At 39.7% G+C, this 52,112-nt stretch carries 48 protein-coding genes and 1 pseudogene; 26 read left to right on the plus strand and 23 right to left on the minus strand.

Annotated features, from left to right (window positions below):
- Nucleotides 1-177 precede the first annotated feature (177 nt).
- Nucleotides 178-2,901 carry a UPF0182 family protein gene (locus C7B62_RS07780; protein WP_106234395.1) on the minus strand — a complete coding sequence of 908 codons (2,724 nt, stop codon included), beginning with the start codon at nt 2,899-2,901 and terminating at the stop codon, nt 178-180.
- A 599-nt stretch (nt 2,902-3,500) separates the two neighbouring features.
- Between C7B62_RS07780 and C7B62_RS07785 the strand changes: the two genes are divergently transcribed.
- The 5 genes from C7B62_RS07785 to C7B62_RS07805 all read left to right on the plus strand — a co-directional run bounded on the left by C7B62_RS07785 (nt 3,501) and on the right by C7B62_RS07805 (nt 9,293).
- Nucleotides 3,501-4,688, plus strand: a complete 1,188-nt coding sequence (locus tag C7B62_RS07785) for a glycosyltransferase family 2 protein (protein ID WP_106234398.1) — start codon at nt 3,501-3,503, stop codon at nt 4,686-4,688.
- Nucleotides 4,685-5,626 (plus strand): glycosyltransferase, encoded by a 942-nt coding sequence (locus tag C7B62_RS07790; RefSeq protein ID WP_106234401.1) that lies wholly within the window; start codon nt 4,685-4,687, stop codon nt 5,624-5,626. Before C7B62_RS07785 ends, C7B62_RS07790 begins: the two co-directional genes overlap by 4 nt.
- A 58-nt stretch (nt 5,627-5,684) precedes the next feature.
- A complete protein-coding gene (locus C7B62_RS07795; protein WP_106234403.1) occupies nt 5,685-6,635 on the plus strand; it encodes a sulfotransferase in 951 nt (316 codons plus the stop codon).
- An 81-nt stretch (nt 6,636-6,716) separates the two neighbouring features.
- Nucleotides 6,717-7,715, plus strand: a complete 999-nt coding sequence (locus C7B62_RS07800) for a lysylphosphatidylglycerol synthase transmembrane domain-containing protein (RefSeq protein WP_106234406.1) — start codon at nt 6,717-6,719, stop codon at nt 7,713-7,715.
- A 36-nt stretch (nt 7,716-7,751) separates the two neighbouring features.
- Nucleotides 7,752-9,293 (plus strand): hypothetical protein, encoded by a 1,542-nt coding sequence (locus C7B62_RS07805; protein ID WP_106234408.1) that lies wholly within the window; start codon nt 7,752-7,754, stop codon nt 9,291-9,293.
- A gap of 27 nt (nt 9,294-9,320) precedes the next feature.
- On the opposite strand, the gene C7B62_RS07810 is transcribed toward C7B62_RS07805, so the two are convergent.
- The 4 genes from C7B62_RS07810 to C7B62_RS07830 form a co-directional block, all read right to left on the minus strand.
- On the minus strand, nt 9,321-9,761 hold the full coding sequence (locus tag C7B62_RS07810; protein WP_106234410.1) for a YraN family protein: 441 nt from the start codon (nt 9,759-9,761) through the stop codon (nt 9,321-9,323).
- Nucleotides 9,762-9,858: 97 nt separating this feature from the next.
- Nucleotides 9,859-10,440, minus strand: coding sequence for an Npun_F5749 family FMN-dependent PPOX-type flavoprotein (locus tag C7B62_RS07815; RefSeq protein WP_106234413.1), 582 nt, complete (start codon nt 10,438-10,440; stop codon nt 9,859-9,861).
- Nucleotides 10,441-10,745: 305 nt separating this feature from the next.
- Nucleotides 10,746-11,318 carry a hypothetical protein gene (locus C7B62_RS07825; protein WP_106234418.1) on the minus strand — a complete coding sequence of 191 codons (573 nt, stop codon included), beginning with the start codon at nt 11,316-11,318 and terminating at the stop codon, nt 10,746-10,748.
- Between the two features lie 117 nt (nt 11,319-11,435).
- Complete coding sequence (locus C7B62_RS07830; RefSeq protein WP_106234420.1) at nt 11,436-12,005, minus strand: YdcF family protein; 570 nt, start codon at nt 12,003-12,005, stop codon at nt 11,436-11,438.
- Nucleotides 12,006-12,335: 330 nt separating this feature from the next.
- On the opposite strand from C7B62_RS07830, the gene aspS reads away from it, so the two are divergent.
- From aspS to C7B62_RS07860, 6 genes are all read left to right on the plus strand, one after another.
- The gene (gene aspS, locus C7B62_RS07835) at nt 12,336-14,126 is read left to right on the plus strand and encodes an aspartate--tRNA ligase (RefSeq protein WP_106234423.1); all 1,791 of its coding nucleotides are present in this window, start codon (nt 12,336-12,338) and stop codon (nt 14,124-14,126) included.
- A 196-nt stretch (nt 14,127-14,322) separates the two neighbouring features.
- Nucleotides 14,323-14,883: a DUF3727 domain-containing protein gene (locus C7B62_RS07840; protein WP_106234425.1), complete on the plus strand. Its 561-nt coding sequence runs from the start codon at nt 14,323-14,325 to the stop codon at nt 14,881-14,883.
- A gap of 392 nt (nt 14,884-15,275) precedes the next feature.
- Complete coding sequence (gene mltG / locus C7B62_RS07845) at nt 15,276-16,361, plus strand: endolytic transglycosylase MltG (protein ID WP_106234427.1); 1,086 nt, start codon at nt 15,276-15,278, stop codon at nt 16,359-16,361.
- 70 nt (nt 16,362-16,431) lie between these two features.
- Nucleotides 16,432-17,403, plus strand: a complete 972-nt coding sequence (locus tag C7B62_RS07850; RefSeq protein ID WP_106234429.1) for an energy-coupling factor transporter transmembrane protein EcfT — start codon at nt 16,432-16,434, stop codon at nt 17,401-17,403.
- Nucleotides 17,404-17,624: 221 nt separating this feature from the next.
- Nucleotides 17,625-17,960: a thioredoxin gene (trxA, locus tag C7B62_RS07855; RefSeq protein WP_106234432.1), complete on the plus strand. Its 336-nt coding sequence runs from the start codon at nt 17,625-17,627 to the stop codon at nt 17,958-17,960.
- 231 nt (nt 17,961-18,191) lie between these two features.
- Nucleotides 18,192-19,595 (plus strand): anthranilate synthase component I, encoded by a 1,404-nt coding sequence (locus C7B62_RS07860; protein ID WP_106234434.1) that lies wholly within the window; start codon nt 18,192-18,194, stop codon nt 19,593-19,595.
- A 128-nt stretch (nt 19,596-19,723) separates the two neighbouring features.
- Here the strand turns inward: C7B62_RS07860 and C7B62_RS26090 are convergent, their stop codons facing one another.
- Nucleotides 19,724-19,867, minus strand: a complete 144-nt coding sequence (locus C7B62_RS26090) for a hypothetical protein (RefSeq protein ID WP_199194104.1) — start codon at nt 19,865-19,867, stop codon at nt 19,724-19,726.
- 2 nt (nt 19,868-19,869) lie between these two features.
- Nucleotides 19,870-19,959 carry a cytochrome b6-f complex subunit PetN gene (gene petN / locus C7B62_RS07865; protein ID WP_106234437.1) on the minus strand — a complete coding sequence of 30 codons (90 nt, stop codon included), beginning with the start codon at nt 19,957-19,959 and terminating at the stop codon, nt 19,870-19,872.
- A gap of 281 nt (nt 19,960-20,240) precedes the next feature.
- Between petN and dprA the strand changes: the two genes are divergently transcribed.
- Together dprA and C7B62_RS07875 are read left to right on the plus strand one after the other, a co-directional pair.
- Nucleotides 20,241-21,344 carry a DNA-processing protein DprA gene (gene dprA, locus C7B62_RS07870; RefSeq protein ID WP_106234441.1) on the plus strand — a complete coding sequence of 368 codons (1,104 nt, stop codon included), beginning with the start codon at nt 20,241-20,243 and terminating at the stop codon, nt 21,342-21,344.
- 174 nt (nt 21,345-21,518) lie between these two features.
- Nucleotides 21,519-23,195, plus strand: coding sequence for a ShlB/FhaC/HecB family hemolysin secretion/activation protein (locus C7B62_RS07875; protein ID WP_106234444.1), 1,677 nt, complete (start codon nt 21,519-21,521; stop codon nt 23,193-23,195).
- A 295-nt stretch (nt 23,196-23,490) separates the two neighbouring features.
- Here C7B62_RS07875 and C7B62_RS07880 read toward each other — a convergent pair whose 3' ends face one another.
- The 3 genes from C7B62_RS07880 to purS all read right to left on the minus strand — a co-directional run bounded on the left by C7B62_RS07880 (nt 23,491) and on the right by purS (nt 25,701).
- Nucleotides 23,491-24,384: a D-hexose-6-phosphate mutarotase gene (locus tag C7B62_RS07880; protein WP_106234446.1), complete on the minus strand. Its 894-nt coding sequence runs from the start codon at nt 24,382-24,384 to the stop codon at nt 23,491-23,493.
- Nucleotides 24,385-24,695: 311 nt separating this feature from the next.
- Complete coding sequence (purQ, locus tag C7B62_RS07890; RefSeq protein ID WP_106234448.1) at nt 24,696-25,391, minus strand: phosphoribosylformylglycinamidine synthase subunit PurQ; 696 nt, start codon at nt 25,389-25,391, stop codon at nt 24,696-24,698.
- A gap of 43 nt (nt 25,392-25,434) precedes the next feature.
- Nucleotides 25,435-25,701 (minus strand): phosphoribosylformylglycinamidine synthase subunit PurS, encoded by a 267-nt coding sequence (purS, locus tag C7B62_RS07895; protein WP_106234450.1) that lies wholly within the window; start codon nt 25,699-25,701, stop codon nt 25,435-25,437.
- Between the two features lie 141 nt (nt 25,702-25,842).
- Between purS and C7B62_RS07900 the strand changes: the two genes are divergently transcribed.
- Nucleotides 25,843-26,232 (plus strand): Fur family transcriptional regulator, encoded by a 390-nt coding sequence (locus tag C7B62_RS07900; RefSeq protein ID WP_106234452.1) that lies wholly within the window; start codon nt 25,843-25,845, stop codon nt 26,230-26,232.
- A 33-nt stretch (nt 26,233-26,265) separates the two neighbouring features.
- Here C7B62_RS07900 and C7B62_RS07905 read toward each other — a convergent pair whose 3' ends face one another.
- Complete coding sequence (locus C7B62_RS07905; protein WP_106234456.1) at nt 26,266-26,910, minus strand: class I SAM-dependent methyltransferase; 645 nt, start codon at nt 26,908-26,910, stop codon at nt 26,266-26,268.
- 249 nt (nt 26,911-27,159) lie between these two features.
- Between C7B62_RS07905 and C7B62_RS07910 the strand changes: the two genes are divergently transcribed.
- Nucleotides 27,160-29,328 carry a DNA cytosine methyltransferase gene (locus C7B62_RS07910; RefSeq protein WP_106234459.1) on the plus strand — a complete coding sequence of 723 codons (2,169 nt, stop codon included), beginning with the start codon at nt 27,160-27,162 and terminating at the stop codon, nt 29,326-29,328.
- Between the two features lie 167 nt (nt 29,329-29,495).
- Here the strand turns inward: C7B62_RS07910 and C7B62_RS07915 are convergent, their stop codons facing one another.
- On the minus strand, nt 29,496-29,711 hold the full coding sequence (locus C7B62_RS07915; RefSeq protein ID WP_106234461.1) for a hypothetical protein: 216 nt from the start codon (nt 29,709-29,711) through the stop codon (nt 29,496-29,498).
- A gap of 89 nt (nt 29,712-29,800) precedes the next feature.
- Nucleotides 29,801-31,234, minus strand: coding sequence for a cysteine--tRNA ligase (cysS, locus tag C7B62_RS07920; RefSeq protein WP_106234505.1), 1,434 nt, complete (start codon nt 31,232-31,234; stop codon nt 29,801-29,803).
- A gap of 236 nt (nt 31,235-31,470) precedes the next feature.
- Here cysS and C7B62_RS07925 point away from each other — a divergent pair, with 236 nt between their 5' ends.
- The 6 genes from C7B62_RS07925 (at nt 31,471) to C7B62_RS07950 (ending at nt 37,914) form a co-directional block, all read left to right on the plus strand.
- Nucleotides 31,471-31,848, plus strand: a complete 378-nt coding sequence (locus C7B62_RS07925; protein WP_106234463.1) for a single-stranded DNA-binding protein — start codon at nt 31,471-31,473, stop codon at nt 31,846-31,848.
- An 18-nt stretch (nt 31,849-31,866) separates the two neighbouring features.
- Nucleotides 31,867-33,456: a glycosyltransferase family 39 protein gene (locus C7B62_RS07930; protein WP_106234466.1), complete on the plus strand. Its 1,590-nt coding sequence runs from the start codon at nt 31,867-31,869 to the stop codon at nt 33,454-33,456.
- A 124-nt stretch (nt 33,457-33,580) separates the two neighbouring features.
- Entirely contained in the window at nt 33,581-34,756 is a 1,176-nt protein-coding gene (locus tag C7B62_RS07935; RefSeq protein ID WP_106234468.1) for a glycosyltransferase, read from the plus strand.
- Between the two features lie 88 nt (nt 34,757-34,844).
- Nucleotides 34,845-35,573, plus strand: a complete 729-nt coding sequence (locus C7B62_RS07940) for a sugar transferase (RefSeq protein ID WP_106234471.1) — start codon at nt 34,845-34,847, stop codon at nt 35,571-35,573.
- A gap of 190 nt (nt 35,574-35,763) precedes the next feature.
- Nucleotides 35,764-36,834: a GDP-mannose 4,6-dehydratase gene (gmd, locus tag C7B62_RS07945; RefSeq protein WP_106234473.1), complete on the plus strand. Its 1,071-nt coding sequence runs from the start codon at nt 35,764-35,766 to the stop codon at nt 36,832-36,834.
- A gap of 132 nt (nt 36,835-36,966) precedes the next feature.
- Nucleotides 36,967-37,914: a GDP-L-fucose synthase gene (locus C7B62_RS07950; protein WP_106234476.1), complete on the plus strand. Its 948-nt coding sequence runs from the start codon at nt 36,967-36,969 to the stop codon at nt 37,912-37,914.
- A 62-nt stretch (nt 37,915-37,976) separates the two neighbouring features.
- Here the strand turns inward: C7B62_RS07950 and C7B62_RS26095 are convergent, their stop codons facing one another.
- Nucleotides 37,977-38,153 (minus strand): hypothetical protein, encoded by a 177-nt coding sequence (locus C7B62_RS26095; protein ID WP_199194105.1) that lies wholly within the window; start codon nt 38,151-38,153, stop codon nt 37,977-37,979.
- A 250-nt stretch (nt 38,154-38,403) separates the two neighbouring features.
- Between C7B62_RS26095 and C7B62_RS26835 the strand changes: the two genes are divergently transcribed.
- From C7B62_RS26835 to mrdA, 4 genes are all read left to right on the plus strand, one after another.
- On the plus strand, nt 38,404-38,538 hold the full coding sequence (locus tag C7B62_RS26835) for a hypothetical protein (RefSeq protein WP_255413991.1): 135 nt from the start codon (nt 38,404-38,406) through the stop codon (nt 38,536-38,538).
- A 145-nt stretch (nt 38,539-38,683) separates the two neighbouring features.
- Nucleotides 38,684-40,693: a glycine oxidase ThiO gene (thiO, locus tag C7B62_RS26990; RefSeq protein ID WP_304590134.1), complete on the plus strand. Its 2,010-nt coding sequence runs from the start codon at nt 38,684-38,686 to the stop codon at nt 40,691-40,693.
- Between the two features lie 263 nt (nt 40,694-40,956).
- On the plus strand, nt 40,957-42,114 hold the full coding sequence (gene corA, locus C7B62_RS07965; RefSeq protein ID WP_106234481.1) for a magnesium/cobalt transporter CorA: 1,158 nt from the start codon (nt 40,957-40,959) through the stop codon (nt 42,112-42,114).
- A gap of 105 nt (nt 42,115-42,219) precedes the next feature.
- On the plus strand, nt 42,220-44,028 hold the full coding sequence (gene mrdA / locus C7B62_RS07970; protein WP_106234484.1) for a penicillin-binding protein 2: 1,809 nt from the start codon (nt 42,220-42,222) through the stop codon (nt 44,026-44,028).
- 333 nt (nt 44,029-44,361) lie between these two features.
- Here mrdA and C7B62_RS07975 read toward each other — a convergent pair whose 3' ends face one another.
- From C7B62_RS07975 to C7B62_RS27095, 8 genes and pseudogenes are all read right to left on the minus strand, one after another.
- The gene (locus tag C7B62_RS07975) at nt 44,362-44,583 is read right to left on the minus strand and encodes a hypothetical protein (protein ID WP_106234486.1); all 222 of its coding nucleotides are present in this window, start codon (nt 44,581-44,583) and stop codon (nt 44,362-44,364) included.
- Between the two features lie 288 nt (nt 44,584-44,871).
- The gene (locus tag C7B62_RS07980) at nt 44,872-45,831 is read right to left on the minus strand and encodes a CHAD domain-containing protein (protein ID WP_106234488.1); all 960 of its coding nucleotides are present in this window, start codon (nt 45,829-45,831) and stop codon (nt 44,872-44,874) included.
- A gap of 3 nt (nt 45,832-45,834) precedes the next feature.
- Entirely contained in the window at nt 45,835-46,098 is a 264-nt protein-coding gene (locus C7B62_RS07985; protein WP_106234509.1) for a hypothetical protein, read from the minus strand.
- Nucleotides 46,099-46,434: 336 nt separating this feature from the next.
- Complete coding sequence (locus C7B62_RS07990; protein ID WP_106234491.1) at nt 46,435-46,695, minus strand: hypothetical protein; 261 nt, start codon at nt 46,693-46,695, stop codon at nt 46,435-46,437.
- 48 nt (nt 46,696-46,743) lie between these two features.
- Nucleotides 46,744-48,069: a TRAP transporter large permease subunit gene (locus C7B62_RS07995; protein WP_106234494.1), complete on the minus strand. Its 1,326-nt coding sequence runs from the start codon at nt 48,067-48,069 to the stop codon at nt 46,744-46,746.
- A complete protein-coding gene (locus C7B62_RS08000; RefSeq protein ID WP_106234497.1) occupies nt 48,069-48,596 on the minus strand; it encodes a TRAP transporter small permease subunit in 528 nt (175 codons plus the stop codon). Before C7B62_RS08000 ends, C7B62_RS07995 begins: the two co-directional genes overlap by 1 nt.
- Before the next feature lie 118 nt (nt 48,597-48,714).
- Nucleotides 48,715-50,028 carry an FAD-binding oxidoreductase gene (locus C7B62_RS08005; protein ID WP_106234499.1) on the minus strand — a complete coding sequence of 438 codons (1,314 nt, stop codon included), beginning with the start codon at nt 50,026-50,028 and terminating at the stop codon, nt 48,715-48,717.
- A gap of 133 nt (nt 50,029-50,161) precedes the next feature.
- Nucleotides 50,162-50,297, minus strand: a pseudogene (locus C7B62_RS27095) (nicotinate-nucleotide diphosphorylase (carboxylating)); the annotation flags it as partial.
- A 68-nt stretch (nt 50,298-50,365) separates the two neighbouring features.
- On the opposite strand from C7B62_RS27095, the gene C7B62_RS08015 reads away from it, so the two are divergent.
- Nucleotides 50,366-51,004, plus strand: a complete 639-nt coding sequence (locus tag C7B62_RS08015) for an N-acetyltransferase (RefSeq protein ID WP_106234501.1) — start codon at nt 50,366-50,368, stop codon at nt 51,002-51,004.
- Between the two features lie 61 nt (nt 51,005-51,065).
- Here C7B62_RS08015 and nadC read toward each other — a convergent pair whose 3' ends face one another.
- On the minus strand, nt 51,066-51,920 hold the full coding sequence (gene nadC, locus C7B62_RS08020) for a carboxylating nicotinate-nucleotide diphosphorylase (protein WP_106234503.1): 855 nt from the start codon (nt 51,918-51,920) through the stop codon (nt 51,066-51,068).
- Nucleotides 51,921-52,112 lie beyond the last annotated feature (192 nt).

Raw genomic sequence — 52,112 nt, forward strand, 5'->3', positions numbered from 1 at the left:
TACTCAGTATTTTTGCTTATTCTGAGTTTACATCTCAGCCTTTCTTTGTTTCTAATTTTTTCGTCGAACTCACGTTGTTATAGTAGACGTGGGCGCAAATACAGCCCCCATTCGTAAATTGTCAAAGCCTCACAGTTAAATGCTTCTGACTTCTGATTTCTGACTTCTGATACCAAACTAGTCTAATTCTCGCAAAATATCTTGCAACTGTTGTTGATAACGACCATAGTTGACCCAATCTCCTTTTTGTAAAGCTTGTTGAGCCTGCTGATAAATTTTTAATGCCGATTCTCCAGAGGCAGAATCGATCGCTGGAAGATTTGAGTCGGTTAATCCAGGCGGAATTTGATCGAATATCCCAGCAAGAGATTGCTCTAAGCTGGGAGTCATGACTATTTCCGTGTCATAGGCGACGATGACGCGGGTAAGTTCGGGTAATTCTCCCTGTTCGGCACTGAGATAAAGGGGTTGGACATAGAGCAATGAACCGTCGATGGGAATGACGAGGATGTCACCACGAATTACTTTTGAACCTCGTTGACTCCAGAGAGTTATTTGTTCGGCTATTTCTGGAGCTTGATCGATTCTGGCTTCGATTTGAAAGGGACCATACACTAGTTCTTGTTTGGGAAATTCATAGACGTTCAGTTTACCGTAATTAGCACCATCTGAACGGGCAGCCATCCAAGCAATCATGTTGTCGCGGTTGACGGGAGTAAAGGGCAAAATTAAGACAAATTCTTCGCTCTTTTCCCCTGGTAGCTTCATAATCAAATAATCGGGTTCAACTTGCTGTTGTTGATCGCCATCAAGTTCGGTAGCAAATCGCCAGTCGTCTTCACGGTTGTAAAACACCTGCGGATCTTCGACGTGATAGCTTAAGTACATCTTGGCTTGGATTTCAAATAAATCTTGGGGGTAGCGGAAGTGAGCTTGAATTTCGGGCGGAATACTGGCGGTACTTTTAAATAGTTGGGGAAAGATCTTGCGGTAAGTTGCTAAGACAGGTTCATTTTCATCCACTACATAGAATTGCATCGTGCCATCCTTGGCATCTACGACAACTTTTACAGGGTTACGAATATAGTTAGTCTGCTGATCTGTAATTAGTTCGGTTTTTTGTTCGTGTGCCACCGCTTCAGCATAAGGATAGCGATCGCTGGTAGTATAGGCATCAATAATCCACTTTAGTCTGCCGTCAACCACTACTAAATAAGGATCGTTATCGTATTTAAGAAAAGGTGCAGCGTGACGCACTCGTTCACTAATTTGCCGATAGTAATGGATGCGGGAATTAGGAGTAAAGTAGTTAGATATCAAAATTTTTAGACTACCCTGTTCATAGGCATAGGCTAATCTGCGCCACCAGTTACCTAACGGTACTCCCCCCAAGCCATCGTATTTAATAAAGGCATTTTCATCGCCACGGGGATAATCAAACTCAAAGGTATCCATGCCTGTATAGACATAATCTTGAGTTAGTTCGCCATAATAAATCCTAGGTTCTTGAATTTTTAAATCGGTTTGGGATATAGGGGGAATATTTTTGACAAACAGTACGGGTAAGCCGTCGGCAGTTACTTCATTGACAGGATTCATTACCAAGCCATAGCCATGGGTATATTTAAGTCTTTGGTTGACCCAAGTTTTTGCCGAAGAGGGAACTTGAGTATAGTCGAATTCTCTAGCAGACAGCATCACCTGACGATAATCACCGTTTAGAGAATAGCGATCGACATCAACGTCATTAAACCGATAGTAAAAACGGATTTCTTGTAGCTGTCGATAAGTACTCAACAGTGGGCGATCATCCCAAAGACGAATATTGTCGATGGTAGCTTTGTTTTCGCTTAAGACATTGGCATTGGCATTGGCTAAAGAGGCAAGTTGATAATTTTGATTATTTATTTTTTCTAAATCGTAAGCCTGTCGTGTAAACTCAATATTGTGTTTAATATAGGGAGTTTCCTTGGCTAGTTCGTTGGGTTCGACGATAAAACGCTGCTGCAACACAGGATAAGTTCCATTGACTGCGATGAGAATTAAGACATAAACGCCGATGCCATAAACAGGACGGAGCAAACTATTTGACCAGGTAGCAGCAATGAGCCAGATCCCTAGCAAGATGGAAGCAAAAATCATCACCCAGAAGGCAAAGAGACGGGCATGGGTATCGGTATAGTCTGCTCCCCAGACTACTCCTTGAGAAGAATAGAGCAGTTCGTAACGTTCCAACCAAAAATCTACAGCAATATCTAAAGCGATCGCTGCCAGTAGCAAACTAAGATGAACTTTGATAGGTTTGGTAATTAATTTTTGCCATTGCTGTTCAATGACGAGGTTTTTCCACTGCCAGTCAAAGCGCAGAATGCCCTTAAAAACATACACTAGAATGGATAAAACTAATCCTGCAATTAAAAGGGTTAACCACCAGTTTTCTACGTTATCTAATAGAGGTAAGCGAAAGATATAGAAACCCAGATCTTTTTGGTAGATCGGATCGAGACGTTTAAACTCAGTGGTGTTAATAAATCGCGGAAATAACTCCCAGGATACAGCACTAAGATTCGCTACACTTAGAGAAGTAAGGAAAATGACTATAGCAATGAGATAATTAGCAATTTTATGAGTATAAGGCTCAAATTCGCTCGATTCTAAAAAACGAAAACGGCGATCGCCTGTCAGACGTAACGCCAACCAGTAATTAAGACCCAAAAAAACACTATAGATGGCGAATGTAGCCAGCCAAATGCTCACCTGCCAAGCGATTCGCTGCCAAAAAACCGTTCCCAACCCCACCGTTTCAAACCACCAAGACTCAGTGAGCAAATGTACTGCTGCGGAAACTAAAGTTAAAATTGCGATCGTGATGATGAGCCCAAAGGTGATTGCTTTTTGCATGTGCCTGGAAATTAAAGCGCTCAAAGACTGAAATTTATGATGCTACTCTTCAGTATCATAGCTTTTCGAACTGTTTGACAGTATATTTGTTGCTAATTATTTCTAATAACCTCTAGACCAGCTAAAACTTTACTACTAAACGGGTTTTCGTTCACCAGACTTTTACACAAATTAGCTACTTTATTAACATAAGCTTAATCACTATTAAACTTTTTTCTTCTTGTCTATTTCTAACTTATTTTTATTGAAAACAATATTGTCCAAGCGATATCCCTGGTTGTACAAAGCCATGGTTATAACCTGGTCAAAAAGTAAAGAAGTCGATTACAGAAGCTATTTTTTTTTAATTAAAAATAGTCATGAAATTGTAAAAAAGATTGTAAGAAAACCAAAGCTTATGGCTGTGAAGCTTACTGAATACAAAGTTTGGTCAATAGGTATTAGAGTTCATTGCTTCGACTAAGTTGCTAGTTATCTCATATTTTATTTTTTTCAGTTTAGCTATTAATTCAAGCGCATTGAACCAGAGAGTATCTGTAAGCAAAAAACCGTAAAACCAGGTCTAAGACCTTTGAGTAATCATCAAGAGAGGATTAACTATGTTGGGCAACATCAGGGCTAGAGAAACACCAGTGAGTACCAGTTTTGAGCGTACAGAACAGACTAGCGCGCTCGAAGTATCAATCATTATGCCTTGCCTAAATGAGGCAGAAACTTTAGAAACCTGTATCCGCAAGGCTCAGTGGTTCATCACTGAGAACGATCTAGCAGGAGAAGTAATTATTGCCGACAACGGTAGTGATGATGGTTCTCAAGCAATAGCCAAAAGACTTGGTGCTAGAGTAGTAGATGTACCTGCTAAGGGTTATGGTAGTGCGCTCAAAGGTGGAGTGGCTGCTGCTCGTGGGCAATACATTATCATGGGTGATGCGGATGATAGCTATGATTTTAGTAATCTCAATCCCTTCATGGTCAAATTACGCAGTGGCTATGATTTAGTCATGGGGAATCGTTTCCGTGGCGGGATCGAATCGGGAGCAATGCCTTTTCTTCACCGTTATTTAGGTAATCCTGTATTGACTGGCATTGGTAAACTATTATTTGGTAGTCCCTGCAATGATTTTCACTGTGGATTAAGAGGCTTTCGTAAGGATGCAATTACTAATTTGCAGTTGCAGACTACAGGCATGGAGTTTGCTAGTGAGATGGTGGTCAAAGCTACCCTGCACAAAATGCAGATCACTGAAGTGCCTACAACCCTTTCTCCTGATGGTCGCAGTCGCCCTCCTCACCTCAATACTTGGCGTGATGGTTGGAGACACCTACGTTTCTTATTGATGTATAGTCCTCGTTGGCTATTTTTCTATCCTGGTATCTTTTTAATTCTGGGTGGATTATTGGCAACACTATCTTTATTGCCCAGCCCTAAAGTACACAGCTTGCTATATTCTTCCACCGCCATGACAATAGGTTTTCAGATTGTTATGTTTGCCCTGTTTACTAAAGTGTTTGGTATCAGCGAAGGTTTATTACCAGAAGATAAACGTTTAAATAAACTGTTTAACTATTTAAATTTAGAAACAGGCTTGATTGCGGGAACAGTACTGCTGGTTGTGGGGATGGCAGCTTCGATCTATGCTTTTGGTATTTGGGGACAGCATGATTTTGGCTCTCTCAATCCCACAGAAACTATGCCAATAGTCATTCCTGGAGTTACCTGTTTGGCATTAGGCATTCAAGCGATTTTTTCCAGCTTCTTTCTCAGTATTTTGGGTCTAAAACGATGAGTAAGCAACCTTGGTTATCGGTCATAATACCTACCTACAATGGTAGTAAATATTTAACCGCAGCTTTAAATTCTGTGGTGGTGCAGCAAGATGATCGGCTTGAATGCGTGGTAATTGATGATGGTTCGACAGACAATACCCTGACCATTGTCGAAAGTTTTCAGAACCAACTTAACATTAAGTTAATTACTAAAGCACGAGCTGGTAACTGGGTTGTCAATACTAATCATGCTTTGACGGTGGCTGGGGGAGAATATGCCTGTTTCCTGCATCAGGACGATTTATGGATAGAAGGAAGATTAGAGCAGATCAAAAAAGCGATCGCTGCCTATCCTCAAGCTAGTCTATATCTCCACGACTCGGTATTTATAGACGAGCAGGGTAGACCATTAGGTATATGGAGTTGTCCTTTGGCAAATAAACGACGGATTATCTCCGCCGAGGAAATGAGCCAAAAGCTAATCATCCAAAACTTTGTAGCTATTCCTGCCCCTGTGTTTAAACGCTCTGCTGCAATAGAAATAGGGGGGTTAAATGATCGACTTTGGTATACCGCAGACTGGGACTTTTGGCTTAAGCTAGCTGCTTTAGGGAACACCTGTTATATCCCTAAACCTTTAGCAGCCTTTCGAGTACATGGTGATTCGCAGACAATTCGTCGCAGTTCAAGCGTCGCTGAGTTTCGCCAACAGATGCGCTCGGTGGTGGATAAACACGCTCTTAAATCCAATCGAGAAGTTAACAGGGTGGCTTTGTTTTCCACCGAGGTCAATACAACCTTGGCAGCAATAGTTCATGGGGAGTCGACCAATTTAGTAAAACTAGCCCTAGAGTTTGTTTTGCTAGGTCCTACAGGTTGGTGGAGATACTGGCAAGATTCGCGAATTCAAGAGCGTATTTCGGCTCGTCTGAAAGCAAAATTACAGACACAAGGGTAAATTATTAGTTATTAATCATAAGCTATAAGCTTATGCCGAGGTATTAAGCATAATCTTTATGAAGCCTAATTTATTTATTGTCGGGCAACCAAAATCAGGAACAACAGCTTTACATCAGTTTTTGGGACAGCATCCCGAAATATATATGTCGAGCATCAAAGAGCCACATTTTTTTTGTGCTGATTTTCATTTAGAAAGCGATCGCGCCTATGGCAAACAGCGTTTTTATGACTTTAGAAGTGAGTCGGCATATCTCCAGCTATTTAGCAAGGCGAAAAACGTCAAAATTGCGGGAGAATCTTCCACTAATTATCTTTATTCTCAAGTAGCAGCAGAAAAAATTCATAATTTCAATCCTGATGCAAAAATCATTATAGTGCTGCGAGAACCTGCCCAGTTCCTCTATTCTCTCCATAGCCATTACGTTAAGTTTACAGAAGAAAATGAGCCCGACTTTCTCACAGCTTTGGCATTAGAAACCAAGCGCCAACAAGAAGAAGCTCTCAGTCCAAGGGTTACCAGTCCTAGCTATTTATATTACTCACAACGAGTACAGTATTATCAGCAGGTAAAACGTTACCGCGATCGCTTTAAACCAGAGCAAATTAAAGTAATTCTTTTTGAAGAATTTAAGTCAGCAAACGAGCGCATTTTTCGCGAGATCTTAGAATTTTTAGGTGTGCAACCCAACTTTACCCCAGAATATGCAGCGATTAACGTCAATAAAGAAGTTAAGTTTAAAACTATTAATAATTTAATTAATAATCCTGTGGCAAAAAGTATTTTTAAGAACTTACTTTCTCAAGAATTTAATGATTTTGTGCGAGATAAGATTGTCGAAAAACTTCTCTGGCATCAAGCACCCAAAGCAACTATGTCAGAAGCAATTAAACTACAGTTAAAACAACAATATCAACCAGAAGTAGCAAAAATTTCTGATTTACTCCAGTTAGATTTGCTTTCTAAGTGGGGATATAATAATTTGCCAAGCCAAGTAAGTAGTCTCTAATCAAGGAAAATAATGGTTCGTGGAGAGATTGATTTTGATACTTAATAATAATTATTTCACATCTAAAACGTATAAGAGGAAATGCTGAATAAAAAGAATATTATTTCTAGTGTTTTATCTCTAGCTTTAGGGATTTTCTTAGTTTGGCTAATTTTACGTTTTACTGAGGTTGATTTAAACGAAGTTGTTGCTACTTTTTATAGCTTAAATCCTTTATTTGCTGGATTAGCTATTAGTACTCTAATTATCCATACAGTTTTTACCGCCTACAAGTGGGCGCTGGTTACACAAAAGCTAACTCCCGACAATCAACAGCCGTTAAAATTTTATCTGTTTTATACGACCTTAGGCTCTTTGACTATGCAGTTCATGCCCCAATACGTGGGTATGGTCATTGTGCAGAACTTCGCTCTACGGGCGCATAAAATCAGTTCTTTTTCTCGTGGTTTTTTGTCAATCATTTACGATCAGTTTTTTAATATGCTGATTCCGCTACTGCTATTTCCTGCTTCAATACTTTATGTATTGCAATACATTTCTTTGTCGGTAGCGGTTTTTTTGTCCATTACGTTTATTATTGCTACCCACTTTATTATTAATAAATGGCATCGTCGTTTGATATCTTGGTTGATTAAAACTTTAACTTGGTTCAAGCAGTTAAAGTCGGGTAAAAATAAATCTGCCCAACTAGAAATAGGTAGCAGTAGCGACTCAATTTTAGGTAAAGAATTTACCCTTTATTTATATTGGATTTCAGTTGTTCGTTATATAGTTTGGATTGTTCGAGGACTGTTGATTGCGATCGCTGGTGGTTTTAAAATTAAATTATGGGCGGTTTTCTTTGTTACGCCGATTGTTCAGTTAGCCATGCTACTTAGTTTTACTCCAGCCAACTTAGGCTTTATGGAGTTTAGCTGGATTGGTCTACTCGAACTGTTTGATGTGCCAGGACAAGCTGCTGTTCAATTTTCGCTGATGCAGCGTTTTCTCTACGTGGTGGCGGTGGTCATTATGCTCGCGGTGTTCGCTGTAGTTTCCTTTGTGGAGCGATTTTCCCTTTTCTCTTCTAAACAAAATTAAAAATTAATTAGTATTAATAGTTATTGTTTATTCTTAATGTTGAATCTTGCCACTAAAGAACGATCAAAACAGCACCGAATAGGGCTAGAGATAATTTTATCTGGCGTTGCCTTGGTTTTAATCGTCGCAATCTTGCTCAAGGCAGTCTTAGATGTTGATAACAACTACGATCCTGGCTGGTATCATATTCCTTTTGCTGGCAGAATTTGGGGGATTTTGCCCAGATCGATGTTTATCGGGGACGAGAAATGGTTTGAGCCACGCTTTGACGGTTTTCCTCTATTAGCCCACTTCCTTCAGGGTTTTTTCTGGCGCATTACTGGAAGGATGCAGTCAACTAACCTAGTCAGTTTTCTGTCGGTAATTGGCTACTTATTCTTTCTCAAAAAATTCTTTCGAGTTCCTCTTTACCTTTCGGCGATCGCCTTATTTTCAATTCCCTTAGTTCTTACCCATGCTAGTACTAGCTTTGTCGATTTACTGGGCAACATCGGCACCTCAATTCTGGTAATGATGAGCTATCGCTTTTATCAAAATCAGCAGTTACCCACAAAGAGTGAACTGTTTGTTGCTTTTTTAGGAGCGGCGATCGCCGTCAATACTAAAACCCAGCTACAGCCTTTGGTCTTTGTCATCCTAATTATCACAGGGATTAGGCTCTGTTGGCTATGGCGACGACACCAAGTAGCTGTTAAACAGTTAATTAAAATAGTAACCGTTGCTTTACTCGCCAGCGTCATTATTTTTGCCAGCCCGATTAAAAATACAGTTTTATATGGTAACCCCCTCTATCCGATCAAAATACAGATAGCAGGAAAAGTACTCAACCACAAACTTAGTCCTGAAGCCTATGAAGAGGGTAATCGTCAGCTTAATTGGCTTAAATCAGTGTTAGACATTAATACCCCAATAGCCTGGACTGCCGATCAGTGGAGTGACGAGGTGGAACGTAATCGTCGGGGAGGTTTCTTTGGCGCATATGTATTGTTTAATTTTTTGCTACTGCTAGGATTTTTCGTACGCGAATTAATTCAAAACAAATCTGTGCCTAAAAGCGATCGCTCTCAATCAGCAAAGTTAGCCTTGTTAACAGCGATCGCCATGTCTCTCCCTCCGCTTAACTTTCCCCAATCCCACGAATTGAGATACTTCATGTACTGGATGATTTCTCTGGTATCTCTCAATCTGTCTTTGATTGCCTTACCCAAAAACAAGCTATTGGCAAAATGGTTGCAACCCAAATATATGGGTTTAGTCTACGTTATTTTTCTCACGATTGTCTTGGTCAAGACTCAAGGTTTCTATGTCAAACCATCGTTAATAACTGAGGATCAATACGTCAATTCTGGGGTTAAGCAACAATTTTTGAGTAAAATCCTGCCTGACGAAAAAGTTTGTTTGATCAGTAAACATATTGGCAAAAATGTCAAAAGAGAGCCGATTGTCGCTTTGAAATATGTGTTTGCCTACAGTTCTTATTTCCATCCTGAAAAAAACTATGATTACTCAATTCAAGCCGCTTTAAAACCAGAATCTTGTGGGGATCGCAAAATTATTCCGCTTTATTTTCAGAAATAAGTTGAGAACAATAGCAATAATGAAAAATCAATCAAAAGCTGCCTTTAAATAATCTTTAAGGGTTAGCTGATGGCGCTCAACTATAATTGCTTGACCAATTTTCAAATGATTAATTTGGTCAAAATTAAAATTAGCTTTTGCTGTAGCGTTACAGGATTGATAACTCACTAGTCCCACATCAAAGCGACAGGGTAATTCAGCCAAGTCAGGATGTTTACTTAAGAACAGAGATGCAGTTTGAATTAACTTTTGCTGTTTAGTAGCATTGATCGACAGCAAACCATCGACATCCCAATTATAAGCACTGCGGGTTTTAACCTCAACAAAAGCGATCGCCCCAGTCGGATCTTGAGCAACTAAATCAATTTCTCCCCAGCGACAACGCCAATTATATTCTAGTAGCTCGTAGTTCCTAAGTTGTAGCCAGCGAGCTACTAACTGTTCCCCTAACGTGCCGATTGCTTTCATGAGAACTGATTACTGATACTGACAGAATTGGTGGGCATTATTCAAATAGATTGATAATTTGACAATCAAGACAATCGCTATAATTTGCTGAGTACATTTAAGGATTAACTGTTTGATGTGTCCAAGTTTGCTCGGCTTGCAGAGTATATAAGCAACGTTGTTGAGGATCGCCTTTTAGTTGGAGATGATCGACTCTTTCGGGAGTTAATAGTAATAAACAAAAATTAGCCAGAGGATCATTAGCGTCTGGAGGCTCTAGTTCAAATGCCGATTTATCTGACATGGGTTGAGCAGGATCTGGCCAAGTAAATTGCGATCGCGCTGAGTCAGAAAGTTCATACCAAGTTATTTTCCGTGCTTTTTGTAAATTAAGATCAGTTTCTGCCACAGTAATTAATTGAAGCTTCCCTAAGATCCTAAACTGTTCGCGAGTTTTCGTAAAATACCAACAAACTTCAGCTAAGGGTTGATGCTCAATGTCTTGAATTTTGGCACTACGAGCATCAGTAATTATTTTCAGCCGATTTTGTTCGTCATCGAAAAAGCCTCGAAAAACCACAGTACGATTAGCAGGATAGCCTGCTGAGTTAACGGTAGCTAACTGAAAATAACGAGAATAGGGTTTAGAACGGTTGCGGTGAATAGCACTAGAAAGTGGCGATCGCCAAGGAGCAAGCATGGGCAATGAGCAATGAGCAATGAGCAATGAGCAATGAGCAGTGAGCAATGAGCAATGAGCAATGAACAATGAGCAATGAGCAATGAACAGTGAGCAATGAGCAATGAGCAATGAACAATGAGCAATGAGCAATGAACAGTGAGCAATGAACAGTGAGCAATGAACAGTGAGCAACACATTGTAGAGTGTGCGTTGTCAATCAGAATAACAAATACCAACATTTATGGTATTGTCTACCAGTCATTATTTTGAGTATTTATGCCCGTCATTTTGGGTAAATCGAGATAACCAGTAATCAGTAATTGTTATCCTGTGGATAGATAAAAACGGAAATAGCCAAATAGATAAAATAAATCGATCGCAATTACAATTCCTTGTGTCCAGGAGGAATGCAGCCAACTCAGCACCAGCGGATTTACTCCTAATACTAATGCCATCTCAATAAAAGCAACGATTCTGCCGTGGTGATTAACATCCCAGTAAGAAAAGGGACTGATGAAACGGTAGTTGCTCAAAGGAAAAAAGTGTCGATGAGCATCATCATGATGCACGGGAAGATCCAATAAAGAATGACAGACTAAACTAACACATAAAATTATCCCTGGTTTATAGTCAAGGCGATAAAAAATAGCAGCCCCGATCAGCGCCACAGGAATCGAATGGAACAAAGCCACTGTGTTTTGCCAGACAGGTTCGTAATAAGCCTCTGACCAAATTTTGCCTTCAGGCATTTTATAGATAAACTTGGCAACAAAGTAGAAAACAAATATTGGCAGATCGGGTAAAATTGCGCCGATTGCGATCGCTAAATGATCTTTAGGAGCAATTGTCTTTCCTAGTAAAGCTAGATTAAGAATATAGTGACCAGGAGTATTCATCTATGGTGTTTAGATAGCTAATTCAGATCAGACTTATAGTAGCTTAATGTGCCGTTTTGTAGTTTTTTTATACTAAATTAGTAATCAGTCCTAAAGGATAAGCTTCGCAAATAATTACTAATCGGTAATCAGCCAAAAAAAGGCTCTTACTCCATCCCGCACAGTCTTTTCGATAGGTTCAGGTGGATTTTTTGAAGGCACAGAGATGGGTTGAAAATTAATTCCCCGACTACGCAGCACTATGTCGCCAATGACTTTTGCTCGTTGCATATGGTTTTCTGAGGTGATGAGATATACGCTGTCTATTCCCTGAGTTTTCAGCTCATCCACTAAAGTCGTAAAATTAGTGACAGTATCGCTAGCTCTGTAATCAAAATGAAGGCGATCGCTTTTAATTCCTGCATTCTGGAAGATCTCTTGTGCATATGCTTGAGGACTACCAGAAGAAATCCAAATGGGTAGATCGGGGTGTTGTTGAGCTAATTGAGCTGCATATCGTTCTCGCTCTTCATGCCCCCCCAAAACCAATAAAGCTTCGGGACTGGAGGTTATTTTAAGATGAGCTGGTTTAAATCCGACGCAGAGGGATGTTGCCACAACGGAGAGCGAAAATAAGTATTTAAAATTGCTGGCTCGATTGAGATTGGTTAAATTGGGTTCTGTTTTTGGGGAGAAACGAAATAACATAAGTACAATAAGATTCGGCTCTAATTGCTTGCAGGATAGCTCGTGTAGTGTCTTGCTGAAAAGTGCTGCTGAAATAGATCATCAGTACTGAGTACATATGAAAATGCGATTGCTAATGATACACAATTTCTGGAAAAACTATGAATAAACTCAATCCATTGTATGTAGCTTTGTTTTAGATGTCTCGTATCTAAAGCATTATTTCTGTATAGTCTGGACAAAAATTGAGCCAGCGATCGCTTTAAGCGATTAAAAAATAAACATGAGGGGGACAGATTTTGTTACTCTTAGAGACGCTGTATTTTACTTAATTACTTTAGCTACTTGGGCATGAGAACAAATTACTGTGGCGAATTGCGACCGGAACATATAGATCAAACTGTTACTATCTTTGGCTGGGTAGATCGTCGTCGTGACCACGGAGGAGTTATTTTTATTGACTTGCGCGATCGCACTGGGACAGTCCAGATTGTCAGCGATCCTCAACGTACTCCCCAATCTTATGCTAATGCTGAATCGCTTCGTAGTGAATATGTAGCCAAGATTGTAGGGCGAGTTAGCCAGCGTCCCCCAGAATCACTCAATGATCATCTACCGACAGGACAAGTGGAGATCTATGCTGAATCCATTGAAGTCCTCAACGCTGTGAGCAAGCAACTTCCTTTTCAGGTTTCTACTGCCGATACGGAAACTGTTGGGGAAAAATTGCGCCTCAAACATCGTTATTTAGATTTAAGGCGCGAGCGCATGGCGAAAAACCTTCAGTTACGTCATCAGGTAGTTAAAGCAATGCGACGTTTCTTAGAAGATGAACAAAACTTTATGGAAGTTGAAACACCGATTCTGACTCGCTCAACTCCTGAAGGTGCGAGAGATTATCTTGTGCCATCAAGGGTCAATCCTGGAGATTGGTATGCCTTGCCTCAGTCCCCCCAGTTATTTAAGCAACTCTTAATGGTATCGGGATGCGATCGCTATTATCAAATCGCTCGCTGTTTCCGTGATGAGGATTTACGCGCCGATCGACAGCCAGAGTTTACTCAGCTAGATATGGAAATGAGTTTCCTCTCTCAAGATGAAATTATTGAACTTAATGAAGGGTTAATCAGCCACATTTTTCAAAAGGTTAAGGGGATTGAATTAAATACACCATTCCCCCGCATTACTTATGCCGAATCGATGGCTCGTTACGGTACAGATCGTCCTGATACTCGCTTTGAGTTGGAATTAGTCGATGTCTCTGATATTGTGCAAGATTCTGGCTTCCAAGTTTTTTCAGGGGCGATCGCCAGTGGGGGGCAGGTGAAAGTATTACCTATTCCTGGGGGCAATGATGCCATCTCTAATGTGCGGATTAAACCCAAGGGGGATATCTTTAATGAAGCCGTGACCGCAGGGGCAAAAGGGATTGCCTATATTCGCGTGCGGGAAAACAACGAAATCGACACTATTGGCGCAATTAAAGACAATTTGAATGAAGAGCAAAAACAGGAGTTATTGCGCCGTACTGGAGCAAAACCAGGGCATTTACTCTTATTTGGTGCAGGAGACACCGCCACTGTCAATAAATCTTTAGATCGTCTCCGTTTATTTATTGCTCAAGAAATGGGCTTAATTGATAACCAGCAGGTTAATTTAATCTGGGTGACAGAATTTCCTATGTTTGAATGGAATGCCGATGAGAAACGTTACGAAGCACTCCACCATCCTTTTACTGCGCCTTATGCTGAAGATCGAGCCGATTTAACTACCGCAAGAGCGCAGGCTTATGACTTGGTATATAACGGAATTGAAATTGGCGGAGGTAGCTTGAGAATCTATCAAAAAGATCTTCAAAAAGAGGTGTTCAAGGCAATTGGTTTATCTGATGCGGAAGCCGATAACAAATTTGGCTTCTTACTGGAAGCTTTTGAGTATGGCACACCTCCTCATGGAGGGATTGCCTTTGGCTTAGATCGTCTGGTAATGCTACTGGCAGGAGAAGAATCAATTCGAGATGTGATTGCTTTCCCCAAAACCCAACAGGCTAGCTGTCCTTTAACTAATGCCCCTGCTGCGGTAGATAAGAAGCAGCTTAAAGAACTGGAAATTGCTTCAACTTATAAACCCAAGCAGGATTAGAAAGTTAACCAGGGGAAACAGTGAAGAAGAGTTCAGAGTTAATTGACTACTGCCCTGTTTTCTAACCGACTCGTTTTTTACTGCTGAAAAAATGGTATTCTGTAGTCTAATATAAACGTATCAATCAGCCTGATTAAGGAGGCTTTGAGCCTATTGAAAAGTTTATTATTTAGCAAAATTTTATAGCTTAAAAACTATGCCATCATCTGAGTTTAACCACAACGAACAATATGACGAGGAAACTCTGACAATTGTTGACGAGGATGGGCGATCGCTTCCTTGCTACATTGAACAATCTTTGGAAGTAGATCATCTGACTTATTTGTTACTAGTGCCTGTTGATATTCCTGTAATTATCATGACGATTAATCAGGATAGCGAAGATGAACTAGAAGCAGCGGTACTGGATGACGAAGAGGCGATCGCCGAAATTTTTGACAACGCCAAAGCGGTGTTGGCCGAACAAAATCTTTATTTACACCACACTGCCTATACTTTGACGGCTACGGGAGAATTACCCCCGATTGAAGAAGAGCAGGTTTTAACTCTCGACAGTGGCGAAGATGATGATGAAATCGAGGAAGAATTGCAGTCTTTGTGTTACTTTTTTCATGCCGACCAGAAATACGGGATTTATACGCCTTTAACTCCTCTGTTGTTTTTTGCGCGATACGATGCAGAAAATCGTTTGGAATTGGTTTCTCCAGATCAAGAAAACTTACTGCCAATTTTAGAAGAATTGTTGTCGGAAGAGTAGTTTTTCGCAAAAAATGGTCAGTTCTATAGTCATTTCACATAGAAACTAAAAACTAAACTAATAGTACAAGCTGGCAAATTTGTTGTACAGCTTCTGAGACTAAATCCGCTTGGCAAAAGTAATGTTTAATTTCTGCGTAAAAATTTGGTGAGGAAATCAGAATAACTAATAACTAATACTTATTACTCATTACTCGTTACTCAATTTTTTAAGTTACTTATATGAACCTGATTTAGTATGACTTTTAACTTCCATCACAGATATACCGCAGTATCTTATGGGCATCAATTAGATTGAAAACAGACAGTTCTAAAAAACCAGGGTAAGATCAGACCCAGCTTTATTTTTATAAGCCCATGATTAATGATTTAACTTAGCTAGATCTATTTAAAATGACTGCTCAAAAAAAGCGTAAAAAGCAAACTGCTCGCACTAAACCTAACATAAGCTTGGCGCTCAAACTTATCCCAATAGCTTTGGGCGTGGCTGCTCTTTTGGGTTGGGTTGGCTGGAAAAGTGCCATTGCTCCTGTTGAGGCGAACAGCAATGGCAAACCACAACCAGTTCAATTTACTGTTAAGCCTGGAGTTTCAGGAAATGAGATTGGTGAACGCTTGGCTGATGCTGGTTTAGTCAAATCTGTTAATGCTTGGAAGCTGTGGACTAAGTTCAAGCAAGCCAGCGACTCTGCTGGTGGCTTTAAAGCTGGCACTTATCAATTGTCTCCCGAAGAATCTTTAACTGATATTGCAGGCAAGATTTGGGATGGCAAAATCATGCAGGTCAACTTTACCATTCCCGAAGGTTGGTCAACCATGCAAATGGGTAAATACTTTGAATCTCAAGGTTACTTTAGCGCTGCCAAGTTTGCCGAGGCGGTTAAAAACATACCTTACGACAAATATCCTTGGCTTCCCCAAGGTCTACCAATCTTAGAAGGATTTTTATATCCCGATACCTATAGAATATCTAGCGATTTGACCAACGATCCTCAAGCAATTATCAATACTATGCTGACTCGTTTTGAAAAGACAGCTTTGCCAGTTTATGAAGCAGCAAAACCAGATATGAGCTTGTTAGATTGGGTTACTCTCAGCAGCATTGTTGAGAAAGAAGCTGTAATTGCCAAAGAGCGTCCCTTAATTGCTGGAGTTTTCACCGCTAGGCTGGCTCAGGGAATTAAGCTAGAATCAGACCCCACGGTAGAATACGGCTTAGGGATCAGACAGACAGCAGATCAACCTTTAACCTATGCTCAAGTAGGAACTCCTTCTCCTTATAACACATATATGAATAAAGGCTTAACCCCTACTCCCATCGCTGCGCCTGGTTTGGCGAGTCTTAAAGCTACCTTGAACCCAGAAGATACTAATTACCTCTTCTTTGTCGCACGTTATGATGGTACACACGTCTTCAGCAAAACTTTAAGTGAGCATGAAGCAGCAACTAGAGAGATTCGTCGCCAGAGAAATCAGTGAACAGTGATCGATGATCAATGAACAGTGATTAAATTAATCCCTAGTTTTCATTTTTTCTCTGACAAAAGACATGGATTTATTGCGATCGCTTCCAATTGGTTCTTATTTAGAACAACCCGTAACTTGGCTACACAAGGTCGATCCCAGAGTTAAATTAGCCTGGCTCATGACTTTTTTAATTGCGCCTGTACTGGCTAATCCCTGGTGGCGCATCATCTTGGCAGGGTCATTAATCTTGTTAACTGTTGTTGCTGGAATTCCATTTCGTGTCTGGCGTAAGCAAATCGGCTGGTTGTTGTTATTATGTACCTTCTTATTTTTATTTGGTAGCGTTGCTCCCGATACTTTGGCGGTAGAACATCAGCCGAGAATCCCACCCTTTTGTGCTGATTTAAAAGCTGATCCTCAAATAGCCACTAATCATACACCTGACACTTCAGCATTCTTATCATCTGACTGCAATTTGTTACCAAATGCCAGTAACTATCGCTACGTTTACTTTGATCGACCAAAATTTGGTTTTATTCCCCGCCTGACAATTACTCGTCGTTCTTTAGACATAGCCATCAAGATTTCAACTCTTATTTTTACGTTAATTTATAGTACTAGCCTGTATCTTCTAACGACTGCTCCTGAAGAGATTACCGCAGGCTTAGAAGATCTCATGAGTCCCTTGAGTCGCTTAAATCTACCCATTGCGGAAATTACTTTAACCTTGACTCTTTCTTTGCGCTTTATTCCTTTGGTGCTAGAAGAAGTACAGAATCTAGTACGTTCAATTCGCACTAGAGCGATCGACTGGAAAAAACTGGGGTTGCGTCGTAGCGCTCAACTGTGGTTAATTGTTTCGGAAAAATTGCTCGAAAATTTATTGCTGAGAGCGGAACAAATTGCCACAGCAATGGACGTTCGCGGTTTTACTAGTCCTAACGAGCATAAGGTTCAATGGCATCAATTGAAGCTGAGGTGGCGCGATTGGATCGCTTTAGGCGTTTTAATTCCCTTTTGGTGTGCGCGGTGGTTTATTGGGGGAACGTATTAAGAGTTAGGAGTTCTAAATTTGATTTGTTGGGTTTCGTCCCTCAACCCAACCTACCAACCTACAAAATCGGCGATCGCACTATTTGGAACGACTAGAACGTTAAAGAATATATTTGTTGCTTCACTTGAAGGTTTAATATTAGTAAAGATATTACCAATAAAAGGCTAAAAGCTTTTAAAAAAAATAGTTCAAACTATCTATCTTAGTTAATAAAAATAAAAATGACTGACCAAGCCAAAGCAAATTATGTCAACGAAAGTGAATTTAATCAGCTGCTGACGGATGAAAAGTTGGTGGTTGCTGACTATACGGCTAGTTGGTGTGGTCCTTGTAAAGTAGTTGCCCCTCTAATGGATCAGTTAGCTACAGAGTATGGCGATCGCGCTACCGTCGTCAAAATTGATATTGACGAGAACAAAGATAATGCTAAAAAATATGGGATCAGAAGTATTCCAGCAGTCTTGGTGTTTCGCGATGGAGAAATGGTAGAGAGTTTCTTTGGTAGCAAACCTTACGAAACTTATAGCAACATTCTAGAAACCCAGTTAAAACTTTGAAGTTTATTAGCGAGGCATAATGTGTGCGATCGCGAAGCGTATACCCATTCGGGTACGACGCGAAGGACGGACGCGCCAGCTAATCCTTTAGGACGAGCTGGCGAGCTAATCCTTTAGGGCTAGTCCTTTAGGGCAAGGGCTTGGAGTCTAATCGCTTTTTTCGCCTCCATAGCTTTTTAAATAATCTTAGTGAAAATTTAGTGAAGAGTTGATCGCTATTTAATCCCATTCATGCTTATCAAAGAAGTAATACAGCCAGTGAAACCGTGGCAATGGCGATCGCTGACTCTTAATCATCGTACTGCTTCAGAAGTTTTTACTGCCTTATTTCTTGATGAGCCAGTTGCTACTCTGCTCGAAAGTCCAGGCACAATCGAAGATTTAGAACAACCACAATTATCACGTTATTCAATCTGTGCTGGTGCGCCTCGCCTGAGAGAGGGGGAATCTCAATTATGGACACCGAAAACTGGTGAAATTTTATCTTTTCTACAGTCATTACTAAAGCAGCCTACGAGTGATAATTTTCAGGTGGCTCATTTACCCTTTACTGGTGGTTGGCTGGGTTGGCTGGGTTACGATCTTGCTTGGGAGATTGAAAAATTACCCAAACTCAACCAGGATACTTTACCCTTTCCCGTCGCCTATTGGTATGAGCCAGATTGCTTTGCCGTATTAGACCATGTAGTTCAAACTTTATGGCTGGCTGCTGGTGATTTTGAGCAGTTAGAAAACTTGGAAGCCAAACTTGCTGCATTTAGACCCTGTCAAGAAATTGCGCCAAATACCCCAACAACATCTATTACTTTCTTAACTAATCAAGAACAGTATCAAAACTCAGTCAAACGAGCCAAACAGCACATACAAGCAGGAGATATTTTTCAGGCTAATTTATCCTTGAGATTTCAAACTAGTACAACTCATGATAGCTGGTCGATCTATCAGCAGCTACAGAAAATTAATCCTTCTCCTTTTGCGAGTTATTGGCGATCGCCTTGGGGAGATGTGATTAGTTGTTCTCCTGAAAGATTAGTACAGTTAGAAGGCAATATAGCTCAAACTAGACCCATTGCGGGAACAAGAAGAAGAGGAGGCGATTACCAAAGCGATCGCGCTTTAGCAGCAGAATTACTTGCTAATACCAAAGAACGAGCCGAACACATTATGCTAGTTGATTTAGAACGGAATGATTTAGGACGAGTATGTCAGTGGGGTTCGGTTGAGGTAGACGAGCTATTGGTAATTGAGCGCTATAGCCATGTAATGCATTTAGTCAGCAACGTTAAAGGAATTTTAAACAGCGATCGCGATGCCATCGATTTGATTCGCAGTGTCTTCCCTGGAGGCACAATTACTGGTTGTCCTAAGGTACGCTGTATGGAACTGATTGAAGAACTAGAACCAGCGCGCCGTAGTCTCTTTTATGGTTCTTGTGGCTATCTCGACCAACGAGGAAACTTAGACTTAAATATTTTAATTCGGACTTTGCTTTATGTACAATCTGATGACAGCGACATCGCTCAAGTATATGGGCAAGTTGGGGCAGGGATAGTTGCCGATAGCGACCCAGAACAAGAGTGGTACGAATCTTTAAATAAAGCAGAAGCTCAAATCGCAGCTTTACAAGGAAAGTAAGCCGTTTTTTAACTAAACAACCTGAAAATTTGCCCTCTTATCTTTAAAACAGCGGGGACACTAAAAATAGTATCCCCATTATTACAAATATTGCTTTTTGTTAAGCTGGCTAAGATGTTCGGACACTTTTAAAGCCCGCCTCGCTTATCCCGCCCTTGACGACGGCGATCGCGCCACTGAACGACGGAAAGATAGCCAACTCCTAAACTCAATAGCCCTAGAATGCCTATGGCGACTAGAAACAGAGTATTTAGTAATTGATTTGTTTCCACGACTAAAATCCGTTACGACCCCAAACAACCATTGCGATCGACCAGGAAAATAAAGCTAAGATTGTGACCCAGCCTAAAGTTAAAATATCCATGCTTTGTATCTTTATTTTGAAATATCTATTTGATCTAGCAACTATAAACCTTATCATACTTCTTTAGCGGTATTTTGTGGGATGAAACCCCATGATACTTATCTTTAACAAAGGCGATCGCTATCAAGAGCTAAGAAAATCAGTCAAGGGCAAAAACATGCTGACCAGGATATTATTTAAATAAATTAACTCGGATGCTGTTTTATGAACTAGTAAAACAGATTAACGAAAAATAATAACTGCCTGTAACTTAACCGCGATCATTAGCAAACTATAATTTCATGGAACAAGAACGAGCTTATTGGTTAGCCTGGTCGCAAATTGAGGGAATTGGAGCGGTTTCCCAAAAAAAAATTTATCAACATTTCGGTTCTCTAGAGGTAGCTTGGAATGCTCCTGGGATTGCTTTTGCCGAAATTGACGGCCTCAATAGCAAAGCTGCGGTGGCAATACAGAATAAACCTAGACCTAAACATCTTCCAGCTGAACTTTTTGCCCAGCACCTCCAGCAAAATCCTCACTTTTGGACACCAGACGACGAGCTATATCCTCGACTTTTAGCCGAAATTCCTAGTTCACCACCGTTGCTTTACTATCGAGGACAGGTTGAGCCTGAAGAAAATCTGGGTAGTCAACCGATGATTGGCATTGTGGGAACTCGCGATCCCTCGGAATATGGTAAACGCTGGACTAAAAAAATTACTCAAGCTCTTGTCAGTCACGGTTTTGGTATTGTTTCAGGAATGGCAGCAGGAATTGATGCGATCGCTCATCAAACTTGTTTAGAAGCTAAAGGTAGAACCATTGCAGTGTTGGGTACAGGTGTCGATCTGGTCTATCCTTTAAGCAATCGTGAGCTGCATCGCCGATTGACCGAACAAGGCTTAATAGTTAGTGAATACCCTGCTCAGACTCAACCAGATCGGGGGCATTTTCCCGCTCGTAATCGCATTATCGCTGGCTTGTGCCGTGCAGTTTTGATTATTGAAGCACCTCAGCGTTCGGGAGCTTTGATTACTGCCCGTTTTGCCAATGATTTTGGTCGCGATGTCTATGTCTTGCCAGGCTCTTTGGATAATTCTCGCTCTTTAGGCTGTTTAGCCCTGCTCAATTCTGGAGCCCATGTCATTTTGGGGATCGAACACTTGTTAGAAATGCTGGGTACAATGCCCTGTCTCGATCGCTTACCTACAACCAAGCCCAAACCAGAACTCAACTCTAAATTAGCGCGTATTTATGATTTGATTGAGCGCGAATCTATAGCGGTTGATGCGATCGCCGAACAAACAGGACTAGAGATTAACCAGATTTTAGCAGCCTTATCTGAATTAGAAATGATGGATTTAGTTGTTCAACTACCAGGAATGCGCTATCAAAAGCAGTAGATTTAGATCGGCTTGAGTATTACTCTATTGGAAATCATGATCCGCACTTGATCTTAATCGACAAATTAAAAGTTGATTATTAGCACAATCATTGAGCAAGCGCTGTGATCTTGTTACTTAGTGACTAGTTTGGGGAACTTTATAAAGGTTACTCTTTCAAGGCTAGTGACTAATATGCTGACATCAGATAATTTGGAGAGAAAATTAAGCTTAGATTATTTTTTCAATTACTTTACTAGGGTCAATTTACCTGCTTTATCTTTTGTTTTAGCGATCGCTATCTGCTTATTAGAATTACAGCCAATCAGCGCCCAGGTTTTAAGCAAGTCTCCAAAGCAAACTCGCACCACTCCAGATAACCATGTTCCTCAACATATCATAGTCACAAAGTTTGATGTTGTCGGCAGCACTATTTTTAGTCAATCAGAACTAAATCAGTCGGTTAAATCTTATCTCAACCGTCCTCTGACTTTGCCAGAGCTATTTCAAGCCAGAAGTAGTATCACCAAGCTTTATACGGATCAAGGCTACGTTAGTTCAGGAGCTTATATTCCTCCTCAAAAACTAAATGATGGTACAGTGCAAATTACTGTCTTGGAAGGAAAATTAGAAGAGATTAAGGTTTCAGGCACAAAACATTTATCTACTGACTATGTTTCTGCGCGCATTGAAACGGCAGCAGGAAAACCACTGAATGTCAATTCGCTACTTTCAGCACTGCAATTATTACGTCTCGATCCGCTCATTGATAATGTATCGGCAGAACTATCGGCAGGAATTCGTCCAGGTACTAATCTACTAGAGATCACAATTAAAGAGGCAGATGCCTTTAATGTTGCTACCAACTTCAATAACAGTAGATCTCCCAGTGTTGGGACAAATCAAAGATCTATCGGCATCAACCATGGCAATTTACTAGGATTTGGCGATCGCTTTACCTGGGAATATGCCAATACCAAAGGGAGCAATGGTTTTGATCTGGCTTATGGTTTCCCTGTCAACTCTGAAAACGGCACGATTAAGGCTGTTGTAGGGGTTAACTCTAATCATGTGATTGAAGATCCCTTTACGGCGATCGATATCGAATCTAAATCTCGCTACTATGAGCTAAGTTTGCGCCAGCCAATTCTGCTTAAGCCAACTCAAGAATTTGCTCTGGGAATAAGTTTTACTCGTAGCGAAAGTGAGACTTTTTTGATGAACGACAAGTTCTTTCTCTCTCGCGGTGCTAATGAAGAGGGGGAAACCAGAATTAGCGCCGTCAGACTATTTCAAGAATTTATCAAGCGTAATGAACAAGAAGTTTTTGCTTTGCGTTCCCAGTTTAGTTTTGGAATAGATGCTTTCAACTCAACCATTAATAACAATGGTGAACCTGATAGTACTTTTGTTTCTTGGCGTGGTCAGAGTCAGTGGACAAGACGTTTGGACGAAGACTTTTTGTTACTGCTGCGGGGAGATATCCAGATATCAGGGGGAAGTTTAGTACCCCTAGAACAGTTTAGAATTGGTGGCTTTAATAGTATTAGGGGTTATCGCCAAGATTTAAGCTTGGGTGACAATGGTTTATTTGTTTCAACAGAATTACGCATCCCTGTTTGGCGGTTTAAAAAATTTGATGGCTTATTACAAGTTGCCCCTTTCTTCGACCTAGGGACAGTCTGGAATAGTGATGATGTAGAAATTGCTAATGCAACTTTACCCGCTTTAGGAATCGGCTTAAACTTGGTGATGGGAGATAGATTTAATGCCCGTTTAGATTGGGGAATTCCTTTAGTTCAGATTGAAACTAAAGGAAATTCTCTGCAAGAAGATGGAGTTCATTTCTCTATAGACTATAGTTTCTTTTAAACTACGGCGTTACTGGATTTAGGTGTGAAACTAATAGTTTTATTGTTCTTAGCTATTAGCTTTTTAAGATATCCCCATTGATGAAAAATTTTATCCTGCATATTTCAATTCAGCAACGCCTAAAACCTCAATTTATCCATTTGGTGTTACAAAATACATCAGTAAATTATACATACTTCAAGAAACAAAAACAAATTAAAATAACAAGTTAAAATAAATTGAAGTATTAAAAGTAGCAAAAAAAATACAGGAATAAACTATAGTATCTTTTTAGTCACAAGTGTGGTTAAAGTGATTAAAAACTATAATTGGCAGTTAGATTGTAATCACTCCCCGCAGCTATTTCAATTATTTCTTGAGCAGCATTAGCAGTTTCGACACAAACGAAATGCTGATAATCACGATCGCCCAAATCAGCCATTTTTGCTGAAATATCTGCCCCTGGATTCCAAACAATTGCCGTCTTACTATTGGTAGCAGTCAAGGTAATTTGACGATTTAAAGCTGGATCGGCGATCGCTAATTGGGCGGGGACATCCAAATAAATGCGATCGCATTCTCCAGAGAAAGTAATTGCCCCAGACTGGGTTTTTTGTTGACCGCGATCGACCTTATCTAAATAAGCTTTATTTTCTAAACCCAATACCTCAACTTGATTAAGATCGCCAATTTTAAAATAAGTATGCAACGCCTGAGTAATGGAAAAAGATTCTGATCCCGTGTTACGAGTAACTAAATTGATTGTCAAGGTATGCCCCACGGTAATCACAATGGACAAATCAAAACTATAATTCCAGATTGCTTTGGTTTCTGGGGTATCTACTAGTCCCATGGTTACTTGAGTTGAACCATCTTGAGTACTGATTACATCTCGTACTTGCCAGAGGCGATCGCGTACAAAACCATGACTAGCACGCCCTTTGCCTTCAGGATCAGGGCCAAACCAGGGCCAACAGATTGGGGTACCGCCTTTAATGGCTTTCCCTGTCTGATAATAAGCTTGGCTACTGACAAACATCATTTCAGTTTGACCAACTGGCTTAAAAGACAATACTTGTCCTGCATAAACAGAGATTGTAGCTTCGGCGTATTCATTGCTGATTTTAATTAAGGGAAAATTGCCTTGACCCTCAACAAACTTTACTTTGTCTGCAATACCGTAATCGGCGTTCAACTGTTCAATATTCATTTGGCAACTCAGTAAATTGACATCGATGTTTAGGGAAATATAAAAGATAGGGTGTGTTACTGCAAAGCATAACGCACCAATCCCATTAAATAGAGCAAAAATATGTGGTACGTTACCCTTACGGGAAACACACCCTAAGAGCTAATCCCATCCAATTGACGAAATATTTTCCCAATGTCCAATTATCGCAGACCATATGTTAATGGTGGGACATATTTTATTACCCAAGTTACCTACCAACGTTGTTGAGAAAGCAAGACTGAAAAGTTTTGTTTTCTCAGCTAAAAAAAATGTCCTTAAACTCTCAACAACTAAGTAACAACCAAAGAATTCAGTAATCCTTGAAACAAAGCTAAACCATCCGTACCACCAATCGCTTTGTCCGCAGCTCTTTCAGGGTGGGGCATCATCCCTAATACGTTACCCTGACGATTAATAATTCCCGCAATATTATTCATCGACCCATTCAAATTATGCTTGGCATCGGTTTCTCCTGAAGAGCTACAGTAACGAAACAGCACCTGATTATTATCTTCGATATTTTTCAAAGTATCATCATCGGCATAATAGCAGCCTTCTCCATGAGCTACAGGTAGAGTGAGTACCTGTTGTGGGTGATAATTTGCTGTCCAAATTAAATCATTGCGTTCTACTCTAACAGGAGCGCGATCGCAAATAAAATGTAAACCACGATTACGAATTAATGCCCCAGGAAGTAACCCCACTTCTGTAAGTACCTGAAAACCGTTGCAGATGCCCAAAACATATTTACCTGCTTGAGCATGTTCGATGATGCTATTCATCACAGGGGAAAACTGCGCGATCGCTCCACAGCGGAGATAATCACCATAGCTAAATCCCCCAGGAATAATAATTACATCTAAATCAGCAATATCTGTTTCCTGATGCCACACCATACGAGTAGGTGCAGCTAATAATCCTTGAGTTACGGTTAAAACGTCGCGATCGCAATTTGACCCAGGAAAGACGATAACGCCAAACTTCATAATTTACTCCTGTGGTAATAAATTTAAGTAATAGATTTAAATTTTAGGCTGTAGCCATCTCGGTGAGTTCAAAGCAATAATTTTCAATTACTGTATTTGCCAAGAGGCGATCGCACATTTCATCTAGATGCTGTTTTGCCTGCTCTTCATCGTTGGCGCTCAACTGCATTTCAATATACTTGCCAATCCTCACCGATTCTACCTCGGTGTATCCCATTTGCTTGAGTCCCGATTCTACTGCCGTACCAGCAGGGTCTAGGACTGAGGAGCGTAAGGTCACATATATACGAGCATGATATTTGGTAGCCATAAAATGATTGTCAGTAATTATTTGACGCGAGTAACCCTTTTCGATTTTATAGCTTTATTTCCTTCAGGGATAGATAAAAGTTAAGATCAACTAATCTAACAAGGTAAGCTAAACTCAGGTTTGATTTTCCATCGCAAATATATGAAAACGCAACGTACCCGTTCGCAAAAGCGCATTCTGACCTTACTTCAAAGTCTCAAATGTTCTATTTCGGCGCAAGATTTATATATTGAACTCCGTAATCGTCAACAGGACATGGGGTTGGCTACGGTTTATCGTTCTCTTGAGGCTTTAAAGCTACAGGGCGAAGTCCAGGTGCGTACTCTAGCTAATGGAGAGTCTGAATACAGCTTGATTAAAAGCGATCGCCATCATCTCACCTGTGTTAACTGTGGCACGTCGATTGCGATCGATGAATGTCCTGTACATAATCTAGAAAAGCAATTGGAAACAGAGCATACTTTTAAGGTTTACTATCACACCCTCGAATTTTTTGGATTGTGCCAAAAATGTCATCAAGTTAGTTGCTGATCTGGAAAAAATTAATCAAGCGATCGCCTCTTACTATTCAGACTTACGTGCGATCACTGCATAGAAGGGATCTCCTCCAGCCAAACCAAGCATCTGGAGAAAACCAGGTAAGGGAGGTTGATGCACGACAACTTTAGGTTCAGTGAAGCCGTCAACCGACTGAAAATACTGTTTAACTAAATTGACCCGATCTGTATCTGTTCCATCTCGCCAAGCGGCGATCGCTTTTTGATAAAACATGCGATTAGAAAAGCTAATAATTACTACCCCGTTGGGCTTAAGCACGCGATAAATCTCCGATAAAACTGCTTCAGGATATTGTAGATATTGAATGGAAACAGTAATTAAAACAGCATCAAAATCAGCATCATTTAAAGGTAATTTGGGATTTTGGTTGAGATTTTGCACAAAATAATGGTCTAAACGGGGATTTTTGGCTAACTCCGCTTCATTCATCCCATGCCCTTCTACATGAGCAAACTGCATTTGGGCTGGTAAATGGGATACCCAACTGCTCATTAAGTCTAAAATACGACTATCTGGCTCTAGTTCTTGCTGATAGAGATCGCTCAGGCGAGCAATAAAGCCTTCATCTACATGGGTTACTAGTCGAGGATAATCATAGAAATCGAGATCGTTGGTATCATCTAATTTCGCTCTTTGCTCTGGACGCAGCATAAATAAAACATTCTATAAAGTTTTGTTAAACACTATAAATTCTAGCAAAATCTTTAGATTTCCAGAATCAGGCGATCGCTGAAGAGTTATAGTTAATTTTGCCATCTTCTAATTCAATAAGGCGATCGCTACTTGCTATTTAAACTTACGTGCGATCGTTGTGGGAATTATTCTCTATCTGTAGGTAATTAATAAATTTATCTCTACCAAATCTTGTTATATTAGTTGACTGTTCTTTATTGTTCGGATGTGGATAAGTACCAAGCAAAGTTTATCGATCTTTTTGCTGGGATTGGAGGTTTTCGATTGGCGTTTGAACAGGCAGGATATGAGTGTGTGTACTCTAGTGAAATAGATTCTGCTTGTCAAGAGGTATACTTTAATAATTTTGGAGATAAACCACAGAATGATATTACTCAAATAAATATTGAAGAAATACCTGACTGTGACATTTTGACCGCAGGTTTTCCTTGCCAGCCTTTTAGTATCTGTGGCAAAAGACAAGGTTTTGAAGATACACGCGGTACGTTATTTTTTCACATTTGCGAAATTATAGCCGTTAAGCAACCTAGCGTTGTACTTTTAGAAAATGTAAAACATTTAATTCATCATGACAAGGGAAGAACGTTAGATACGATTCTTTATTCTTTAGAATATCTGGGATATTTAGTGGATTATAAAATATTAAATTCTAAAGATTTTGGTCTTCCTCAAAATAGAGAAAGAATAATTATCTTTGCCACTAAAAACAAAAAATTTGATTTTAATAAAATTGAAACGAATAAATCAATCAAAAAACTCGAAGATTATCTTTGTAAAAATGGAAATTTTGAATATTTAAAAACTCAAGACTACACCTTGATAGATAATCCTAAACAGCAACCTTCAGGTTTAATTTTTGCTGGATATAGAAATGATAAAACAACCTGGAAGAAAGGAGTAAGACCAAATACACAACATCTTTCAAGAGTACATCATCAACCAAATCGTATTTATTCGGTAGAAGGAGTTCATCCTACAATTCCATCTCAAGAAACTTCTGGAAGATTTTTTATTTATATATCCAAGGAAAATAAAGTACGTAAATTAACAGTTAAAGAATGTTATAGAATTATGGGATTTCCCGATACATTTAAAATACATAATTCAATAGCAGAGTGTTATAAGCAAATTGGTAATTCTGTACCTATTCCAATGATTTATCAATTAGCAATTCAAATCAAAAAACAAAATTTATTAGCATCAAAACAGAAATTACAAAAGAATAACATTAATTTTTATCAACCAAAACCAAAACAACTTGATATTTCAGGGATTGTTGTTATGAATCATAAGCAAAAACTATTAGAGATATATAATAAATCTTCAGATATTAAAAATACATTATCAAATCAATTATTTATATACATCCAGACTATTGCTCAAAATTGTACTAAGCAAAAAGGAGTTTATACCGTATTAATTACTTTATTAATACATAAAATTATTGAACCTACACAAGATATTCGATATCATCAATCAAATCTGCCTGGAGGATTTTCTGGTAGAACAATTGATACTCAATACATTACACCTACCCTCAAAGAATTAGGTTTGCCTGCTATGGCAGAAAGCGGTTGGTTGACTCGCTCCTTGGAACAGCCTTATCCTTATAATTTAAATTACAATGGCAAAATAAGTAACAAAATTGTAAAAGAAGCATTTTTAAATATCATTGATTTTGTAGAAAATAATCCTGATCAAGCAGAGTTAATTGCTCAGTTATTAATTTTTCAAGTAATACAAGCTACACAAGCTAATCAAATTTCTATTATTAAGCTAATTAATCCTGAAAAACTAAATATAGCAACAGTAATAAACTGTTTAGAAGCTCACTTCAACCATAAATATAAAACTTTTGGTGCTTCTAAACTGCCTGTAATAGCTTTTTATGCTATCTATTTAAGGTTAGTTGAAGAAGTTGAAAGATATAAAGGCTGTAGTTTAAAAGATTTAGGTAGTCATACCGCATCAGATCGTACTTCTAAAACAGCAGGAGATATTGAAATTTTTGATAAAAAAAAGAGTGTCATTGAAGCTATAGAAATTAAATATGGCAAACCAATTAACTTACAAATGGTTTTAAATGCAAAAGATAAAATATTAAAATATCATCCCAGAAGATACTATATATTTTCAACTACCCATATCGATAAGGTTGATGAAATGAAGATTCAAGATGAAATTGAACTTATTGCCAGAAATCATGGTTGTCAAGTTATTGTTAACGGTATTATCCCGACACTTAAATATTATTTACGGTTAATTGCATCAGTAGAAAAATTTGTTAAGGATTATTCAAAACTTATAGAACAAGATAAAGAATTACAAGCTATTCACAAAATTCAGTGGAATAATATCTTGAAAACTCTTGAATAATGTAAATAAACCAAACCAAAAATAACTGTAGTATTAAGAGTTAAGACTATTCTAGATAATTTGGGCTGTTTAACTCGAACCTATTTAGTCTTAACTTTTTGATAGATTAAAGTAATACCTTGTGCTTGTAATTCATCTCGAAGGCGCTCGCTTATCCTTAAAATTATTTAACCAATTAACTTAAAAATTACCGTAATTATTACGCTTAACAAAATTAAAATAAAGCTTAACAGCCCACCAAACAACCACTTAATATACGCAGTATCAACTTTAATACCAGCAAGTTCAATTCTGATGTCATTGATCTTCTCATCTTGCTTATAAAAGCGATCGCCGATTAGCTTTTTAATTTCTTTTAGTTTTAGTTGTTGTTTAGTGGTCATTAAATTAAATTATTGTTCTGTATTCAGATTTACATCTTCTCTAATTTAATAAGCTTTATTATAGTCAAGTTAATCCGTAGCAAAAAAGTTTAACCTCGAACCCATTTAGTCTCACCTTTTTGATCGATTAAAGTAATACCTTGTGCTTGTAATTCATCCCGAAGGCGATCGCTTTGGGCATAATCTTTATTACTTCTAGCTTCATTCCGCTGCTGAACTAAAGCGTCAATTTCTGAGTCACTTAAACCTGTATTACTACTATCTTCATCAATACTGGCTGTAAAACCTAAAATAGCAGCTAATTGGGTCAAAGTTTGCCATTGTTGATTTAATTCCTGTGCATCAGCTTGAATCTTTCCTTGATGAATCAAGATATTACCTTCTTTACTCAGATTTTTGGCAATTTCAAACAGTACCGCTAATCCACCCGCAAAATTGAAGTCATCATCTACGGCGGATTTAAATCTTTTTACTAGTTCTTCGTCTAATAAATCTATCCCAGAGAAACCTAATTGTTGACCATATTGATAACCAAAGAGCAATCCTTCCTTTAATGTTTGCCAGCTATTAGTTGCAGTAGCTAAAGCTTCTTCCGTAAAATCTACAGGTTTGCGATATTGAGCCTGCAAAATAAACAAACGTACTGCCATGGGTTCATATTTATCTAGCAATTCGCGAATCGTAATAAAGTTGCCTAAAGATTTAGACATCTTTTTCCCTTCAACAATAATCATGCCGTTGTGTAGCCAATAATTAGCTAAGGGTTTGCCCGTAACTGCTTCGGATTGGGCAATTTCATTTTCATGATGGGGAAAAGTCAAATCTCCTCCACCCACATGAAGATCGATAGTTTCTCCTAATCTTTCGCGCACCATTGCCGAACACTCGATATGCCAGCCAGGACGACCATTTCCCCAAGGAGACTCCCAAGCTGGTTCACCCTCCTTAGCCGCCTTCCAGAGGGCAAAATCAAAGGGATATTGCTTTTTACTAGCTTCTGGATCTTCATCAACTCTACCGCTAGCACCCGCTTGCATATCTGCTAACTTCCTACCCGACAGCTTGCCATAGTCAGGAAACTTCTGTACAGAATAATAAACGTCTCCCTCAGCAGGATAGGCAAAACCTTTTTGTTCTAATTCATAAACTAAACGTTTAATCCCATCTAGGGTATGGGTTGCACGAGGATAGGCATCAGCTTGTCCAACTCCTAAACGTTCCATATCTTCAAAGTAGGCAGCGATATACTTCTTTGAAACCGCTTCCATCGATGTTCCTTCTTCCCTAGCGCGCTTGAGAATCTTATCGTCAATATCGGTAAAGTTCTGAATATAATTAACTTCGTAGCCACTCCACTGTAAATAGCGACGCACCACATCCCAAACTAAACAAGTTCGAGCATGACCTAGGTGGCAATAGTCATAGACAGTTATGCCGCAGCAATACATCCGCACTTTATGCTCTTCAATAGTCTGAAACGCTGATTTGTTGCGAGTGAGGGTATTGTATACGGTTAAAGTCATGACTAAAGGTTTATTAGATAATCTAGATAATCTTAATTGCAGACTGCCAAAGATCAAAGTTACAAGTCAAGGGCAGACTTAATACTTTAGCGTTGATTTAAGCAGCAGTTTTTTCTGTTTACCAACTAATTCTAGATTTTAGCTCTTTCACCTACGTACAATTTGTAGTGCTTGACTATAATTTGCTAAACTGAGAAATCTTAACTTAGTTCCTTAGTACTATAAATATCAAACTCATGGCTCTTAATGTAGTTAATTTAGTAGGTCGTGCTGGTGCTAATCCAGAGGTAAAATATTTTGATTCTGGTTCAGTTAAATGTACATTGCCTTTGGCAGTCGATCGCCGTACTCGCAATAGCGATCAGCCAGACTGGTTTAATCTCGAAATTTGGGGTAAAACTGCCGAGATAGCAGGAAATTATGTAACCAAAGGGAAACAAATTGCGGTGCAAGGTTCTTTTAAAATTGAAACCTGGACAGATCGCAATACAGGAGGGTTGCGATCGCGCCCCATTATCAAAGTCGATCGTTTAGAGTTACTGGGTTCAAAAAGAGATAGTGACTCTGGCTCAGTAGGTGGTTACCCTGGTGCAGTTAGTGGCTACCCAGAATAAAAGAAACCAGCGATAGACATGAAGGACGAGGCTGTTGAAGATTCAAGGTTATTTAAGAGAGATAGTCTGTGGTTAATCTGCTTGCTGTTGGCTGCGGTGATGCTCTATACCTCTGGAATAGAAGATCTGCCTTTAAGAGATTGGGATGAAGGAATTGTGGCGGGAGTTGCCCGCAATATTTGGCGGGCTGAACCAGGGACTCAAACTTGGCTTTATCCCACCATTAACTACGGCGAACCTTACTGGAATAAACCGCCCTTAATTCATTGGTTAATTGCCCTGAGTTACAGACTATTTGGTGTCAGCGAATGGAGTACGCGCCTAGTTCCTGCTCTTTTAGCTGCCTGTTCTGTTCCTTTGGTGTATTTAATTGCCAGAGAACTTTTTCCTAATCTCTCCACAGCAATTTTTAGCGCCTTAGTCTATTTAACTTTACTGCCTATAGCTCGTCATGGTCGCTTAGCAATGCTCGATGGCGCGATCGCCTGCTGGTTTTGTTTAGGGGTTTGGTGTTTGTTGCGCGGTAGAAAACGTAATTCCTGGTTGTTGGGTACAGGCATCGCCTTGGGCATGATCTGTCTGACTAAAGGCATCATGATGGGTGTCTTGTTGGGGGGAATTATACTGCTCTTTACAGCTTGGGACAGCCCTAAGTTGTTGAAAAATCCTTATCTATGGGCTGGTTTACTGTTAGGGGAAATTCCCGCGATCGCCTGGTATTGCCTACAATATTTTCATTACGGAACGCAATTTTTAGGCATAAGCCTAGGAGATCAAACCTTTAAACGCATTTGGTCGCCCGTCAGCACTATTTCTGGCCCTCCTTGGTACTATTTGCTAGAAATAGCCAAATACAGCCTTCCTTGGCTCATATTTCTACCTCATGGAGTCAAACTAGCATGGGTTAATCGTCACCTTAGTTGGGGAAAACTAACTTTAGTCTGGACGGGAGTTTATCTGCTGGCGATTTCTTTGATGGAAACTAAATTGCCCTGGTATGTAATTCCTGTGTATCCAGGATTATCACTGCTGATTGGCGTTAGTTTGGGCAAAGTTTGGCACAAAAAACAGTCAGCTTACTTTTGGCAGATATTCCTAAGTTTCATTACCCTAATCTGTTGGTTGGGTAGTGTTTACTATAGTTTCATCGCGCCAGTACCACAAATCGATTTAGCTTTGATCTTATTAGTCGTAGCGATTAGCTTCACTGCTGCATCAGTGTTAATCTGGCTACGCAATCGTCACTTTATTTTAATTATTGCGGGAGGGTTTTATCTCGCTCTACTGCTGCTGTTTAATTCTAGTCATTGGCTGTGGGAATTAAATAATGATTTTCCCGTTCAACCTGTAGCGACAATGCTGCAAGCACAAACTCCTAGTCTGGAGAAAATATACACTAATCATCCTTATTTTCGTCCGTCATTAGAATTTTATAGCGATCGCCTAGTCATCCCTCAGTCCAACGAGCAACTAGAACAGCTCTGGCAAGGATCGCAACCTGCTTATTTGCTAATTAATTCAGATATATTACCCGTCCCCAAGCTAGAAGGGAAACAAGTTTTAGGAAATGTTGTATCATGGCAACTGATTACTCAGATCAACAATTAAAAGCCTGAATTTGAGAAATCAAAATAGTAGACTTAGTGATATTCTGGATCTCAAATTAGCCACGCTTGGCTATTTATCACCCAATTATCGTCAAACAATCTTTGTAATTAGTAAATAACTAGCTGTGGAATTAAAATACGCTCTAGTCCACGAGTGGTTGACTCCTAAAGCGACTGGAGGCTCTGAGCTAGTAGTCCAAGAAATTTTAAACTATATTGATGCTGATTTGTACGCTCTCATTGATTTTGAGTCCACCAATCCGCAAAGTTATCTCTATCAGCGAGCAATCACAACCACCTTTCTGCAACATTTTCCTCAAGCTCGCAATGGAGTACAGAAATATTTACCCTTGTTACCCATCGCGATCGAACAATTAAATCTCAATCAATATGACATCATTTTGTCTTCTTCTCATGCTGTAGCAAAAGGAGTTTTAACCAATCCCTATCAACTACATATTTGTTATTGTCATACTCCAATGCGTTATGCTTGGGACTTAACTTTTGATTATCTGCAAGGCGATCGCCAAGGAAAGGGTATACAAGGGTTAATTGCCCGCTACATTCTGCATCGAATGCGCGAGTGGGATGTCATTTCTGCCAACCGAGTTGACTATTTTATTGCCAATTCCCAACATACTGCTAGGCGTATTTGGCGTTGTTACCGTCGCCAAGCTAAAGTTATTTATCCGCCAGTTGACCTAAAAAAATTTCATTTTCAGCCAGAAAAAGCTGATTTTTATCTGACAATTTCTCGATTAGTAAGTTATAAACAAATATGCTTAATCGTCAAGGCGTTCAATCAACTCAAAAAACCCCTGGTAATTATTGGTGCAGGGTCGCAATTATCAGTAATACGTCAGCTAGCAGAATCTCATATACAGGTTCTCGGTTGGCAACCCGATGATGTTGTTCAAGAGTATATAACCAAAGCTAAAGCTTTTGTTTATGCAGCCTGTGAAGATTTTGGGATTGCTCTGGTTGAGGCTCAAGCCTGTGGTACACCAGTAATTGCTTATGGAAAAGGAGGCGCGCTAGAAACAGTTAAAGATATTCGTCAATATTCTGAAGATGGTACAGGTCTATTGTTTGATACTCAACAACCAGAAGCATTAGTTGCTGCGGTCGAGAGTTTTGAGCAACTACAACCTCAAATTAATCCGAAGAATTGCCAGTTGCAAGCTAATAAATTTAGCCCAGCGGTATTTAAGCAGTCCTATCTAAAATATATTGAGGATTGCTATCAAGAATGGCGATTGGGCTTTGCCCCGGCTTCGCGATCGCCATCAGAAATAATCTAAATAAGCTCTAAAATTGGCAAAGATCAGCCAATTCAAGCTTGATCGATTTATCATTGAACGGTGTGGTGTGATGTAATGAAGGAGTAAGATGACTGCAAACAGCCAGCTTGTTTCCGTCAAGATAGTACAGGGACTAATTAAAAAAAGCGGTCAAGCTTTATTCAATCCTCAGGGATTGAAATTATCCTTTTTGATCTTAAACGGAAATTTTCACAAACGAATATTTGATATAGTTTTTTCCCTGTTAATCTTAACTATATTCTCTCCCTTATATTTGATTTTGGTAATTTTAGTTGCCTTAAATTCTCCAGGACCAATATTTTATGTTCAAAAGAGAATTGGCAAGAATTACCAGGCTTTCAACTGCATCAAATTTAGAACTATGATTGATCATGCTGACGAAGCATTAGAGGCAATCATGCAAGATTCTGACCAAATGCGTCAAGAATTTCAAGCCAGCTTCAAGCTTAAGCAAGATCCTAGAATTACTAAAATGGGTCAATTCCTACGCTTAACTAGTCTAGATGAACTACCTCAATTCTGGAATGTTTTAAAGGGAGAAATGAGTGTAGTTGGACCAAGACCATTAGTACCAGAAGAATTACCAAAATACGGTCGCAAAATCAATATAGTGCTTAGGGTTAAACCAGGAATTACTGGACTGTGGCAGGTTTCTGGTCGAAACGATATTCCTTACCCCAAAAGAGTAAAAATCGATGTTTATTATGCTAACAATTACAATTGGCTAATGGACTTATGGATTATCTCCAAAACTATTGGTGTCATGTTATTTCCGCGTAAAAATGGTGCTTATTAAAAGCTTAATCATTGAGCCGAGAGCCGATCAGTTTGCCTTAATCAAGTTTCAATCATTGTTCATTGTTGAATAGCTATTTATCTAGACTATCAATATCATCTTGAAATGTATTTTATTGCCGATGTATGATCGGAGCAATAAAATATACATAGCATCAAGCATTAATAATTAATAGGTAAAATTATATATAATGAATGAACGTAAAATAGCTTTGATTACGGGTATCACGGGTCAAGATGGTTCATATTTGAGCGAATTTTTATTAGATCAAGGTTATGAAGTTCATGGTATTATTCGGCGAACTTCTACCTTTAATACCGATCGCATTGATCACATTTATATCGATCCTCATAGTCCTGACGCGAAATTATTTCTGCACTATGGTGATTTAACTGATGGTACTACCCTAAGAAGAATTCTCGAACAGGTCAAGCCTAGAGAAATTTACAATTTGGGCGCACAGTCTCATGTTCGTGTCAGTTTTGATTCTCCCGAATATACCGTCGACTCTGTGGCTATGGGTGCTTTACGTATCCTCGAAGCAGTTAGAGACTATCAGCAAAGAACTGGAATTGAAGTAAGATTTTATCAAGCTGGCTCATCAGAAATGTTTGGTAAAGTCATTGAAGTTCCCCAAACAGAGACTACTCCTTTTTATCCTCGTAGTCCTTATTCCTGCGCTAAAGTCTATGCTCACTGGCAGACGATTAACTATCGCGAATCTTACGATTTATTTGCCTGTAACGGTATTTTATTCAACCATGAATCTCCTCGCCGTGGTGAAACCTTTGTTACCCGCAAGATTACTCGCGCCGTAGCGCGGATTGTTGAAGGTACTCAGCAGAAACTTTACTTGGGTAATCTAGACTCGAAAAGAGATTGGGGCTACGCTAAAGACTATGTCAGGGCAATGTGGATGATGCTGCAACAAGATCAACCCGATGATTATGTCGTAGCTACGGGGGAAACTTACGAAATCAAAGAATTTCTCGATATTGCCTTTGGTCACGTTAATTTAGACTGGCACAATTATGTCGCTTTTGACCCGCGCTATCTTCGTCCTGCAGAAGTAGATCTTTTAATTGGCGATCCGACTAAAGCTAGAGAAAAACTAGGATGGAAGCCATCAGTTACCTTTGAAGAACTGGTCAAACTGATGGTTAATGCTGATTTAATCAATCTTAATCTACCAACTCCCGACGGTAGCAAGGGAGTCGATAGCACTTTAAATCGGCGTAATTTTGCCAGCATTGTCGATTAAGTAAACGAGCTTTGCTCGTAGCTCTAAGCTATAAGCCATAAGCTTTAAGCTTTTCAAGGTAAGACTCTAGTAATTTGCGCTGATTCGCGACTTAATACTTAAAATACTTACGTATCCAAATCTTAATTAGCAATGTTAAGTTTACAAGACAAAAATATCCTGGTAACAGGTGGCAATGGTTTTCTAGGTAAGCAGGTAGTCCATCAGCTATGTCAAGCTGGGGCTAGCATCGACAGAATTAGCACACCGCGATCGCGCGAATTAGACTTATGCAAGTGGGAAAATTGCCAACAGGCAGTTAAGCAACAGGAGATAGTGGTTCATTTAGCTGCTCATGTAGGTGGCATTGGTCTAAATCGAGAAAAACCCGCTGAGTTGTTCTACGACAACCTAATGATGGGGACGCAGTTAATTCATGCTGCTTATCAAGAAGGTGTGCAAAAGTTTGTTTGTGTTGGTACAATTTGCGCCTATCCTAAATTTACTCCTGTACCATTTAAGGAAGATGACCTGTGGAATGGTTATCCTGAAGAAACTAATGCTCCCTATGGGATCGCTAAAAAAGCTTTGCTAGTTCAGCTAGAAGCCTATCGCCAGCAGTATGATTTTAATGGCATTTATCTTTTGCCTGTTAATCTCTATGGTCCTGAAGATAATTTTGATCCTCGTAGTTCTCACGTAATTCCTGCTTTAATTCGTAAAGTTCATGAAGCACAGGAGCGAGGAGATAAAAAGTTACCCGCTTGGGGTGATGGTAGTCCCACTCGCGAGTTTCTTTATTCGACTGATGCTGCGCGGGGTATTGTCATGGCAACTCAGAGCTATGATGAAGCTGCTCCAGTAAATCTAGGCACAAATCAGGAAGTAAGGATTAAAGATCTGGTTGAAACTATCTGTGAGTTAATGGGTTTTGAGGGGGAAATCGTCTGGCAAACAGATCAGCCTAATGGACAACCCCGTCGTTGCTTAGATACTCAAAGGGCGAAGGAAAAGTTTGGCTTTGTGGCGGAAACTGAATTTCGCCAAGGTTTAAAAAATACGATTGAATGGTATCGTCAACATGCAGTAATTTCAGTTTAATTAAGCTTACTTAAAATCTGAAAGTTAACTATTTTGCCGATCGCTTTGAAAGTAAGCTGAAGCTACTCTTGGCGATCGCTTATTTTTTTACCGAACAAGGCTTGGATTACAGGGGCAAAAAACCAGTAAATTCCAGCAACTAACACAATTAACAGTAAAGGTGCAAATCCAGCAAAGGGAGCTAAGACAAACATCACCAATAGACAAAAAATTGTGACTTTATACCAAAAATCGTTCATTTTACTTTCCATTACTATCGATCACATTATTAATTAGGTTGACTGCGATCATCACCTATCTCTGGTTAGAAATATTGCTTAATTGCTTAATAGATAATCTGCTAGAGCAACATCTAACTCTTGCTGTCTTTGGCTTTGATTAGATTAAAACTTAGTTGTGCCAATTTAATACCTGTAATAATACGGAGAAAAATGTCCTTGAATTATTTCACCATAATAAATATTAGGGTGTATGGAGAACATGAAAGTTGTGTCTAATAATTTATTGCCGCTTTTTAATCGTTTATTTACGGCTATTTTGCTGGTAGCTCTATTATTTGCCTGCCAAGAAACGCCTGAAGCTAAAAAAGTTGATGGAATTCAATTTAATTATCAAGGCAAATGATCTAAAATCGATTTCAACTTAAAAGTTACTTGGCTCTCATTTAAGAAAGCATTTAACAATTAGTATCTGAAATTATAATACTTGGTTTACTATAGATTAAGTTTTTTTCTGAAAGATTATTTTCACGTTAGAGTAGTTGAAGATAATGGCTTTTAGAAATATGATAGCAAGAGATATTCTAATTGTGGGTGGTGGTGTAGTTGGTTTAGCGATCGCCATCGAGTTAAAACGTCAGGGTGCAAAAGTCACCGTGGTTAGTCAAGATTTTACCCAGGCAGCATCTCACGCCGCAGCAGGGATGTTAGCACCGTTAGCAGAACAGCTTTCCTCTTCACCATTGCGAGATTTATGTCTACGCTCTCGCTGGCTGTATCCCGAATGGACGCAAAAACTGGAAGAATTGACGGGGATAGAAACTGGATATTTACCCTGTGGGATTCTTGCCCCTACCTATAGTCAGCCCGAAGTAATTGCTGAAGACAAGGGTACATTTTGGTTAGATCGAGCAGCAATTAAGCAATATCAGCCAGGACTAAGCGATCGCGTGGCTGGCGGTTGGTGGTATCCCGAAGATGGACAGGTTGATAATCGCTGTTTAATGCGATCGCTGTTACAGGCTGCTCAAACTTTGGGGATAGAGCTAAAAGAAGGAGTTAGCGTTAAGGCTTGGCAACAAAAGCAGGGTCGAATTGACGGCGCATTAACTAATATTGGGCAGCTAACAGCCCAGCAATATGTTTTGGCTGCTGGCTCATGGTCGAGTCAGTTAACACCTCTAACTGTGCGTCCAGTCAAAGGGCAAATGCTTTCCCTGAGAATGCCCCAAAAGCTACATCAGCCTTATCCTCTACAGCGAGTTTTATATGGCGAGGGAGTTTATCTGGTTCCGCGACAAGACGGTAGATTAATTGTAGGCGCAACAGTAGAAGAAGTAGACTGGACTCCCTTTAATACACCGCAAGGTATTCAAAGTTTATTGGCAAAAACGACAGAACTATATCCTGCCACAGCAGATTGGCAAATTGAAGAATTATGGTGGGGTTTTCGCCCTGGAACAGCTGATGAACTGCCTATTCTAGGCCGTAGTGCTTGTGAAAACTTATTCCTGGCTACGGGACATTATCGCAATGGAATTTTACTCGCACCCATTACTGCATCGCTGATGGCAGATTTGATTTTAGAACAGAAGTCTGATCCTTTACTAGCTGAATTTAGCTATCAACGTTTTTATCAACCTGCAAATATGACTCTAAGCAACCCGCAATTACTACAGATTAAATCTACTTCTCAAACTCCCTTAACTGCTGCGACGACCTCTTTGGCTGGCGATTACCCGAAGGGTACGCTTTGCGATCACATTGAAGATGATCGCCCGTTAACCATCGCTGGACGTACCTTTAACTCCCGTCTGATGACAGGGACAGGGAAGTATCCTAGTATGCAGGCTATGCAAGCCAGCGTAGCTGCCAGCGGATGTGAGATTATCACTGTGGCAGTACGCAGAGTCCAAACCAAAGCACCAGGACATGAAGGATTAGCTGAGGCGATTGACTGGAGCAAAATCTGGATGTTACCCAATACCGCAGGCTGTAAAACCGCCGAGGAAGCAGTCAGAGTGGCGCGTTTGGGTCGAGAGATGGCAAAACTGCTGGGACAGGAAGATAACAACTTTATTAAATTGGAGGTAATTCCTGATGCCAAATATCTGTTACCAGATCCAATTGGCACACTACAGGCAGCTGAACAGCTAGTTAAAGAAGGTTTTGCGGTGTTACCCTATATCAATGCCGATCCTTTGCTTGCCAAGCGCTTAGAAGAGGCAGGATGTGCTACAGTAATGCCCCTAGGTTCACCTATTGGTTCAGGGCAAGGAATCAATAATGCTGCTAATATTGCCATTATCATCGAAGAAGCGAACGTTCCTGTTGTAGTAGATGCGGGAATTGGTACTCCAAGTGAAGCAGCTTTGGCGATGGAGATGGGGGCAGATGCCCTGCTAGTTAATAGCGCGATCGCTTTGGCACAAAATCCTGTAGCGATGGGACAAGCGATGGGTTTAGCTGCGGTTGCAGGAAGACTGGCTTATCTATCGGGGAGAATCCCCGTGAAGCAATATGCCACAGCTAGTTCTCCTTTGACTGGTACAATTAGCTGATCAAAGTCACACTGTAAATACAGTTTGCTAGCGTATAATTGGTGTAACAGTTAATACAATTATTATTTTTTTACAAAAATAGCGTATCTTCTGTTACGATTCTTATTGAGTCAAGAGATTTTGAGAGTTGTCTCGTTGGGGAACGCGCAACTAAAGATTTTTCCAGACTTAAACAACAACAATTTTAATTAGCCAGCGATCGCGATCGCTGGTATTTTTTTTGGGTCATAATTAGTCTAGTAATTTAGGATTCGCATCATCTTATGAGTTATGAACAGAATTTAGATTCAAGTAAAGCCATACTGTCTACAGAAGAGGAAGAAGATTTATTCGACTATTCCTATGAACAGCCAGGAAGTATTCCAGGGACGCTCAATATTGAAGATGATGCTGAGATCCCGAACATCGTGTTAATTGACTATAGTAGCGATCTCGCCCAAAAAACAACCAACTTGACCCCAGAAGCCTGTGCAGAACACATGACTACAGAATCAGTGTCTTGGGTGGATGTCAAAGGTTTGGGTAGCGAAAACATTTTGCAAAGGTTAGGAAAAGTATTTGGGTTGCATCCTCTAGTATTAGAAGATATTGTCAATGTTCCTCAAAGACCAAAAGTCGAAGATTACCCACAGCAGTTGGTAGTTATTACTCAGATGGTAGTGCCTAAGCCATCAGGGACAGGCTTTTCTCTAGAACAGGTAAGTTTGGTAGTTGGCAAAAACTATCTTTTGACGGTACAAGAATATCCTGAAAAAGACTGTTTTCGACCAGTACGTCGACGCATTAAATTTAATAAGGGTTCAATTAGGAACATGGGTGCAGATTATCTAGCCTATGCTCTTTGGGATGCCATTATTGATGGGTTTTTCCCTGTACTAGAAATTTATGGTGAAAAGATTGAAAATCTAGAAGATGAAGTTATCTTTAATCCTAGCAATCAAAGTTTGGCAAAAATATATCAAATCAAACGGGAATTGTTGGCGCTGCGACGAGCGATTTGGCCTCAACGCAATGCTTTAAACACTCTCATTAGAGATGGCAGTAGTGTAATTAATCCAGAAATCTTAGTTTTTTTGCGCGACTGCTATGACCACGCCGTACAAATTATTGACATTATCGAAACCTATCGCGAACTTGCTTCTAGTTTGACGGATATTTATCTTTCAGCAATCAGCAACAAAATGAACGAAGTGATGAAGCTGTTAACAGTGATTTCTAGTATTTTTATTCCCCTAACCTTTATTGCAGGCATCTACGGTATGAACTTCAACCCTGATACTTCGCCGTTTAATATGCCTGAACTTGAATGGTATTGGGGTTATTTTTTTTGTTGGGCAATTATGCTGGCTACGGCAGGAGGTTTAATTTATTTCTTTTGGCGCAGAGGTTGGTTTGAAAATTTTTCTGGCACTATCAAATAAGCTTGTTGTTATGTGTTGAGAGTATGACTTAGTTATCTTGGTGATCTGAATCATTGCTAGAAAGGGAACAATAAACATAGATCTATTAACGACTGCTCACTAATTATGGGTTCTATTGTAAAAAATAAATTTCAAAACTATCGGGATTACCCTTCAGGAAAATATAGCGATCGCACTGTCGGTAGTCAACTTCAGGCAATTCCCATTATTACAGTTATCAGTATTATTTTTTGGGGAGGTATTGGCTGGCGTTTGTATTATCTTCAGCTACAGCAAGGAACAATCAACCAACAGAAAGCTGAGGATAATCGTACTCGGATTGTTCCCAAACAACCTGTACGGGGCAATGTTACAGATCGCCACGGCAAAATGTTAGCAACTAGTAAGCAGTCTTATTCAGCATATCTGTGGCCCAAAGCCCAAAAAGAGCAAAATTGGGCAATAAATCGCCAGATTATTGCGCAAATACTTAAAATAGAGCAACAAGAACTTCAACAAAAAGTAGCAGAAGCAGGATATAACTATCCTAGCCTGATTCCGATTGGGCGTAACCTAACTCCAGAGCAAGTAACCGCCTTTGAAGAATATAAGCCTCAGCTCAAATGGGTAGAAACGGATATTGATAAGGTACGTTATTATCCTCAAGGTAAGCTAGCCGCTCACATTTTAGGCTATACGGGAGAGCTAAACCAAGAAGAGCTAGAAGAGAGAAAGTCTCGAGGTTATCGCCTAGGAGATGTCATGGGTAAGATGGGCATCGAATCTAGTTATGAAACTCAGCTAAGAGGACAATGGGGAGGCTTAAAATTAGGAGTAAATGGCGCAGGGCAGGTTATTAGCTGGTTAGGGGAAAAACCAGCCGAATCAGGGGAAAATCTGACATTAACCATTGATGCCAAGGTTCAACAGGCTGCAGAAATTGCTTTAGGTACAAAAAAGGGTGCCATAGTTGCTCTAGATCCTCATGATGGCTCTGTCCTCGCCATGGCTAGCTACCCTAGCTTTGACCCGAATATTTTCTCCAGCAACGTTACGCCCAAAGTCTGGCAGGAATTGCAGTCTCAAGGAAATCCTTTTCTAAATATGGCTTTACGGGCTTTTCCTCCCGCCTCTACTTTTAAAGTAGTTACCGCTACTGCTGGGATGGAAAGCGGGAAATTTTCTCCCAATACTGTGTTAGGAACTTATCCTTATTTATCGGTAGGAGGTACGAGATTTGGCGAATGGAATAAAAGCGGTTTTGGTTCATTGGGCTTTGTGCAAGCCCTTGCCTGGAGTAGTAATACCTTCTTTGGTCAAATTGGACAGGGTACTGGTGGCGAAGACTTAATCAAATATGCGAGGCTATATGGCTTTGGTAAACCAACGGGAATTGAGCTAGATGGAGAAACAAAGGGTTTGATTGCTGATGATGCCTGGAAACGGCTTAATTTTGACGATTGGGGCTGGACTGTAGGTGACACAGTAAATATGTCCATTGGTCAAGGCTTTACTAGTGCTACACCTTTACAGGTAGCAGTCATGTTTAGTGCGATCGCCAATGATGGTTATCGAGTACAGCCTCATTTGGTGCAAACAGCAAAACCGCCCGAAAAAGTTAATCTTAATTTTAAACCCACCACTATTGATACCATCAGCAAAGGACTTAGGGCTGTGGTGGACAGCGGTACTGGTACAAAACTCAACTCTCCTAATATTCCTCCAGGAGCAGGCAAAAGTGGTACAGCGGAAGCCCCTCCAGGAGACTCTCATACCTGGTTTGGCGCTTATGCCCCTTATGAAAAGCCTGAAATTGTAGTCGTAGCTTTTCTCGAACATTCTGGCGGTGGCGGTGGTTCCTTGGCAGCACCTCTGGTTAGGCAGGTCATGGAAGCTTTCTTTAAACCGCAAAACCAACCTCCGAAGAAAAAATAGAGTAGCACTGAATCCGATTGGTAAAGGTAAAGATCAATTTACTGACTTTTGATTTGCGCAGCTTATACTAAAGCACTTGCTGCATATCGTCTGAAGGTATCCCTAAAGGGATATGTTAAGCCCTTTTCCTAAAGGACAAAGGCTTAAGCCGCATGTAGCTTCGCAAATGGTACACTGCGATATATCCTTGAAGACTTCTGACTCAAAAATATAGATAAATCACCTATAAGAACAGGATTTAGTCTGAGATGTTTCGTTTAGCTCTTTCTCCGAGAACAATAATCTGCTATTTATCAGTTAATCGATATCGACCATAAACTATAGTCTATATCCTTACTTGTGCATGATTATCAACTTTTGAATGCGTTCTCCTATTTGCCATATCCCTTGAATAATCTGCTCTGAATTGATTCCTAATGTCACTTGCAACAAGATTAAGAGCGCTGCAATTATCAAAACTGTCTTGATAGTTGATTTGAGAACATTTAGTAACCAAGTAAATAACAGCAACAAAATGATTGCTGCTGCGATTGGAATAATTATTTCTAAAGACATAGGCTTAGGAACATTGCCGATCTTAAATATGAGACTGATAAATTATAGCTGTTGGTTATTTCGTTCTATCAGCTGAAGCAAAGATTAGGATGATCGGTAATCAGTTTCCACAGAAGTACAGGGTTACAGAGCGATTCCTGTAAACAGATAAATATAGTTGCCAATAAAAAAGAGAGGGTGTGATTTCCCTCTCCTGTTGGTTGAACTTTTCTGGTTTCGACGAGCCGTTACTTTTCAGCCTTTGCCGTAGCATTTGTTCTCGTTTGAAAACTGCTACAATTGCTGATGTTAAGCTTGCTGTATTATCTGCCTGAATTCTGTGCGAGTTTTATCTGCAAGGAATTGTTTCTGTGAGATTTGCCATTCTAGCCATTTTTGGGATTGAGTTTTTAAGAATAAACCAGCTAGTTCTGGTAATTTTTCACCGATTGGCGATCGCAACACTTTTTCTAGTACCTCAATCAAAACATGAATATCTTGAATCTGTCCCAAAATCTCTTGAACTCCTTCTGTTTTCTTCAGGTAAAGATGATAAGACTCTCCGTAGAATTGAGAAAACAACTCTAAACTGTAGCGGGTTTTCTTGGCTGATTTACGTAAATCATGTAACAAACTGCCTTCTAATTTTAACAGCCGATCTATTGCATCCATATTCAAAATTGTCGAAAATTCTATCTCACCCTCTTGAAAATTGACTCCTACTAACCAGCCAGGATGAAGTAAAAATTGGCAAACCTGGGGTAAAAGCAAGTCTGGCAGTACAAAGTCAAGGGAATAATCACCAAATACTGTATACTTTGGTTCTTCAAGCCAAGCATTTAATTCCTGCTTAAGGTTTAAATACAGTTTGCCGTTGAGAGTTTTACGCACCTGTTTTAATTCATGTTGGCGTTTTTTACCGAGGGATTCGATCGCTTTAGCTAATTTCTTCTGCTCTTTAGTTGGCAATAGTGGTAAATAATTATCATTTAAGACAGCTAACAAAACATCTAAATCCCTCAGCTTACCCAGAGAATGTCCGATTTTAGCTATATTTTTCACCGTCACGTTCTTTGGTAAATCCATCGCCAGAGTAAAGCCAGCGATCGCACTTCGTAAGCGTCTCATACCTACCCGCATCTGATGCAGGTCTTCTGGGTCTTTATCTTTTAGTACTCCAGCTTCGTGCTTAAATATTCGGCGACTGTGTTTGGCGATCGCTCCATCTGCCAGTTCTTTTAAAGTAACTACATTATTGCTATCGTTCATCGCTTATCGCCGCTCATTAATCGGGGCTAAAGTTGCTATTTGTTTAGATTGCTCTAGCTGTCGCCAAAGCTGCTTAATTTGCCTATAAGTTTCTTCAGCAGTGATTTTGCCATTGGTTTCTAAATTGCAAAGATAAAATGCCTGTTGGGCAAACTCTTGTAAATTGGCATTAAAAGCTAAGTTATTAGGAGTAAACTCGCCATGGTATCTGCCTAACGGGTTCAAAAAACCTTTTTTAAAATTTTGTGATTCTTGTGGTTTAGTCAATTTTTTATTTTCTAGATACTGATCTTTATTTATCTTTAAATATAAGTAAGTATTGTAAAGGAGACAAGTTACAAAAATTGCCAACCTTAAGATAGATTTAAAGCTTGAATTTTAAAACTACGAACAACTACAAACAATATTATTATCATTTTAATAACTTGAATAATTAAATCCTAAAAACCAATAAGTATATTGTCATTTATTGCTAAGTTTTTATAAAGCGCAACAATTTTTTGTCGCAAATCGGGGGGGGGTAAAAGACTTCATTAAAAATGCAATTCGCTGTAACTATTTTGTAAAAATATTGTATTTATTTTACTTGCACACCTCTATAGGTTAGTAATACTTTTGTGCAGAAGCATAGACTTGGAAAAAGATTTCTGAAAACAAACAATATTGCCAATAAAAAAGAGAGGGTATAATTTCCCTCTCTTGTGGCTTGAACTTTTCTGGTTTCGATGAGCCGTTACTTTTTAACTTCTGCCGTAGCATTTGTTCTCGTTTTCGGAGTTGTCTTGCTCTAGCAGTACCACCTTTTCCTTTATCATTACGTCCTTGTTTGCGGGGAGATTCCCACCGTTTAAGTCTTTGAACCATATTTTAGTAACTTATAATGTCATACTTATTGTAGCATTTAATTTGTTTTTAGGAAGAACTGAGAGAGGGCAAGAAACTGACTATCTGAGGAAAAATAATAATCAGAGTCAAAACCAGAAGCTGTAGCAAAATAAAAGGTATTGCTCCTCGATAAATATCTTCAGTTTTCAGTTCTGGTGGTGCGACTCCTTGCAGATAGAAGAGAGCAAACCCAAAAGGAGGGGTGAGAAACGAGGTTTGTAGATTAGCCCCCAGCACTACTCCATACCACAATAGATCTAATCCTAGCTGTTGAGCTACTGGGGCAAAGATAGGAATAACAATAAAAGCAATCTCAAAGAAATCAATAAAAAAGCCGAGTAAGAAAATTACCAGCATATTAACAAACAAGAAACCAACTTTTCCTCCAGGAAGGTTAACCAGTAAGTGTTGCATAAAGCGATCGCCTCCCAAACCTCGGAAGACCAAACTAAAAGCAGTAGAACCAATGAGGATAAACATCACCATTGTGGTAATTCGCAAAGTGGCATCACAAACTTCTCGTAGTGCTGCCCAAGTTAATTGACGATTAACGGCTGCCAAGATAATTGTTCCCAGCGATCCCAAAGCTCCCGCCTCTGTTGGTGTAGCAATACCCATGAAAATACTGCCCAAGATGATCACAATTAACACCAAAGGGGGTAACATCACCGTTATTATGCGCACCAAGAGCTTTTTTCCACTAATCCTGACGTTAGTAGGTAAGGCAGGAGCGACTTCAGGTTTGAGATAAGCTACGATTAAGACGTGGAGAGCAAAAGCCCCCGCCATCATCAATCCTGGAATTAATGAACCAACGAATAAATCACCGACGGGAACACCTAGCTGATCGCCTAAAACAACCAGCACCACACTAGGAGGAATAATTTGCCCTAAGGTCCCCGACGCGACAATTACCCCCGCAGCTAATTCTTTGTTGTAGCCATAGCGCAACATAATTGGTAGAGAAATTAAGCCCATCGCCACCACAGTTGCAGCTACCACCCCAGTAGAAGCAGCGAGTAATGCCCCCACTAGCACCACGGCTAAAGCCAAACCACCTCTCACTCTGCCAAAGAGCATTCCGATTGTCTCTAGTAGCTTTTCGGCAATACCTGTTTTCTCCAGCATTGAACCTAGAAAAATAAAGTAGGGAATCGCCAGCAGCGTATAGTTAGACATGATGCCAAAAATACGGCTGGGCATGGCATTGAAAAAGCTAAAGCTAAATTCCCCTACTGCCGAACCAATTAAAGCAAAGATAATGGCTACTCCACCAAGAGAAAAGGCGACAGGGAAGCCAAAGGAGAGAAGGAATAATGCCCCAGCAAACATGGCAATACCTAACCATTCCATTAGTTCTCCTCCTTACTACTATAGATATTCCAGTTTTTAATCGCCTCAGAAATTCCCTGTAAGATTAATAAAATACAAGCCAAAATAATCGCCGATTTAATTGGATAACGAGGTAAACCACCTGGATCGGGAGACATTTCGCGTATTTTCCAAGAATTAATCACTGTTCCCCAGGAATAGTAAATTAATAGACTGCTGAAGGGAATTAACAATATGAGATTGCCCCAAACGTTCGCTAGTGCTTTGCGTCGACGACTCCACCCTCGATAAAATATATCTACTCGAACATGTTCGTTGTATTTCAGGGCATAGGCAGCACCAAATAAAAATATCACATCAAATAAATACCACTGCACTTCGATCAAAGAATTAGAAGTGAGATTTGTTCCCACCATCTTCCCTAAATAACGTCCCAAGACATTCCATGCGCCGATGGCAACCATCAACAGCACGAGCCAGTAGCTAATTCGACCAACCAATTCATTGAGCAGATCGATCGCCCTAACTATTTTTAATAGCTTGCTCAATCTTTTTCCTCAACTATGACTTCAACTTAGTAGCTAATGCTAAATCTTTTAGAGCTTGAAGTCTAGCTGTGTTCAATCAATCGTATTAATTTAAATATTTAAATATTTAAATATTTCGTTAGACGATAAAACGGTCAGGATTAAGGATATTTTGTGGATCGAACTGATGTTTAATCGCTTCCATGGTTTTGATCGCGTTACCTGAATAACCCCAAATATCTATCTGTTGCTTAACTGCCTGGGGTGCATCCAGAATAGTTAAAAATCCTTGATGTTGCTGACAGTGCGCTCTTATTTGCTCTATTAGCTCATAATTTGTATTGAGCTGTAGTCGACCCAGACCGCTATTAGCATGAACTCTAGCTAGTATATTATTATGGCGATTTCCCATCGAGAACTCTTCGGGATCGCCAATTTGCTTGAGCAAACCGACAGCCGCCACAGGGGGGATGCCAAATTTGCAGGTAACAGCCTCTTCAAATTGAGGAATACTGATAATCTTGCCACATTCTTGCCAGAGATTTTCTTCTGGCTCATCTTGATAAATACTGGTGGCTAAATCTAACTCTTGAGCGATCGCCTTAACCTGCGATCTTTGTTGTTCAATGCTTTCAGGAATTGTTTGCCAGCGGATCATTAAGCCTAGATCTGAGCCTAAACCTAGCTGCTTAATCACCGTAGCAGATAACAAATCCATTGCTGTGGGAGTCAAGCCAGAATTACGAATAGTTTGGGTGGCTTGAGCAATCTGTTCGGCTTTTCCCGTTATTAGCAGTGTTTGAGAATTAGCTATCAAAGGATAGAGACGAAAGGTAAGTTGAGTCATTACCCCCAAAGTGCCATAAGCTCCTGTAAACAACTTCATCAAGTCATAACCCGCAACGTTTTTGACTACTCTACCTCCAGCTTTGGCGACTTCTCCATCAGCACGCACAAAAGACAAGCCTAATAATAAGTCTCTTACGCCACCATAACGCTGTCGCCAACTTCCTGTATCTGCTGTGGCGACAATTCCTCCTAGAGTGGCATGAGCATAAGGGGAGTCTATCGGCAAAAACTGATTATGCGATCGCAATTTTGACTGTAAATCAGCCAACTTCATTCCAGCTTCTACCGTTACCGTCAGATCTCCTGCGGCGTGTTCAATCAGGCGATCGCATTTTTGAGTACTAATAACTAGCTGAATATCCTGGCTGATCTTGCCCCAGTTTATTTTGCTGGCGTTACCACAAACAAGCATACGCCAATGCTGCTGTGCTGCCTGCCTAACAATTGCAGTCAATGCCTCGATAGTTTGGGGAAATAATAGATAAATCGGCGCGTTTTTGCCTATTACTTGATAAATTTTGTGCCAACCAACATCTGCCTCATCTAGTTCAATGAGTTCAGTATTAGTAATTGATTTTAATTGAGAGGCGATCGCAGTTGTCATATTTTAGCGGGGAATTTCTATCATCACTTTATCAATTAAGTAGGTAGGCATAATTATTTATCATCATTGCAGTAACTAGTAGCTATTAGCCATGTTTTACTTTATAGCAGCTAAGTTATTTTGATACTTGTCTTCAAACAAACCTCATACTTAAATCTAACCAAGGCGATCGTATTATCGGTGCGCTACTAGAAATATAATCAACTCCAGTTTCAGCCACTGGTAAGAATAGTTTTTACAGTAATATCGCCCGATACTTCAATTCTGACTAACGTTTGATACTATACAACTCACTGGAAGTTGACCAACTTCCAGAGCAAAATATTTTGTGAAAACCATGACTGATTTCAATACTGCACTGCTTAAGTCATCCGAAATAGATCAAGCTAGCAAAATTCTTGTCAGAGCATTTAGTGAAGATCCTATGTTTCGCTATCTTGGCATCAAAGTAAAACCAGGACAGTTAAAAGTAGATACAGATATTCTCCAATGGTTTTGTAATTTCAACTTACGAAATTGCCAGCTATATAATCATATTTATACAACTCCAGGTGATTTGAAGGGTGTAGCAGTTTGGGTACCGCCAGGAAAATCTGAAATGAACACACGAAAAGCTTTATCGATGTTGTTCATCCTATTTTACAAGTGTGGTTGGCACAGAACAAAAAGATTTTTATCATTATTTTCCACCCTAAATAAACGTCATCAGGAAGATATGACTGAGCCTCATTGGATACTCAGTTTAATAGGTGTTGAACCAGCTTATCAAGGAGAAGGAATTGGCAGTTTACTTTTACAACCTATTTTTAAAAAGGCAGATCGACAAGGTTTATCATGTTACCTTTCTACTTTTAGCGAACAAGCTGTTGGTTTTTACCAAAAACACGGGTTTATTGTTTTATGGCAAGGTGGATTATCAGATGACAGTCCTCGCATTTGGACAATGAAGCGAAAACCCCAAACAGTAGACATCTAACCCGAATCATAGTGAACTAGATTGCCAAATATGATTGATCAAATGTTCATAACTCATTTCCTTAAACAAACCTCATACTTAAATCTAACCAAGGCGATCGCGTTATTGGTGCGCTACTAGAAATATAATCAACTCCAGTTTCCGCTACCGCACGAATAGTTTTCAAGGTAATATTGCCCGACCCTTCAATTCTGACTTGAGGATTGGTCTGCCGAATTATTTTTACTGCTTCAGTCATGATTTCCAGGGGCATGTTATCCAACATAATAATATCTGCACCGTACGCCAATGCCTGGCGCACTTCTTCTAGATTGCTGGTCTCCACTTCTATATTTAAGGGATAGGGAATATTGTTTCTGAGCAGGGCGATCGCTTTTTCTATTCCCCCTGCTGCTTTTATGTGATTATCCTTAATCATCACCGCATCATCTAATCCCATGCGATGATTTACTGCACCACCTACTCTTGTGGCATATTTTTCTAATACTCTTAAACCTGGCGTAGTTTTTCGAGTATCCACTAATTTAGTTGGCAAGTCACTAATCTCTGTTACATAACTACGAGTTGCGGTAGCAATTCCACTCAAACGCATTGCCAAATTAAGTGCAACTCTCTCTCCTGTTAGCAATGCTTCCCTACTTCCCTTTATGCTGGCAATCTTCGTTCCCGACTTACAATAGTCCCCCTCGCTTACATCACAGGTGAACTGAGCTTGCTTATCTAATAATTCAAAAACTCTCGCTGCGATCGGTAATCCTGCAATTACCCCGTCTTCTTTTACAACCCACACTGCTTGATTAATTTCAATGTTGCCATTGAACAATCCTTGCGTAGTAAGATCTCCTCTGCCAAGATCCTCTAACAACCAATTTTCTAGCAGGCGATCGACAATTATTAAGGAAGGTAAACTAACCATACAAACTTTTTTAGCTGATTTAAGCAATAAATTAAATGCCCTAACACTATACCTGGCAAAGGTTAAAAGTAATATACAAGGAACAACAAAGTTTTCATGGCAAAATAATCTTGTTCAAGGGGTTGACAGAGCTTGTAATAGTCCCTATATTGGTAAATGCGCGGTTGAGAGGGATTCGTCCCCCGCAAACGC

It is taken from the genome of Pleurocapsa sp. CCALA 161 (assembly GCF_003003995.1).
Classification (GTDB): Bacteria; Cyanobacteriota; Cyanobacteriia; order Cyanobacteriales; family Xenococcaceae; genus Waterburya.

Coding starts and splice junctions, on each gene's coding strand:
- C7B62_RS07780 (WP_106234395.1), bottom strand. CDS start 2,901: ATGCAAAAAGCAATCACCTTTGGGCTCATCATCACGATCGCAATTTTA.
- C7B62_RS07785 (WP_106234398.1), top strand. CDS start 3,501: ATGTTGGGCAACATCAGGGCTAGAGAAACACCAGTGAGTACCAGTTTT.
- C7B62_RS07790 (WP_106234401.1), top strand. CDS start 4,685: ATGAGTAAGCAACCTTGGTTATCGGTCATAATACCTACCTACAATGGT.
- C7B62_RS07795 (WP_106234403.1), top strand. CDS start 5,685: ATGAAGCCTAATTTATTTATTGTCGGGCAACCAAAATCAGGAACAACA.
- C7B62_RS07800 (WP_106234406.1), top strand. CDS start 6,717: ATGCTGAATAAAAAGAATATTATTTCTAGTGTTTTATCTCTAGCTTTA.
- C7B62_RS07805 (WP_106234408.1), top strand. CDS start 7,752: ATGTTGAATCTTGCCACTAAAGAACGATCAAAACAGCACCGAATAGGG.
- C7B62_RS07810 (WP_106234410.1), bottom strand. CDS start 9,761: ATGAAAGCAATCGGCACGTTAGGGGAACAGTTAGTAGCTCGCTGGCTA.
- C7B62_RS07815 (WP_106234413.1), bottom strand. CDS start 10,440: ATGCTTGCTCCTTGGCGATCGCCACTTTCTAGTGCTATTCACCGCAAC.
- C7B62_RS07825 (WP_106234418.1), bottom strand. CDS start 11,318: ATGAATACTCCTGGTCACTATATTCTTAATCTAGCTTTACTAGGAAAG.
- C7B62_RS07830 (WP_106234420.1), bottom strand. CDS start 12,005: ATGTTATTTCGTTTCTCCCCAAAAACAGAACCCAATTTAACCAATCTC.
- aspS (WP_106234423.1), top strand. CDS start 12,336: ATGAGAACAAATTACTGTGGCGAATTGCGACCGGAACATATAGATCAA.
- C7B62_RS07840 (WP_106234425.1), top strand. CDS start 14,323: ATGCCATCATCTGAGTTTAACCACAACGAACAATATGACGAGGAAACT.
- mltG (WP_106234427.1), top strand. CDS start 15,276: ATGACTGCTCAAAAAAAGCGTAAAAAGCAAACTGCTCGCACTAAACCT.
- C7B62_RS07850 (WP_106234429.1), top strand. CDS start 16,432: ATGGATTTATTGCGATCGCTTCCAATTGGTTCTTATTTAGAACAACCC.
- trxA (WP_106234432.1), top strand. CDS start 17,625: ATGACTGACCAAGCCAAAGCAAATTATGTCAACGAAAGTGAATTTAAT.
- C7B62_RS07860 (WP_106234434.1), top strand. CDS start 18,192: ATGCTTATCAAAGAAGTAATACAGCCAGTGAAACCGTGGCAATGGCGA.
- petN (WP_106234437.1), bottom strand. CDS start 19,959: ATGGATATTTTAACTTTAGGCTGGGTCACAATCTTAGCTTTATTTTCC.
- dprA (WP_106234441.1), top strand. CDS start 20,241: ATGGAACAAGAACGAGCTTATTGGTTAGCCTGGTCGCAAATTGAGGGA.
- C7B62_RS07875 (WP_106234444.1), top strand. CDS start 21,519: ATGCTGACATCAGATAATTTGGAGAGAAAATTAAGCTTAGATTATTTT.
- C7B62_RS07880 (WP_106234446.1), bottom strand. CDS start 24,384: ATGAATATTGAACAGTTGAACGCCGATTACGGTATTGCAGACAAAGTA.
- purQ (WP_106234448.1), bottom strand. CDS start 25,391: ATGAAGTTTGGCGTTATCGTCTTTCCTGGGTCAAATTGCGATCGCGAC.
- purS (WP_106234450.1), bottom strand. CDS start 25,701: ATGGCTACCAAATATCATGCTCGTATATATGTGACCTTACGCTCCTCA.
- C7B62_RS07900 (WP_106234452.1), top strand. CDS start 25,843: ATGAAAACGCAACGTACCCGTTCGCAAAAGCGCATTCTGACCTTACTT.
- C7B62_RS07905 (WP_106234456.1), bottom strand. CDS start 26,910: ATGCTGCGTCCAGAGCAAAGAGCGAAATTAGATGATACCAACGATCTC.
- C7B62_RS07915 (WP_106234461.1), bottom strand. CDS start 29,711: ATGACCACTAAACAACAACTAAAACTAAAAGAAATTAAAAAGCTAATC.
- cysS (WP_106234505.1), bottom strand. CDS start 31,234: ATGACTTTAACCGTATACAATACCCTCACTCGCAACAAATCAGCGTTT.
- C7B62_RS07925 (WP_106234463.1), top strand. CDS start 31,471: ATGGCTCTTAATGTAGTTAATTTAGTAGGTCGTGCTGGTGCTAATCCA.
- C7B62_RS07930 (WP_106234466.1), top strand. CDS start 31,867: ATGAAGGACGAGGCTGTTGAAGATTCAAGGTTATTTAAGAGAGATAGT.
- C7B62_RS07940 (WP_106234471.1), top strand. CDS start 34,845: ATGACTGCAAACAGCCAGCTTGTTTCCGTCAAGATAGTACAGGGACTA.
- gmd (WP_106234473.1), top strand. CDS start 35,764: ATGAATGAACGTAAAATAGCTTTGATTACGGGTATCACGGGTCAAGAT.
- C7B62_RS07950 (WP_106234476.1), top strand. CDS start 36,967: ATGTTAAGTTTACAAGACAAAAATATCCTGGTAACAGGTGGCAATGGT.
- C7B62_RS26095 (WP_199194105.1), bottom strand. CDS start 38,153: ATGAACGATTTTTGGTATAAAGTCACAATTTTTTGTCTATTGGTGATG.
- thiO (WP_304590134.1), top strand. CDS start 38,684: ATGGCTTTTAGAAATATGATAGCAAGAGATATTCTAATTGTGGGTGGT.
- corA (WP_106234481.1), top strand. CDS start 40,957: ATGAGTTATGAACAGAATTTAGATTCAAGTAAAGCCATACTGTCTACA.
- mrdA (WP_106234484.1), top strand. CDS start 42,220: ATGGGTTCTATTGTAAAAAATAAATTTCAAAACTATCGGGATTACCCT.
- C7B62_RS07975 (WP_106234486.1), bottom strand. CDS start 44,583: ATGTCTTTAGAAATAATTATTCCAATCGCAGCAGCAATCATTTTGTTG.
- C7B62_RS07980 (WP_106234488.1), bottom strand. CDS start 45,831: ATGAACGATAGCAATAATGTAGTTACTTTAAAAGAACTGGCAGATGGA.
- C7B62_RS07990 (WP_106234491.1), bottom strand. CDS start 46,695: ATGGTTCAAAGACTTAAACGGTGGGAATCTCCCCGCAAACAAGGACGT.
- C7B62_RS07995 (WP_106234494.1), bottom strand. CDS start 48,069: ATGGAATGGTTAGGTATTGCCATGTTTGCTGGGGCATTATTCCTTCTC.
- C7B62_RS08005 (WP_106234499.1), bottom strand. CDS start 50,028: ATGACAACTGCGATCGCCTCTCAATTAAAATCAATTACTAATACTGAA.
- C7B62_RS08015 (WP_106234501.1), top strand. CDS start 50,366: ATGACTGATTTCAATACTGCACTGCTTAAGTCATCCGAAATAGATCAA.
- nadC (WP_106234503.1), bottom strand. CDS start 51,920: ATGGTTAGTTTACCTTCCTTAATAATTGTCGATCGCCTGCTAGAAAAT.